At 67.8% G+C, this 55,896-nt stretch carries 56 protein-coding genes (2 of these 56 cut by a window edge); 40 read left to right on the top strand and 16 right to left on the bottom strand.

Features of this window, described 5'->3' with window-relative positions; all coding sequences use genetic code 11:
- Together DFS13_RS19480 and DFS13_RS19475 are read left to right on the top strand one after the other, a co-directional pair.
- Positions 1-804, top strand: the 3' portion of a protein-coding gene (locus tag DFS13_RS19480) for an MFS transporter (protein ID WP_006489636.1). The gene continues 582 nt to the left of window position 1, outside the view; 804 of the gene's 1,386 nt are visible here — the last part of the coding sequence; its start codon lies off the left edge, out of view; its stop codon occupies positions 802-804.
- 16 nt (positions 805-820) lie between these two features.
- Positions 821-1,003 (top strand): amidohydrolase family protein, encoded by a 183-nt coding sequence (locus DFS13_RS19475; protein WP_241308505.1) that lies wholly within the window; start codon positions 821-823, stop codon positions 1,001-1,003.
- 191 nt (positions 1,004-1,194) lie between these two features.
- Here DFS13_RS19475 and dhaL read toward each other — a convergent pair whose 3' ends face one another.
- On the bottom strand, positions 1,195-2,895 hold the full coding sequence (gene dhaL / locus DFS13_RS19470; RefSeq protein ID WP_111442009.1) for a dihydroxyacetone kinase subunit DhaL: 1,701 nt from the start codon (positions 2,893-2,895) through the stop codon (positions 1,195-1,197).
- A gap of 258 nt (positions 2,896-3,153) precedes the next feature.
- A complete protein-coding gene (locus tag DFS13_RS19465) occupies positions 3,154-4,281 on the bottom strand; it encodes a sigma-54-dependent Fis family transcriptional regulator (protein WP_111442008.1) in 1,128 nt (375 codons plus the stop codon).
- Between DFS13_RS19465 and DFS13_RS19460 the strand changes: the two genes are divergently transcribed.
- The 3 genes from DFS13_RS19460 (at position 4,280) to sfnG (ending at position 6,460) form a co-directional block, all read left to right on the top strand.
- Positions 4,280-4,573 (top strand): hypothetical protein, encoded by a 294-nt coding sequence (locus tag DFS13_RS19460; RefSeq protein ID WP_111442007.1) that lies wholly within the window; start codon positions 4,280-4,282, stop codon positions 4,571-4,573. The two genes, DFS13_RS19465 and DFS13_RS19460, sit on opposite strands and share 2 nt — an antisense overlap.
- Positions 4,574-4,758: 185 nt before the next feature.
- Positions 4,759-5,319 (top strand): FMN reductase, encoded by a 561-nt coding sequence (msuE, locus tag DFS13_RS19455; RefSeq protein ID WP_006490935.1) that lies wholly within the window; start codon positions 4,759-4,761, stop codon positions 5,317-5,319.
- Positions 5,320-5,356: 37 nt separating this feature from the next.
- Positions 5,357-6,460, top strand: coding sequence for a dimethylsulfone monooxygenase SfnG (gene sfnG, locus DFS13_RS19450; protein ID WP_006490941.1), 1,104 nt, complete (start codon positions 5,357-5,359; stop codon positions 6,458-6,460).
- 66 nt (positions 6,461-6,526) lie between these two features.
- On the opposite strand, the gene DFS13_RS19445 is transcribed toward sfnG, so the two are convergent.
- Positions 6,527-7,174, bottom strand: coding sequence for a LysE family translocator (locus tag DFS13_RS19445; protein WP_060265148.1), 648 nt, complete (start codon positions 7,172-7,174; stop codon positions 6,527-6,529).
- Positions 7,175-7,285: 111 nt separating this feature from the next.
- On the opposite strand from DFS13_RS19445, the gene DFS13_RS19440 reads away from it, so the two are divergent.
- Positions 7,286-8,134: a LysR substrate-binding domain-containing protein gene (locus DFS13_RS19440; protein ID WP_006490930.1), complete on the top strand. Its 849-nt coding sequence runs from the start codon at positions 7,286-7,288 to the stop codon at positions 8,132-8,134.
- Between the two features lie 20 nt (positions 8,135-8,154).
- On the opposite strand, the gene DFS13_RS19435 is transcribed toward DFS13_RS19440, so the two are convergent.
- The gene (locus DFS13_RS19435) at positions 8,155-9,045 is read right to left on the bottom strand and encodes a LysR substrate-binding domain-containing protein (RefSeq protein WP_006492443.1); all 891 of its coding nucleotides are present in this window, start codon (positions 9,043-9,045) and stop codon (positions 8,155-8,157) included.
- A gap of 153 nt (positions 9,046-9,198) precedes the next feature.
- On the opposite strand from DFS13_RS19435, the gene DFS13_RS19430 reads away from it, so the two are divergent.
- Complete coding sequence (locus tag DFS13_RS19430; RefSeq protein WP_111442006.1) at positions 9,199-12,246, top strand: FAD-binding and (Fe-S)-binding domain-containing protein; 3,048 nt, start codon at positions 9,199-9,201, stop codon at positions 12,244-12,246.
- 86 nt (positions 12,247-12,332) lie between these two features.
- On the opposite strand, the gene DFS13_RS19425 is transcribed toward DFS13_RS19430, so the two are convergent.
- From DFS13_RS19425 to DFS13_RS19415, 3 genes are all read right to left on the bottom strand, one after another.
- Complete coding sequence (locus DFS13_RS19425; RefSeq protein WP_006490931.1) at positions 12,333-12,635, bottom strand: hypothetical protein; 303 nt, start codon at positions 12,633-12,635, stop codon at positions 12,333-12,335.
- 87 nt (positions 12,636-12,722) lie between these two features.
- Complete coding sequence (locus DFS13_RS19420; protein WP_006490927.1) at positions 12,723-13,877, bottom strand: branched-chain amino acid ABC transporter substrate-binding protein; 1,155 nt, start codon at positions 13,875-13,877, stop codon at positions 12,723-12,725.
- Positions 13,878-14,529: 652 nt separating this feature from the next.
- Complete coding sequence (locus tag DFS13_RS19415; protein WP_006490937.1) at positions 14,530-15,429, bottom strand: DMT family transporter; 900 nt, start codon at positions 15,427-15,429, stop codon at positions 14,530-14,532.
- A gap of 57 nt (positions 15,430-15,486) precedes the next feature.
- On the opposite strand from DFS13_RS19415, the gene DFS13_RS19410 reads away from it, so the two are divergent.
- From DFS13_RS19410 to DFS13_RS19400, 3 genes are all read left to right on the top strand, one after another.
- On the top strand, positions 15,487-16,464 hold the full coding sequence (locus DFS13_RS19410; RefSeq protein ID WP_111442005.1) for a LysR substrate-binding domain-containing protein: 978 nt from the start codon (positions 15,487-15,489) through the stop codon (positions 16,462-16,464).
- A gap of 197 nt (positions 16,465-16,661) precedes the next feature.
- Positions 16,662-17,327: a hypothetical protein gene (locus DFS13_RS19405; RefSeq protein ID WP_006490963.1), complete on the top strand. Its 666-nt coding sequence runs from the start codon at positions 16,662-16,664 to the stop codon at positions 17,325-17,327.
- 57 nt (positions 17,328-17,384) lie between these two features.
- Positions 17,385-17,852 (top strand): sodium:proline symporter, encoded by a 468-nt coding sequence (locus DFS13_RS19400; RefSeq protein WP_111442004.1) that lies wholly within the window; start codon positions 17,385-17,387, stop codon positions 17,850-17,852.
- 117 nt (positions 17,853-17,969) lie between these two features.
- On the opposite strand, the gene DFS13_RS19395 is transcribed toward DFS13_RS19400, so the two are convergent.
- A complete protein-coding gene (locus DFS13_RS19395; RefSeq protein WP_111442003.1) occupies positions 17,970-18,614 on the bottom strand; it encodes a glutathione S-transferase family protein in 645 nt (214 codons plus the stop codon).
- Positions 18,615-18,716: 102 nt separating this feature from the next.
- Complete coding sequence (locus DFS13_RS19390; RefSeq protein WP_111442002.1) at positions 18,717-19,889, bottom strand: porin; 1,173 nt, start codon at positions 19,887-19,889, stop codon at positions 18,717-18,719.
- A 485-nt stretch (positions 19,890-20,374) separates the two neighbouring features.
- Here DFS13_RS19390 and DFS13_RS19380 point away from each other — a divergent pair, with 485 nt between their 5' ends.
- Complete coding sequence (locus DFS13_RS19380; protein WP_006490968.1) at positions 20,375-21,328, top strand: GlxA family transcriptional regulator; 954 nt, start codon at positions 20,375-20,377, stop codon at positions 21,326-21,328.
- A 482-nt stretch (positions 21,329-21,810) separates the two neighbouring features.
- On the top strand, positions 21,811-22,446 hold the full coding sequence (locus DFS13_RS19375; protein WP_048988612.1) for a response regulator transcription factor: 636 nt from the start codon (positions 21,811-21,813) through the stop codon (positions 22,444-22,446).
- An 18-nt stretch (positions 22,447-22,464) separates the two neighbouring features.
- Here DFS13_RS19375 and DFS13_RS19370 read toward each other — a convergent pair whose 3' ends face one another.
- Positions 22,465-23,814 (bottom strand): sensor histidine kinase, encoded by a 1,350-nt coding sequence (locus tag DFS13_RS19370; protein WP_181365776.1) that lies wholly within the window; start codon positions 23,812-23,814, stop codon positions 22,465-22,467.
- A 257-nt stretch (positions 23,815-24,071) separates the two neighbouring features.
- Here DFS13_RS19370 and DFS13_RS19365 point away from each other — a divergent pair, with 257 nt between their 5' ends.
- The 10 genes from DFS13_RS19365 (at position 24,072) to DFS13_RS19320 (ending at position 32,745) form a co-directional block, all read left to right on the top strand.
- The gene (locus DFS13_RS19365) at positions 24,072-24,497 is read left to right on the top strand and encodes a DUF3331 domain-containing protein (RefSeq protein ID WP_048988489.1); all 426 of its coding nucleotides are present in this window, start codon (positions 24,072-24,074) and stop codon (positions 24,495-24,497) included.
- Positions 24,498-24,677: 180 nt separating this feature from the next.
- Positions 24,678-25,004 carry a response regulator transcription factor gene (locus DFS13_RS19360; RefSeq protein WP_229699545.1) on the top strand — a complete coding sequence of 109 codons (327 nt, stop codon included), beginning with the start codon at positions 24,678-24,680 and terminating at the stop codon, positions 25,002-25,004.
- A 105-nt stretch (positions 25,005-25,109) separates the two neighbouring features.
- On the top strand, positions 25,110-25,964 hold the full coding sequence (locus tag DFS13_RS19355) for an alpha/beta fold hydrolase (protein ID WP_034203887.1): 855 nt from the start codon (positions 25,110-25,112) through the stop codon (positions 25,962-25,964).
- Positions 25,965-26,035: 71 nt separating this feature from the next.
- The gene (locus DFS13_RS19350) at positions 26,036-26,755 is read left to right on the top strand and encodes a hypothetical protein (protein ID WP_111442001.1); all 720 of its coding nucleotides are present in this window, start codon (positions 26,036-26,038) and stop codon (positions 26,753-26,755) included.
- Positions 26,756-26,765: 10 nt separating this feature from the next.
- Positions 26,766-27,812: an alcohol dehydrogenase catalytic domain-containing protein gene (locus DFS13_RS19345; RefSeq protein WP_034203889.1), complete on the top strand. Its 1,047-nt coding sequence runs from the start codon at positions 26,766-26,768 to the stop codon at positions 27,810-27,812.
- Complete coding sequence (locus tag DFS13_RS19340; protein ID WP_034203890.1) at positions 27,809-28,528, top strand: hypothetical protein; 720 nt, start codon at positions 27,809-27,811, stop codon at positions 28,526-28,528. Before DFS13_RS19345 ends, DFS13_RS19340 begins: the two co-directional genes overlap by 4 nt.
- Positions 28,529-28,573: 45 nt before the next feature.
- Positions 28,574-29,428 carry an alpha/beta fold hydrolase gene (locus DFS13_RS19335; RefSeq protein ID WP_034203891.1) on the top strand — a complete coding sequence of 285 codons (855 nt, stop codon included), beginning with the start codon at positions 28,574-28,576 and terminating at the stop codon, positions 29,426-29,428.
- A 31-nt stretch (positions 29,429-29,459) separates the two neighbouring features.
- Positions 29,460-30,467, top strand: coding sequence for a zinc-binding alcohol dehydrogenase family protein (locus DFS13_RS19330; protein WP_034204090.1), 1,008 nt, complete (start codon positions 29,460-29,462; stop codon positions 30,465-30,467).
- Positions 30,468-30,499: 32 nt separating this feature from the next.
- Positions 30,500-31,321 (top strand): alpha/beta fold hydrolase, encoded by an 822-nt coding sequence (locus tag DFS13_RS19325; RefSeq protein WP_006497894.1) that lies wholly within the window; start codon positions 30,500-30,502, stop codon positions 31,319-31,321.
- Between the two features lie 59 nt (positions 31,322-31,380).
- Positions 31,381-32,745 (top strand): FAD-dependent oxidoreductase, encoded by a 1,365-nt coding sequence (locus DFS13_RS19320; RefSeq protein ID WP_006497895.1) that lies wholly within the window; start codon positions 31,381-31,383, stop codon positions 32,743-32,745.
- An 88-nt stretch (positions 32,746-32,833) separates the two neighbouring features.
- On the opposite strand, the gene DFS13_RS19315 is transcribed toward DFS13_RS19320, so the two are convergent.
- Together DFS13_RS19315 and DFS13_RS19310 are read right to left on the bottom strand one after the other, a co-directional pair.
- Complete coding sequence (locus DFS13_RS19315; protein ID WP_006490970.1) at positions 32,834-34,687, bottom strand: ABC transporter ATP-binding protein; 1,854 nt, start codon at positions 34,685-34,687, stop codon at positions 32,834-32,836.
- 93 nt (positions 34,688-34,780) lie between these two features.
- Positions 34,781-35,800 carry a S9 family peptidase gene (locus DFS13_RS19310; protein ID WP_109343034.1) on the bottom strand — a complete coding sequence of 340 codons (1,020 nt, stop codon included), beginning with the start codon at positions 35,798-35,800 and terminating at the stop codon, positions 34,781-34,783.
- 147 nt (positions 35,801-35,947) lie between these two features.
- Here DFS13_RS19310 and DFS13_RS19305 point away from each other — a divergent pair, with 147 nt between their 5' ends.
- From DFS13_RS19305 to DFS13_RS19275, 7 genes are all read left to right on the top strand, one after another.
- Positions 35,948-36,544: a TetR/AcrR family transcriptional regulator gene (locus DFS13_RS19305; protein ID WP_006490952.1), complete on the top strand. Its 597-nt coding sequence runs from the start codon at positions 35,948-35,950 to the stop codon at positions 36,542-36,544.
- A 126-nt stretch (positions 36,545-36,670) separates the two neighbouring features.
- Positions 36,671-37,237: a TetR/AcrR family transcriptional regulator gene (locus DFS13_RS19300; RefSeq protein ID WP_006490955.1), complete on the top strand. Its 567-nt coding sequence runs from the start codon at positions 36,671-36,673 to the stop codon at positions 37,235-37,237.
- A 223-nt stretch (positions 37,238-37,460) separates the two neighbouring features.
- Positions 37,461-37,886, top strand: coding sequence for an organic hydroperoxide resistance protein (locus DFS13_RS19295; protein ID WP_006481042.1), 426 nt, complete (start codon positions 37,461-37,463; stop codon positions 37,884-37,886).
- A 57-nt stretch (positions 37,887-37,943) separates the two neighbouring features.
- Entirely contained in the window at positions 37,944-38,978 is a 1,035-nt protein-coding gene (locus DFS13_RS19290; RefSeq protein WP_111442000.1) for an alpha/beta hydrolase, read from the top strand.
- Positions 38,979-39,233: 255 nt separating this feature from the next.
- Positions 39,234-39,605, top strand: coding sequence for a CidA/LrgA family protein (locus DFS13_RS19285; RefSeq protein ID WP_111441999.1), 372 nt, complete (start codon positions 39,234-39,236; stop codon positions 39,603-39,605).
- Positions 39,602-40,336 carry an LrgB family protein gene (locus DFS13_RS19280; RefSeq protein WP_069352145.1) on the top strand — a complete coding sequence of 245 codons (735 nt, stop codon included), beginning with the start codon at positions 39,602-39,604 and terminating at the stop codon, positions 40,334-40,336. Before DFS13_RS19285 ends, DFS13_RS19280 begins: the two co-directional genes overlap by 4 nt.
- A gap of 229 nt (positions 40,337-40,565) precedes the next feature.
- The gene (locus DFS13_RS19275; RefSeq protein ID WP_048988500.1) at positions 40,566-40,871 is read left to right on the top strand and encodes a hypothetical protein; all 306 of its coding nucleotides are present in this window, start codon (positions 40,566-40,568) and stop codon (positions 40,869-40,871) included.
- 105 nt (positions 40,872-40,976) lie between these two features.
- On the opposite strand, the gene wrbA is transcribed toward DFS13_RS19275, so the two are convergent.
- Positions 40,977-41,579, bottom strand: coding sequence for an NAD(P)H:quinone oxidoreductase (gene wrbA, locus DFS13_RS19270; RefSeq protein WP_006490964.1), 603 nt, complete (start codon positions 41,577-41,579; stop codon positions 40,977-40,979).
- A 61-nt stretch (positions 41,580-41,640) separates the two neighbouring features.
- Positions 41,641-42,366, bottom strand: a complete 726-nt coding sequence (locus tag DFS13_RS19265) for a pirin family protein (RefSeq protein WP_006490939.1) — start codon at positions 42,364-42,366, stop codon at positions 41,641-41,643.
- 126 nt (positions 42,367-42,492) lie between these two features.
- Here DFS13_RS19265 and DFS13_RS19260 point away from each other — a divergent pair, with 126 nt between their 5' ends.
- From DFS13_RS19260 to DFS13_RS19230, 7 genes are all read left to right on the top strand, one after another.
- Positions 42,493-43,410: a LysR family transcriptional regulator gene (locus DFS13_RS19260; RefSeq protein WP_080331718.1), complete on the top strand. Its 918-nt coding sequence runs from the start codon at positions 42,493-42,495 to the stop codon at positions 43,408-43,410.
- Between the two features lie 90 nt (positions 43,411-43,500).
- Positions 43,501-44,625, top strand: coding sequence for a Fic family protein (locus DFS13_RS19255; protein WP_043205861.1), 1,125 nt, complete (start codon positions 43,501-43,503; stop codon positions 44,623-44,625).
- Positions 44,626-44,857: 232 nt separating this feature from the next.
- The gene (locus tag DFS13_RS19250) at positions 44,858-45,055 is read left to right on the top strand and encodes a DUF3311 domain-containing protein (protein WP_006490947.1); all 198 of its coding nucleotides are present in this window, start codon (positions 44,858-44,860) and stop codon (positions 45,053-45,055) included.
- An 82-nt stretch (positions 45,056-45,137) separates the two neighbouring features.
- Positions 45,138-46,532, top strand: a complete 1,395-nt coding sequence (locus DFS13_RS19245) for a sodium:solute symporter (RefSeq protein ID WP_006490932.1) — start codon at positions 45,138-45,140, stop codon at positions 46,530-46,532.
- Between the two features lie 21 nt (positions 46,533-46,553).
- Positions 46,554-48,221: an amidohydrolase gene (locus tag DFS13_RS19240; RefSeq protein WP_111441998.1), complete on the top strand. Its 1,668-nt coding sequence runs from the start codon at positions 46,554-46,556 to the stop codon at positions 48,219-48,221.
- Positions 48,218-49,246, top strand: a complete 1,029-nt coding sequence (locus tag DFS13_RS19235) for a GTP-binding protein (protein WP_111442034.1) — start codon at positions 48,218-48,220, stop codon at positions 49,244-49,246. The genes DFS13_RS19240 and DFS13_RS19235 overlap by 4 nt, the downstream gene beginning before the upstream one ends.
- A gap of 131 nt (positions 49,247-49,377) precedes the next feature.
- Positions 49,378-50,448 (top strand): lysozyme inhibitor LprI family protein, encoded by a 1,071-nt coding sequence (locus tag DFS13_RS19230; RefSeq protein WP_181461623.1) that lies wholly within the window; start codon positions 49,378-49,380, stop codon positions 50,446-50,448.
- Between the two features lie 15 nt (positions 50,449-50,463).
- On the opposite strand, the gene DFS13_RS19225 is transcribed toward DFS13_RS19230, so the two are convergent.
- Positions 50,464-51,555: a LacI family DNA-binding transcriptional regulator gene (locus tag DFS13_RS19225; RefSeq protein ID WP_060265121.1), complete on the bottom strand. Its 1,092-nt coding sequence runs from the start codon at positions 51,553-51,555 to the stop codon at positions 50,464-50,466.
- Between the two features lie 241 nt (positions 51,556-51,796).
- Here DFS13_RS19225 and rbsK point away from each other — a divergent pair, with 241 nt between their 5' ends.
- The 3 genes from rbsK to DFS13_RS19210 are packed head-to-tail and all read left to right on the top strand — an operon-like array spanning position 51,797 to position 55,094.
- Positions 51,797-52,723, top strand: a complete 927-nt coding sequence (rbsK, locus tag DFS13_RS19220; protein ID WP_060265118.1) for a ribokinase — start codon at positions 51,797-51,799, stop codon at positions 52,721-52,723.
- A gap of 60 nt (positions 52,724-52,783) precedes the next feature.
- Positions 52,784-54,103, top strand: a complete 1,320-nt coding sequence (locus DFS13_RS19215) for an MFS transporter (RefSeq protein ID WP_006485868.1) — start codon at positions 52,784-52,786, stop codon at positions 54,101-54,103.
- 43 nt (positions 54,104-54,146) lie between these two features.
- Positions 54,147-55,094 (top strand): dihydrodipicolinate synthase family protein, encoded by a 948-nt coding sequence (locus tag DFS13_RS19210; protein ID WP_006497910.1) that lies wholly within the window; start codon positions 54,147-54,149, stop codon positions 55,092-55,094.
- Positions 55,095-55,279: 185 nt separating this feature from the next.
- Here the strand turns inward: DFS13_RS19210 and DFS13_RS40860 are convergent, their stop codons facing one another.
- On the bottom strand, positions 55,280-55,570 hold the full coding sequence (locus tag DFS13_RS40860) for a hypothetical protein (RefSeq protein ID WP_226245005.1): 291 nt from the start codon (positions 55,568-55,570) through the stop codon (positions 55,280-55,282).
- Here DFS13_RS40860 and DFS13_RS19200 point away from each other — a divergent pair.
- Positions 55,512-55,896, top strand: partial view of a hypothetical protein gene (locus DFS13_RS19200; RefSeq protein ID WP_077190619.1) — the 5' portion only. The gene runs 263 nt beyond the window's last position; only the first 385 of its 648 coding nucleotides appear in the window; its start codon is at positions 55,512-55,514; the stop codon falls past the right edge of the window. The genes DFS13_RS40860 and DFS13_RS19200 overlap by 59 nt on opposite strands.

Genomic DNA, 55,896 nt, shown 5'->3' with positions numbered 1-55,896 from the left:
GCGATGCAGCGGATCTTCGCCGGCACGCACGACATCGAGCGCTGGGCGTGGCGGATTCCGTTCTTCGTCGGCGGCGTGCTGGCGCTGTTCGCGCTGTACATGCGCCGCAACGTCGTCGAGAGCGATGCATTCGTCGCAAGCCGGGCGCGCGCGGCGAAGACGCGCGTGACGGCCGATCTCGCGGCGCACTGGCGCGAACTGCTGCTCGCGATCGGCATCACGATCGGCGGCACCGTCGCGTTCTATACGTACACCGTCTATATGCAGAAGTACCTGGTCAACTCGGTCGGCCTGCACAAGGAAACGGCGACCTGGATCTGCACGCTCGCGCTGTTGCTGTACATGCCGCTGCAGCCGCTGTTCGGCCTCGTATCGGATCGCGTCGGGCGCCGGCCGGTGCTGCTGTGGTTCGGGCTCGGCGGCACGCTGCTGTCGGTGCCGATCTTCACGACGCTCGGGCATGTGCACGAGCCGCTAGCCGCGTTCGCACTGGTGTTCGCGGGGCTCGTCGTGCTGAGCGGCTTCACGTCGGTGCACATGCTGGTCAAGGCCGAGCTGTTCCCGCCGCAGATCCGCGCACTGGCGGTCGGGCTGCCTTATGCGCTGACGACGGCGATCCTCGGCGGCACGACGGAGTTCGTCGCGCTGCGGCTGAAGGCGGGCGGCAACGAGACGATGTTCTTCTGGTACGTGGCGGCGTGCGCGGCGATTTCGCTGATCGTGTACTGGCGGATGCCGGAAACCCGTCCGGCACCGCGCGCGCCGGCGGCGCGGCCGGCGGTGGGCGCCGCCGCACCGCGTTGAATTGGTGCGAAGCCGCATGCGAAACGCTTATGTGCGGCTCGTGTGGGGTAGCGACTGGCCGCATGTCGGATACGAGAAGGCCGTCGACGATGCGCTCGCATACCGGTATCTGGCGACGCTGCTGCCGGACGAGGCCGGACGCAGACAGGTACTGGTCGATACACCGGCGGCGCTGTACCGGTTCGACGGGAACGGGTGAGCGGGTAGGCGGCACGCATGTGCATGGCGAAAGCGCGGCCATCCGCCGTGCGCGACGCGACCATGAACCTGACGACGGCTTCCGCCATGCCGGTCCGGCCGCCGATGGGCCGCGCGGCCCGCGTGCCGTTCTCTCTCGTGTCCGGGCCGAAAAACGCGCGCACGCCGGGCTGACGCGCGCGCCGCCACCGTTCAGCGCACGTGCGGCAGCAACGCCCGCAACCAGTACGACACGGCCACCGCCCCGCCATCCGGCGTGCCGATCGCGCGCTCGCCGAGATAGCTGGCCCGTCCCGCGCGCGGCGTCATGCGCGCCGTGTCCTCCGCGCCTCGCTCGGCCGCTTCCACGGCCGCCGTCCAGGCACTCGCGGGATCGCGATCGCCGTCGAGCGCACGGCTGAATGCATCGACGGCCGGCACCAGCGCATCGAGCATCGTCCGGTCGCCTGCCTGCGCGCCGCCGAGTTCGCCGATCGCATCGACCGCCGCGCGGAATGCCGCGGCCCAGTCGCGCGGCGACGGCTCGGCGAGATCGGCCAGCCGGCGCGACGCGCGCAGCAGCGCGGTCGCATAGAACGGCCCGGAGCTGCCGGCGATCGCGCGGCGCAACGCGGCGCCGAGCGCCGCGAGCGCACCGGACGGCGTGCCGTACGCGGTGTCGGGTAGTTGGAGAATCGCGTGCGCGGCGCGCCGCATGCTCGCGCCGAGATCGCCGTCGCCGGCCGCCGCATCGAGATCCGTCAGCATCTGCTCGTGATCGATCAGCGTCTGCGCCACGGCGTGCAGCGCCGGTTGCAGGCGCGCGGCCCATGCGCGGCCGGCCGCATCGAGCGGCGGCGGCGGCGCGTCCTGCGACGCGGCCGCGGCCACGCGAATCCGCGTGTTCACGAGGCCGCCGCCCGGCCACGCGCGCGCCTGCGTCGGCGCGTCGAGCAGCGCCGCGCGTTCGTCGTTCAGCCGCAGCACCGAGATCGAGCAGCCCGGCATGTTCAGCGCGGACAGGAACGTGCCGGCCCACGCGCGCGCGACGACGATGCCGCGCCGGCTCAGGTTGTCGAACGCGGCGCGCAGCACGATCGCGAGTTCCATGTCCGGCGTCGCGCCGAGACCGTTGACGAACAGCGCGACGCGTTCGTCGCGGTCGAGCACGAGATCGGCGACGATGCTCGACAGCAGCGTATCGGCCAGCGCATCGGCCGGCAGCGGCGCGCGGCGCTCGACGCCTTTCTCGCCGTGGATGCCGAGGCCCAGCTCGATCTCGTGATCGGCGAGGCTGAAGCCCGATTTGTCGGCGCCCGGGATCGTGCAGCCGTCGAGCGCGACGCCCATCGTGCCGAGCTCGGCCGCCGCGTCGCGCGCGATGCTCGCGACGCGGGCCAGCGGCAGCCCGCGCGCGGCGGCGGCGCCCGCGAGCTTGTGGATCAGCACGGTGCCGGCGATCCCGCGTCGCTGGCCGCGCTCGACGCGGCCGCGCAGCGACACGTCGTCGGCGACGATGACGGTTTCGACCGGAATGCCTTCCGCACGCGCAAGCTCGGCGGCGAGCCCGAAATTGAGCCGGTCGCCGGTGTAGTTCTTCACGATCAGCAGCGCGCCGTTCGGGCCGGCGCTCGCGCGGATCGCGGCGAGCACGGCGTCGGTCGACGGCGACGTGAACACTTCGCCGCACACGGCCGCGCTCAGCATCCCTTCGCCGACATAGCCGCCGTGCGCGGGTTCGTGGCCGCTGCCGCCGCCGGACAGGACCGCGACCGGCCGCTGCGACGGCTCGGGCAGCGGCTGGCGGACGAGCACGTGCTCGTCGCCGAGGATCGCGAGATGCGGCGATTGTCGCGCGATGCCTTCCAGCATTTCTCGCACGACGTCGGACGGGCGGTTCACAAGCTTTTTCATGGCGAAGGATTCCGGACGGGTGAACGGGGCTCGGCCGGGCGCGCACGGGCGCCGGACGGCTTTCGTGTTGCGGAGCATCGTGCGCGAGCCGTTGCCTGTCGCAGCCGATCGCATGACCGACGACCGGTGCGGGGCGGGCAACGAAGCGTACGCTTCGCGCCACGATACATCAGGTTCGGACGTTGCGGCGCGGATCGCGGCGCGATGGCGTCATGGCGCCGGGGCGGAACGGCGGCGTGCGCCGGGAGCCGGGCGCCGCTACTTCAGCGCGGTGATCGCCTTCGCGCGAATCAGCCGCGCGCGCAGCACGTTGCGGCTGATGCCGAGCAACTGCGCGGCCCGGATCTGGTTGCGATGGCTGAATTCGAACGCGACGCGCATGACCGTGTCCTCGATGTGCTCGAAGAGATTGCCGTGCCCGTCGTCGAACAGGTCGCGCAGCGCGTGTTCGAGCGCCGCCTGTGCGTCGGCGGACGAATCGGCCGCAGGCGCGGCGATGGCCGGCGGACACGGCGGCGCGATGTGCAGGTCGGTGTCCTGCAGCGTGTCGTGGCGGCTCACGAGCAGCGCGTGATGGATCACGTTCTCCAGTTCGCGGATATTGCCGGGCCAGTCGTGTGCGTGGAGCCGGCGCTCGGCGCGCGGATCGAGGCGGTGCGGCCCGCCGCCGAGCCGGTCGCGGTAAACGTCGAAGAAGTGCCGCGCGAGCGGCAGGATGTCGCCCGGCCGCTCGCGCAGCGGCGGGACCGCGAGCTGGACGACGTTGAGCCGGTAGAACAGGTCGCCGCGAAACTGTCCGGCCGCGACCGCCTGCTGCAAGTCGACGTTGGTCGCCGCGACCACACGCACGTCGACCGGAATGCCCGTGCGCGAACCGAGCCGCACGACCTCGCGTTCCTGCAGCACGCGCAGCAGCTTGACCTGCATCGCGAGCGGCAAGTCGCCGATTTCGTCGAGAAACAGCGTGCCGCCGTTCGCGGCTTCGAACCAGCCGGGCTTCGCGCTCAACGCGCCCGTAAACGCGCCTTTTTCGTGGCCGAACAGTTCGCTGTCGACGAGCGTTTCGGAGAATGCGCCGCAGTTCACCGCGACGAACGGTCCGTCGCGACGGGCACCGAGCGCGTGCACGCGGCGGGCGATCAGTTCCTTGCCAGTGCCCGTCTCGCCGACGATCAGCACGTTCGCGTCGCTCGGCGCGACGCGGCGAACCTGTTCGAGCAGCGCGAGCGAACGCGGGTCGGCGAACACCTGCGCCTGCGCGCGGGACGGTGCGTGACGTTCGGGCAGCGCGAGCACCGGCGCCGCGGCCTGCCATGCAGCCGGGTCGCGCGATGCGGCGACGATACGAAGATTGAGCGGGCGTGGCGATGCGGAAATCGAAGTCATGGCGATGAACCGTTGGATGGCCGGGCCGAGCGCGCCCGTGCCGGCGGGCGCCGCGGTCCGGCTGCTGCGTGGTCAGCAGAGTGTTGAACGTTTCGCCGCGCGCGAAAAGCATCGATTTCTGATAACCAAAGTGCGATTGCTGCGGAACCCGCAATGGTGCGGCAGAGCGGCGGTGCCGCGACGTCGAGACGTCGAATTCGACGCTATCGCGCGTGATGCGTTGCTGCCTGATCAGCAGCACATCAGCAGACCCGCTGCATCCCGTTCATCGCGTCGCGGAATATCGATGTGACAGGCGCGTCGCAACGCTTGCCAGCATCGCGCATTTGGCGGCGCGCCAGTGCCGGCGGGCGATGACAAGAAATTTCGTTGTCCGGACGAGATTTCTTTCGCGCATCCATGCCGATGGCACGCTCCTTGCTGACCCGAACCGGTATCGCCGCATCGACACGCGGCTTCACCACGGGAACGCATTGCATGAGCCACACTCTCAACGTCGTCGCGATATCGGGCAGCCTGCAGCGGCCGTCGCGCACGCTGGCGCTGACCGACGCGATCGTTACCGCGCTGGGCGCCGCGCTGCCGATCGAGACGCGGCTGATCGAACTCGGTGAGATCGGCAGCCGGCTGGCCGGCGCGCTGACGCGTGCGCAGGTACCGGCCGATCTCGACGCGCTGATCCGCACGATCGAGACGGCCGATGCGCTGGTCGTCGCGAGCCCGGTGTATCGCGCGTCGTACACGGGTCTCTTCAAGCACCTGTTCGACCTCGTGCGCCACGACGCGCTCGTCGACGTGCCGGTGCTGCTCGCGGCTACCGGCGGCAGCGAGCGGCATGCGCTCGTGATCGACCATCAACTGCGCCCGCTGTTCAGCTTCTTCCAGGCGCGCACGCTGCCGATCGGCGTGTACGCGTCCGAAAGCGATTTCGACCAGTACCAGATCGCCAGTGCGGCGTTGCGCGAGCGCATCGCGCTCGCCGTGGACCGCGCGGTGCCGCAACTGCGCGCGCCCGCGCCTTCCGTCGCGGCCGCGTAAGCCGCTTTTTCGTTTCCCCTTCGACCAGGACACCTTCATGAGCCTTCCCGACCCTTCCGCCGATGGCGTCAAATTCGCGTACTGGGTGCCGAACGTCAGCGGCGGCCTCGTCGTCAGCACGATCGAGCAGCGCACCGACTGGAGCCTCGAGTACAACCAGACACTCGCGCGCACGGCCGAGGCGGCCGGCTTCGACTACGCGCTGAGCCAGATCCGCTTCACGGCCGGCTACGGCGCCGAATACCAGCACGAGTCGGTGTCGTTCAGCCAGGCGCTGCTGCATGCGACGACGAAGCTCAAGGTGCTCGCCGCGATCCTGCCGGGGCCGTGGCATCCGGCCGTGGTCGCGAAACAGCTCGCGACGATCGACCACATTTCGAACGGGCGTATCGCGATCAACGTCGTGAGCGGCTGGTTCAAGGGCGAATTCACCGCGATCGGCGAGCCGTGGCTCGAGCACGACGAACGCTATCGGCGCTCGAAGGAATTCATCCAGGCGCTCAAGGGTATCTGGACCCAGGACAACTTCACGTTCAAGGGCGACTTCTATCGCTTCAACGATTACACGCTGAGCCCGAAGCCGGTGCAGAAGCCGCATCCGGAAATCTTCCAGGGCGGCAGCTCGCGCGCGGCGCGCGACAACGCGGCGAGCGTGTCCGACTGGTATTTCACGAACGGCAATACGCCGGAGAACCTGAAGGCGCAGATCGACGACATCCGCGCGAAGGCGGCCGCGAACAACCATCGCGTGCGGATCGGCGTCAACGCGTTCGTGATCGCGCGCGACACCGAGGAAGAAGCGCAGGCCGTGCTCGACGACATCATCCGGCATGCGCACGTCGAGGCCGTGCACGCGTTCGGCGATGCGGTGAAGCAGGCCGGCAAGGCGTCGCCCGAAGGCGAGGGCAACTGGGCGAAGTCGACGTTCGAGGATCTGGTGCAGTACAACGACGGCTTCCGCACGAACCTGATCGGCACGCCGCAGCAGATCGCCGAGCGGATCGTCGCCCTGAAGGCGATCGGCGTCGATCTCGTGCTGGCCGGGTTCCTGCACTTCATCGAGGAAGTCGAATACTTCGGCAAGCGCGTGCTGCCGCTCGTGCGCGAACTGGAGGCGCAGCGGCAGGCCATCGCCGCGTGACGCTTATGCCTGCCCGCCGCGCGCGCGCGGCCCGCGACCGTGCGGGAGCGTGCGGCGGCGTGACGCTCACGCGACGCCCGCGAGCTTCGATGCTTCGATCACCATCTGCACGCCGAGGCTGCCGAGGATGAGGCCCATCACCCAGCGCTGCGCGAGCAGCAGCGCCGGGCGGCCGTGCAGGAACGTCGCCAGGCTGCCCGAGCAGATCGCCACCAGCCCGTTGGCCGACGCGAACGCGGCGATCAGCAGCGAGCCGAGAAACAGCGACTGGCCGAACACGCTGCCTTGGCCGTAGTCGATGAACTGCGGCAGCAGCGACACGAACAGCATCGCGAGCTTCGGGTTCAGCACGCTGGTCGTCGCGCCCATCGCGAGCAGCCGCAGCGGCTGCTCGTTCGGCAGCGTCTTCACCTCGAACGGCGAGCGGCCGCCGGGCCGCACCGCCTGCCATGCGAGGTACAGCAGATAGGTCGCGCCGACCGCGCCCAGCACGCTGCCCGCATAGGGCACGCTCATGAATAGCGTCGTGATGCCGAACGCCGCGGCGAACATGTAGAACAGGTAGCCGATCATCACGCCGGCGAGCGAAATGAGTCCGGCCGCCCGCCCTTGCGCGATCGAGCGCGACATCACGTAGACCATGTTCGGCCCCGGCGTCACCGCGAGCATGCCGCCGATGACGAGAAACCCGTAGAGCGATCCGGACGTATGCATGTTTTCTGCTTCCTGCATCGAGTGAGTGCCGACGGAATGCATTGTCCGGCGATGGAGGTGAACAGTAAAACGGGATAAACTGAATCGATTGATCAGTTTTTCTGAATCGACATGAAGAAGCTCGACCTCGATGTGCTCGCGATGGTGGTCGCCGTCGCGGATTCCGGATCGTTCGCGCAGGGCGCGCAGGCCGTGCATCGGTCGCCGTCGGCGGTGAGCATGCAGATCAGGACGCTGGAAGACGCGCTCGGCAAGCCGCTGTTCATCCGCGACACGCGCAACGTGACGGCGACCGACGACGGCAGGATGCTCGCCGACTACGGCCGCCGGATGCTCGCGATGCGCGACGAGGCGTGGGCGTCGGTCGTGCGCCCGGAGATCCGCGGCCGCGTGACGATCGGCGTGCCCGACGACTACATCTCGTCGCTGCTGCCGCAGGTGCTCGGCAAGTTCGCCGCGATGCATCCGCGCGTGGAAGTGCGCGTGATCGGCCAGCCGAGCAGCGCGCTCGTGCCGATGCTGAAGGACAACACGGTCGACCTCGCGTGCCTGACCCGCGTCAAGGGCGTGTCCGGCGAGCTGATCCGGCTCGAGCCGATCGTCTGGACCGGATCGGCGAAGCGCAACGTGTGGGAAGAGCGGCCGCTGCCGGTTGCACTGTTCTCGCACGGCAGCATGGCGCGCGATCATGCGATCAAGGCGCTGAACCGGCGGAAGATTCCGTACCGGATGTCATACGAAAGCCCGAGCTTTCTCGGGCTGCTCAGCATGGTCGAGGCCGGCCTCGCCATCGCGCCGCTCGCGCGCTGCTGCGTGCCCGATCACCTGTTGCAGCTGTCGGAGAGCCACGGGCTGCCGTCGCTCGGCGAACTCGAGGTCGTGCTCGCGCGCAGCGCGCAGTCCGCGCGCCCGCCGTGCGACTACCTGGCCGAGCAGATCCTCGGCGAGTGGCGTGCGTGAAGCCCGCTACGGGCGGCACGTCAGCACGACGTCAGCAGCCATTCGCGGAACGCGACGAGCGACGGCAGCGTCTCGTTGCCCGGCGGATAGACGAGGTAATAGCTGCGCTGGCTGGTGATCGCGTCGCCGATCGAGTCGAGTTCGCCGCGGCTCAATTCATCCTCCACCAGCACCTTCGGCACCAGCCCGATCCCCATTCCGGCGCGCACGGCCTGGATCAGGTGCGACGTCAGCTCGAAACTCGGACCGATCCGCATCTGGCGATGATCGAGCCGATAGTGCGAGAACCACTCGGCCCAGGCCTGCTGATTGCTCGTCACGCCCAGCAGCGTCTGCTTCGCCGCCCATGCCGGCGTGCGCGCGTCGGCCTTGCGGCGGCCGCCGGCGTCGGGCGGCGCGATCGCGATCAGGAACTCGTTGTACAGCCGGTGCGCGTGCAGGCCCGGCCAGTCGCCCGCGCCGACGGTGATCGCCGCGTCGAGGTCGTCGTTGAGGAAATCGAGCGCGCCGATCCGCGAATGAAGGTGCACGGTCACGCCCGGATGCGCGGCGTAGAAGCCGTGCAGGTGCGGCAGCAGCCATTTCGACCCGAACGTCGGCAGGGTGGCCAGCCGCAGCGTGCCGGCGCCGGCCTGATGCGACATCGCCTGCAGCGTCGCGCCGCGAATGCGCCCGAGCGCGCCGCTCAGCTCGGCGAAGTAGCGGCGGCCGACTTCGGTCAGCTTGACCGAACGGCCTTCACGCCGGAACAGCGGCACGCCGAGCTGATCCTCGAGCGTCTGGACCTGCCGGCTGATCGCGCTCTGGCTCAGCGACAGCTCGTCGGCCGCGCGCGTATAGCTTTCATGCCGGGCGGCGGCCTCGAACACGAGCAGCAGCGACATCGACGGGGTGAGGCGACGGTAATTCATGAGTTTTATGCAAGCTTCGCCGGGTAAGAATTCGTTTGTTTCTGACGGAATATCCAAAGATACTGGAATTCCCGGTTGAGCGGAAACTTGCCAAAAAATCATGTTTGGGCGTGCGCGAACCGGCCGGCTCCACCCCCATTGCGCCTTTGCCCCATGTCGATCGTCCCGTTGCCCCGTCCCGCCAGCCCGTCCACGACCGTTTACCGCGATTTTCTCGTCGCGCTGCAGGCCGCCGGCTTCGCCGGGGAAATCCGCACGGACCATGCGAACCGGACCGTGCAGGCCACCGACAACTCGATCTACCAGCGCCTGCCGCAGGCTGTGATCTGCCCCGCGCACGCGGATGACGTCCAGCTGCTGGCCCGGCTGCTGGCCGAGCCCGCGCACCGCGACGTCGCGGTGGCCGCGCGCGGCGGCGGCACCGGCACCAACGGGCAGTCGCTGACCGACGGCATCGTCGTCGACCTGTCGCGCAACATGAACCGGATCCTCGAAATCAATGCGCAAGCGCGCTGGGTGCGCGTGGAGGCGGGCGTCGTCAAGGATCAGCTCAATGCGGCGCTGAAGCCGCACGGGCTGTTCTTCGCGCCGGAGCTGTCCACGTCGAACCGCGCGACCGTCGGCGGGATGATCAACACCGACGCGAGCGGGCAGGGCAGTTGCACGTACGGCAAGACGCGCGATCACGTGCTCGAACTCGATTTCGTGCTGATGGGCGGCGAGCGGCTGCACAGCGACGCGCTCGACGAAGCAGAACTGGAGCGCCGCTGCGCGCGGCAGGACCGCGTCGGCAAGGTATATCGCACCGCGCGGCGCATCCGCGACGACAAGGCCGCGTTGATCGACGCGAAGTTTCCGAAACTCAACCGCTGCCTGACCGGCTACGACCTCGCGCACCTGCGCGAAGCGGACGGCCGCTTCAACCTGAACAGCGTACTGTGCGGCGCGGAAGGGTCGCTCGGCTTCGTCGTCGAGGCGAAGCTCAACGTGCTGCCGATCCCGAAGTTTTCGGTGCTGGTCAACGTGCGTTACGCGGGCTTCATGGACGCGCTGCGCGACGCGCGCGCGCTGCTCGAACACCGGCCGCTGTCGATCGAGACGGTCGACTCGAAGGTGCTGATGCTCGCGATGAAGGACTTCGTGTGGAGCAGCGTGGCCGAGTATTTCCCGCAGGACGACGCGCGTCCGACGCTCGGCATCAACCTGATCGAATTCAGCGGCGACGACGAACACGACGTCGATGCGCAGGTGCGCGCGTTCGTCGAGCATCTGCGCACCGATACGAGCGTGGAGCGTCTCGGCCATACGCTGGCGGCCGGCGACGATGCGGTGAAGCGCGTGTATGCGATGCGCAAGCGCGCGGTCGGCCTGCTCGGCAACGTGCAGGGCGAAGCGCGTCCGCAACCGTTCGTCGAGGACACCGCGGTGCCGCCGGAGAACCTCGCCGCGTACATCGCCGAATTTCGCGCGCTGCTCGACGGCCACGGGCTGCAGTACGGGATGTTCGGCCACGTCGACGCGGGCGTGCTGCACGTGCGTCCGGCGCTCGACATGAAGGACCCGAAGCAGGCGGCGCTGGTGCGGCCGGTGTCGGATGCGGTGGCCGAACTCACGCAGCGTCACGGCGGCCTGCTGTGGGGCGAGCACGGCAAGGGCGTGCGCTCCGAATATGCGCCGGCGTTTTTCGGCGAGCTGTATCCGTCGCTGCAGCAGTTGAAGGCCGCGTTCGATCCGCACAACCAGTTCAACCCGGGCAAGATCGCGACGCCGCCGGCCCCCACGCTGCGGCTGCTGAAGATCGACGAGGTGCCGACGCGCGGCGACCACGACCGGCAGATCGACGAGCGCGTGTGGCAGAGCTACGGCACCGCGATGCATTGCAACGGCAACGGTGCGTGCTACAACTTCGATCCCGACGACGCGATGTGCCCGTCGTGGAAGGCGACGCGCGAACGCGTGCAGTCGCCGAAGGGGCGCGCGTCGCTGATGCGCGAATGGTTGCGCCTGCAAGGGCAGGCCGGCGTCGACGTCGTCGCGACGGCGCGCACGCGGCAGCCGTTGCTGCGCGGTCTGGCCGAGCGCTGGCGCAACAGCCGCAACGCGCGTCATCGCGACGCGGATTTCTCGCACGAGGTGTACGACGCGATGGCCGGATGTCTCGCATGCAAATCGTGCGCGGGGCAGTGCCCGGTCAAGGTGAACGTGCCCGAGTTTCGCTCGCGCTTTCTCGAGCTGTATCACCAGCGCTACCTGCGACCGCTGCGCGATTACCTGATCGGCTCGCTCGAATTCACGATGCCGTGGATGGCGCGCGTGCCCGCGCTGTACAACGGGTTGATGGGCGCCAACTGGGTAAGGACGCTGCTCGAGCGCCAGGTCGGCATGGTCGACAGTCCGCTGCTGAGCCGCTTCGATCTCGCGGCCGTGATCCGCGCATGGAACGTGAAGCCGGCCGATCCGCATGCGCTCGCCGCGCTGAGCGAGGCGCAGCGCGCGCGCAGCGTCGTCATCGTGCAGGACACGTTCACGCGCTATTTCGATACCGAGCAACTGGCGACGCTGATCGAGCTGGTGGCGCGCGTCGGTTTCCAGGTGTGGCTCGCGCCGCTCGCGCCGAACGGCAAGGCGCTGCACGTGCAGGGCTTTCTTCACGCATTCGCGAAGGCGGCGATCCGCAACGCGACGCAACTGGCCGCACTGGCGCGCTCGGGCGTCGCGCTGGTCGGTCTCGATCCGGCGATGACGCTGACGTATCGGCAGGAATACCTGAAGGTGACGGGGCTCGCCGATGTGCCGACCGTCGCGCTGCCGCAGGAGTGGCTGCTGGGCGCGTTGCCGGAAGCCGGTGCGGGCAGGGCGACGGTTTCATATCGGTTGCTGCCGCACTGCACCGAGAAGACCAATGCGCCGGACAGCGGCAAGCAATGGGCGCAGGTGTTCGCGCGTCGCGGGTTGCGCTTGCAGGTTCAGGCGACCGGGTGTTGCGGGATGTCGGGCACGTACGGGCACGAGGCGCGCAATCTCGCGACGTCGAAGACGATCTATGCGCAGTCGTGGGCCGCGCACGTCGATGGGTCGGAGCAGGAGGGCGAGGCGCTGGCGACCGGGTATTCGTGTCGCAGCCAGGTGAAACGCCTGTCGTCGAAGCAGGTGCGCCATCCGTTGCAGGCGCTGCTCGATCATGTGCGCGCGGTAGGGTGATGCGGTAGCGGTGCGGCGCGTAAGGGCGCGTCGATCGCGCGTCGAGCGGCCATCCCCGTGCCGCTTTCGACCTGGGCCGGCGCGGGTCAGGCGTCGGCTTTCGCCGCTTTCCGCGGACGCGGTTTTTCCGCGGCGGGAAACACGCCGACGCCGCGCGGCCGTTTCGGCTCGATCCGCATTTGCCGGATCACGCGCCGGAAGTCGATCTCGTGCGCGGCCAGCGTGCCGATCAGTTTCGCGATGACCGCGAGGTGGGAAGGGACGGTGCCCTTGCTCGAATAGTTGGTGATCGAACTTTCGTTCATCCGGATCAGGCGGGCGAACTCGCGCGCCGTCAACTGCGCCTTCTTCAACTCCTGTTGGAATTCCGCATACGCCATTGCACACATGATGCTTCGTCTCCGTGAATCAGAATCCGGCCCGCGCGGCGCCGGCGCCGACGGGTGGCGTTCCCGTCGTGCCGACGCCGCGTCGGGTTACATCTTCACCTGGTCGAGGAAGGTCTTCTTGCCGCTCTTGTAGCCGTAGATCGAGATGATCCCGTGCGTCAGGTCGCCCTTCGCGTCGAACGTCGTCGTGCCGATCACGCCGTCGTACTTGGTCGCCGGCATCGCCGCGAGGATCTTCGCCGGGTCCGTCGAATTCGCGCGCTTCATCGCGTCGACCGCGATGTAGACCGCGTCATACGCGAACGGCGCATCGAACTTGATGCCCTGGTTGAAGCGCTTCTGGTACTTCGCGAGGAAGTCCGCGCCGCCCGGCATCTTCTCGAGCGCAGCGCCTGCCTGCGAGCACAGCACGTTGTCGGCCGCCGGGCCGGCCAACTCGGCCAGCGAGTCGGTGCACACGCCGTCGCCGGACAGGATCTTCGCGCGCAGGCCGAGCTGCTTCGCCTGCTTCGCGAGCGGGCCGCCGGTGGCGTCCATGCCGCCGTACATGATCGCGTCGGGGTTCTCGCCCTTGATCTTCGTCAGGATCGCGCGGAAGTCGACCGCCTTGTCGTTGGTCGCGTCGTGCGACAGCACCTTCAGGCCGAGCGCCTTCGCCTTCTTCTCGAATTCGTTCGCGAGGCCCTGGCCGTACGCGGTCGAATCGTCGATCACCGCGACGCTCTTCACGCCCTTCGACTGCGCATAGCTCGCGAGCGCCGGGCCCTGCTGCGCGTCGGTCGCGACGACGCGGTAGGTCGTCTTGAAGCCTTGCTGCGTGTAGGTCGGGTTCGTGGCCGACGGCGAGATCTGCACGATGCCCGCGTCGCTGTAGATCTTCGACGCCGGGATCGACGTGCCCGAGTTCAGGTGGCCGATCACGGCGACGACCTTGTCGTCGACCAGCTTCTGCGCCACCTGCGTGGCCTGGCGCGGGTCGGCCGCGTCATCCTGCGCGTCGAGTTGCAGCGTGATCTTCTTGCCGCCGATCGTCAGGCCCTTCGCATTGATTTCCTCGACCGCGAGGCGCGCGCCGTTCTCGTTGTCCTTGCCGAGGTGCGAGATGCCACCCGTCGTCGGTTCGACGCTGCCGATCTTCACGACCTGGTCGGCCAGCGCGGTCGACGCGGCCGCGAACGCGGCGGCGGCCAGTGCAACGGTGATCAGGGGTTTGCAGCGCATGCCGACAGTGCTTCGTTCCATCTGCCATCTCCGAATTGAATGTCTTTCTATTGACGTCTCGACCGGCCGGCTGCGGGGCCGGGGCGATCGGACGAGTCTCCATACCCTCGCGGGCTTCACTTGCATCGCGCCGGGCCGCATGACGTGCCGCCCGGGGCGAGCGGGCAGGCCGGTACCCGACGCGGTGCAATTCATATGAATATATCTGAAGCCGGTTTTGCGCGCTGCGGCGAATCCCGTAGCGGGCCGGCGCGACACGGGTCGGCGCCCGGAGACCGAAGGTGCCGGATGCCGGAAATCGTGCGCTGCGGCGGCCCGAAGGCTGCGATTCGCTGTCGTCGGCCTTACGGCCGCATCCATTATTCGGCCGGTCGCCGGGGCGAAGCCATGGACACTGACGCGCGGTCAATCGGGAACTGTTCGGTCGATTTGTCTGCACAGTTTGGTCACGCGAGAATCGTGTATCCCGTTTCATCCGTCGTGCCGCATCGAGCGCGATGTCCGTCTTTATGCAACTAACGGTCAAGTTCGGCACGCGCCCACGAGTGGGTGCCGATTCCACGGGCCGAACCGTTCATCCGGATCGGCAGAAGCGGAGGCGTTTTGGGACCGGCTCGCTTCTGCCGTCGGATCGTCGCGTCAGCCGCGCAATTCGCTGCCGGCTCGACTTCAGCTAGGCACGTCCGCGCAACGCGACGACGATCACTCCCGCAATCGCGAGCAGGCCGCCGCACGCCGTCGCGATGCCCGGCCGCTCGCCCGTCAGCACCACCGACAGGAGCGTCGCGACCGCCGGCGTCAGGTAGAGAAAGCTGGCCGCGCGCGCCGCGCCGAAGTAGCCGAGCGCGAAGGTCCAGGTGGCGTAACCGAGCGCGGCGGGAAAGACGCCGAGTACGACGACGGCCAGCGCCGTATCGCGCGATCCGCCGCCGAGCGACACGAGCGCGCCGGGTAGCCAGGGCGCGAGCAGGACCGCGCCGGCCAGCAGCGTGTACGCGGTGCACGGCAGCGCGCCGTACACGGGGATCAGCCGCCGCTGCAGCACGAAATAGCTGGCCGAACACAGCGCCGCGCCGAGGATCAGCGTGCTTCCCGAGCCGAGGACGAGGCCGCCGGGCTGCCCTTGCGCGATCACCGCGATGCCGGCCAGGCTGACCAGCGAACCGAGCCAGCCCCAGCGATTGAAGCGCTCGCGCAGGAACACGGCGGCCAGCAGCGCGGTGAAGATCGGCAGCGTATTCACGATGAAACTCGCGGCGCCGGCCGACACGGTCTGTTCGCCGGTATTGAGCAGCGCGTTGTAGAGTGCGATGCCGAGCAGGCCGCACGCGAGAAAGCGCCACGCATCGGCTTTCGTCGGCCGCGGTGGCCGTCGCCACGCGAGCCATGCGATCACGAGCAACGCGGCGGTCGCGAAGCGCGCCGCCGCGAGCTGCAGCGGTGCGAGGCCGTGCAGGCCGATGCGGATGAACGGGAACGCGGACGCCCACGAGACGATCGTGAACGCAACCGCGGCTGCCGCGACGAGCGGTTGTCGCGCGCTGCGCGACGTCGGTGACGAAACGGTATTCATGCGGCAATGGTGCGGTGTGCCGAGATGCTAAGCTAGCGCACAGATCAACACCCGGATATGAATATGGCTCACAGCTCGGGCGCGCGGCGCGCCGGCGGTCCGGCGCGGGTGCGCCAGATGGCCGGCGGGTTGGCGGCCGCCGCGTCGATGCCGGTCCCGCGGCCGCCGCTCGCGAGCCTGGAGACGGTCTGCACGGTGGCGCGCGAAGGGTCGTTTCTCGCGGCTGCCGACGTCTCCGGCGTCACGCACGGTGCGATCAGCCGACGGGTGGCCGCCGTCGAAAACTGGCTCGGGATGGCGCTGTTCGAGCGGCATGCGCGCGGCGTGCGCCTGACGCCGGACGGGCAGCGCTTCGTCGGCCGGATCGAGCAGGCGTTCGCGATCATCGACAGCGCGGCCGATCAGTGGCGTTCGCCGCGCACGCCGCGACTGGTGCGGATGAGTGTGGTGCCCGCATTCGCGCAGCTGTGGCTGTTCGAGCGGCAACCCGCGCTCGAAAGCGAAGCGCCCGCGCTGCGCATCGAACTCGGCATCGAGCTGCGCAATGTGGATATCGCCGGCGGCGAAGCGGATCTGTCGATCCGTTACGGTCGCGGCAACTGGCGTCAGCTCGAAACCCGCCCGTTCATGCCGGAACGGCTGTATCCGGTCGCGCATCCGCGGCTCGCCGCGCAACTGGCAAGGATGCGCCGAGGAACAGGCGACGCGGCGTTGCTCGACATGCCGTTGCTGCACGATTCCGACGTGACCGGCTGGCGTACGTGGTTCGATGCGCTCGGCATTCCGTTCAAGCCGCGTGCGCAGGATCGCCGGTTCGAGGATTACAACCTCGTGCTGGCGGCGGCCGAAGCCGGGCTCGGCGTGGCGCTCGCGCGCACGCCGCTTGCTGATGCGTATCTGCAGCGCAGCGCACTCGTGCGCGTGAGCCGTCACGAGGTCGATTCGTTGCTCAGCTATCACTTCGTGCATGCGAAGGGCGAGAGTCGGCCGGAGGTCCTCGCGTTGATGGAGCGCATGGTGAAGGCGCTGCGCTAGCGCGTCCGTTGCGGTTCGCGCAGGCGGGCGCCGCGGCCCGCGTGTCCCGTTCGTTCGGCCGCGGCCGCCAAATCGTTACAATGCAGCCGCGGAAAACGGCGAGATGACCGCAGCGAAGCGGAATCGAGCCTTTGCCCGACGGCAGGGCAATCACCAACCATTGCAGTACGGGTTCAAATTTGCACAAAAGGGAACCGATGAATAGACCAGACAAATCGTCGAAGGCGCGTGCGGCGCTGGATCAGCTTTTTTCCGGCCTGGCGCCTGCGGACGCGAAGCGCGAATCGCCGCGTCCGGGCAATCCGTTCGAAGCGGACGACGAGGTGTCGAGCGCATCCGGCGGTCGCGGCGGGGTGGAAGTCACGCTGTCGACCCGCATCCAGCTGCGCGGTTATCCGAGCGCCGACGCGTTCATGAAGCGCATGGCCGAAGCGTGGGGCCTCGAGTGGGGCACCTACGACAGCGTCCGTGCGGTGGCGACGCTACCCGCCGGATGGCGCTCGCGCCGGCTTCCGGAAGTCACGCAGATCGTCGACGAGCGCGACGTGCTGCGCGCGGAGAGCAGCCTGCAGGGCGGCGAGATGTCGTATCTGAAGGTGCATCCGCGCTACTACATCGATGCGCGCAAGCGTTTCGGCTGGAGCAAGTCGTCGAAGGCATCCGACGATCCGGATCTCGACGGCCCGGACTGGAACTGCTTCGTGATGGACCGGGAAAAGTCCATCGAACTGCACGAACTGACGACGTCGTCGTTGAAGGCCGACATCGACAATGCGCGGGCGACGCTGCTGAAATGGCTGGACGAGCACTATCCGAAACATCGCGATCCGTTCGCGTACTGGTCGGACTGTGAAGGGGCGTAAGCCATATTGCATGGCGGCCGCCTCGATCCGTCGACTCGTTCGCCACGAGGGCGACCATTGAAACGAGCGAGTGCGGTCCCGATTCTCTGCGCGGCGGTTGGCGCGGCGATCGCATCGACCGTCATCGAGTTGCTGCTCTGGGCGATGAGCGGCGATGACGCCGTCCGGAACCTGTTGCGCGACGCGCGCCTCACGGCCGCGATCGTGATGGGGCCGCGCGTGCTCGGTGCGCCCGGCGGGTTCGATCCGCTGGTCATGGGCGTGGCGACGCTCGTGCATGCGGTGCTTTCGCTGGCCTATGCGGCCGTGCTGGTACGTGTCATCCGGCACCTGTCGCTCGGGCCCGCGTTATTCGCCGGCGGCGTGTTCGGGCTCCTTCTGTACGGCGTGAACCTGTACGGGTTCACGACGATCTTTCCGTGGTTCACCGCAGTTCGCGACACGATCACGCTGATCGCTCATCTGATGTTCGGGATCACGGCGGCGGCCGTTTATTGGGTTGCCCAGCGCCACGCTACGCGCTGATCCCGGCATCGACCGCCGCGGGCGTCAGCCATCTTCATCGGTGTCCCGACCTGCCGAAGCGAGAGGCGGGAAATCAGGCAGTACGCGACATGCCGATGCGACCGGCCTCGCACCCGCTCAGTCGAGCTTGCCGCGCAGCTCGTCGAACGGGATCATCACGTGCGCGCGATACGCAGGCCGCGCCTTCAATCGTTCATACCACGCCGTGACGTGCGGCACGTCGGGCCGCGCGATATCGAGCTCGAAATACCGGTAGAGGTGCGTGCCGACCGCGATGTCGGCGAGCGTGATCGCGTCGCCCGCGAGAAACGGCTGCCCGGCCAGCACGGTGTCGAGCAGCCGGAAATACTGCGCGCATTGCGCGATGCTCTGTTCGACGCGCACGGTGTCGCGTTGCTCGGGCGGCGTGCGGTAGTAGTCGCGGAACACGCCGTTGAGGAATGCCGGCTGCAGCGTGGTTTGCGCCCAGTCCATCCAGCGGTCCGCCCGCGACTGCTCGGCGGGATCGTCGCGCCAGAAGCCCGGGCGCCCGTGACGCGCGGCGAGGTAGCGCAGGATGCTGTGCGATTCCCAGACGACGGTTCCGTCGTCGTCGATCACCGGGATGCGCCCGTGCGGGTTCATCGCGAGGAAGTCGGGCGCATCGAGCACGCCGAACCCGCCGCCGGCCGGTACGTGCCGATGCGGGAGCGCGAGCTCGTCGACGAGCCACATCACCTTCTGGACATTGAACGCGTTGCGTCGTCCCCATACCGTCAGCATCGCGGGCTCCCTGTGTCGTGACGAACGTGAAGATGGACAGTGTAAACGCCGCAGGCGCGCCTCGTGGTGCGCGCCTGCGGCGATCGTCGTGCGCCGGGACGATCAGAACTTGTGGCGAATGCCGACGATCGCGAGTTCCTGCGTATCGGTGCCGGAGTTCACGCCGTACGCGCCGACCGATGCGGCGGCCTTCACGGTCGCGCCGCTCGCGTCGAGCGTGTTGCCACTCGCCTTCTGGTAGCCGAACAGCGCATACAGGTCGGTGCGCTTCGACAGCGCATAGTCCGCGCCGAGGTTGACCTGGTTGTAGTGCGCGGAAGCCGGGCCCGTCAGCGACGTGTAGTTGTAGCCGACGCCCGCGCGCAGCGCCGGCGTGAACTGCCAGTTGAAGAACGCCGAGCCGTTGTTGAACTTCGCGTTCCGGTTGAACGCCGACAGCGTGTCCGCGCCGTACTGCGTGTTCGAATACGCGAGGCCGAAGGTCGCCGGCCCGGCCACGTACTGGCCAGCCACGCGCACGATCTGGATCGACTTCGCGCTCGAGAAGCCCTGGTTGATCACGGTGTTGAACAGCGTGTCGGAGCTGCTCGACCACGTCCGCACGCCATTGGCGAGCGTCGTGCCGCCGTTCGCGTAGAAGTAGCCGGCGCCGAGCGACAGCGGGCCGTTCGCGTAGCTCGCGCCGAAGCTGTAGGTGCGGCCGCTGCCGGTCGCGCCCGCGACGCCGCCGAAGCCGTACAGCGCGGCGAACTGGAAGCCGGAGATCAGCGGGCTCGTGTATTTCACCGAGTTGCTGACGCGCAGGCTGTTGTCGTAGTTGTCGAGGTCGCCCGGCGTCGCGAACACGCCGCCGAAGTAGTTGTCTTCGGTGAGGCCCTGTACGAGATCGATGATCGGATCGTACTGGCGGCCGAGCGTCACGGTGCCGTAGGTGCTGCTCGCGAGGCCGACGACGGCCTTGCGGCCGAATTCGCGCTGGCCCTGGCCGAGCGCGCCGGTGCCGATGTTGAAGCCGTTCTCGAGCTGGAACAGCGCGGACAGGCCGCTGCCGAGATCCTCGATGCCGCGCAGTCCCCAGCGGCTGCCCGACAGGTTGCCGCTGCCGAACTTGACGAGGTTCGACGCGTTGCTGCCGTTCGCGTTCTGCGCGTTGTGGACGTACGCGATGCCCGCGTCGGCGATGCCGTACAACGTGACGCTGCTTTGTGCGTGGGCGCCCGCGACGAAGAGCGCGGCCGGCAGCGCGAGCAACGCGAATGACCGGATCTGTTTCATTGCTGGATTCCCCCGTTGGTCGATTGGTCCGACGAATCGGTGAACGATACGGACGGCGCATCGTCAAGGGAACCAATAAATTGTCGGATCGTTATGAGGCGGCGCGGCGATGGGTGTGCGCGCAACGAGCCGGCGCCTCGCGCGGGCGCCTGCGCGTCGTGGCGTTTCGTACCCGGGCATCCGCTCGATCCGTCGGAGACGATCGATGCGATCGTCGATCGCGCGCAACTCGATCGCGCGGTGGGGTATATCGGGCTCGGGCGAGATGAAGGCCGCCGGCGCGCGCCCGCCGACAGTCGTCGCGCGACGGGCCGGCCCGAACGCGCGGCCATGTGCGCAGCATGGCCATTCTTTCCCGTCTCGAAAATCTTGTAGCATCGCCGGAGTGCCGGTTGGCATGCCGCGATCACAGCTGCATGCCCGCTTTTCCGTTTGTTGTGACCCCGCCGCCATGCGTCGGCGGGGTCGATTCGCATGAGGTCAATATGCGTCGCATTGGGCTTGTCCTCGTTCCTCAGTTTCAGGTAATGAGCCTGCTCGCGTTGTCCGTGTTCGACATCGCCAATCTCCGCGCGGGCCGCTCGCTCTATGAAGTGAGCGTGATCTCGGAGGATGGCGGCCCCGTGGAGGCGTCGTTCGGCATGTACGCATCAACGCAACCGGCGCGGCTGTCGGAATTGCACACGGTATTCGTCGGCGCTTCACTGTCGACGCCGCCGCTCACGGACCGCATGCGCGAACTGCTGGTCGATCTGTCCGGCAAGGTCGAACGCATGGCGTCGATCTGCCTCGGTGCGTTTCTGCTAGCCGAGGCGGGCCTGCTGGACGGGCGCCGCGCAACGACGCATTGGGCGTTTCTCGATCGGTTCAGGGATCGCTATCCCGCGGTATCGGTGGAGAAGGATTGCATCTTCGTGCGCGACGGCATGCTGTGGAGTTCGGCAGGAATGAGCACGGCCATGGACATGGCGCTCGCGATGCTCGAAGAGGATCTCGGCCCGGACGCCGCATTGCAGGTCGCGAAAGACCTGGTGCTCGAGCGCTGGAGGCGCTCGGGGTCGCAGCCGCAGTCGTCCGTGCTGATCGACCACCCCGCACGCAGCAATCGGATCCACGACGTCATCACGCACATCCGGGCGAATCTCGGCACCGATCTGACCGTCGACAAGCTCGCTGACGTGGCGAGGATGAGCAAGCGGCAGTTTACGCGCCGCTTCAAGGATGAAACCGGCCTGACGCCTGCAAAGGCAGTCGAGCGCATCCGGCTCGAAACGGCCCGGGATTTCGTGACGAGTTCGTCGTGGACCATCGACACCATCGCACGGGAAACCGGTTATGCGGATACCGAGCGGATGAGGCGGTCGTTCGTGCGTGCGTTTGGCCATCCGCCACAGGTCTTGCGGCGGCAGCGCAAGCCGGAACACGCGGACGCCGACTGAGCGCGGCCGGCCGATACCGGGTCCCGCGCTGCAACATCATGGCACGAAAGGAGGGAACTGCGTCCCTCCACGCGCGCCCATCGTCAATAGAATGTTCTTTGGGCGGTACCTGCTCGGGTAAGCCGAACCGAAGACTCGTCGACAGCGGACCGCACGCTCGTCCGCCCGCGGTTTTGCGAACCGTCCCTTGCAGCCCGCGTCATGTCGCCAGGCTGGAATCGTCCGTGTGTGCCGCAAGGACGCGCCCGGTCGCCGATTGCGTTGCCGCACGTGCGAAGCGTGTCCGGCATGTGCAGGCACGCCGTGCCGGCGCGCCGCGCGACGCGAATGTCGCAACCGCCGAAGTGGCGCGGATCGGCGAAGCGCTGCGCGGGTGGCGGTCGGCCTCGCGGGTGGCCGGGACGGAGCGCGTCGTCGGCGCCGTGTCGGGCGACACGCGGTTCGCGATGATGAAAACTGAACGGACGGTTGGGGCGCAGGATATGTCAGATGCAGCGATGAAAGACGACTCGTCGGCTGTTGTATATGTCGTCGACGACGATCCGGCCATACGCGCATCGCTCGATACGTTGTTGCGATCGCTGGGCCTGCGCGTCGTGACCTTCGCGAGTACCGCGGAGCTGCGCGCGACGCACCGGGAGAATGTCACGAGCTGCCTGTTGCTCGATGTGCGGCTGCGCGGGGAGAGCGGGCTGGTGTTTCAGCAGGCGTCGGACCGGCCGTCGATCCCGATCGTCGTCATCACGGGGTTCGCGGACGTCGAAGTGTGTCGCAAGGCGCTGAAGGGCGGCGCGGTCGATTTTCTCGTGAAGCCGTTCACCGACCACGAGTTGATCGACGCCGTGAACCTGGCGCTGTCGCTGGATGCGGCACGGCGAGTCCGCAACGACACGCACGACGAGTTGCGGCAGTCGTTCGAGCTGCTCACGCGCCGCGAGCGCGAAGTGCTTGCGTACGTCGTCAGCGGCGCGCTGAACAAGCAGATCGCGTCGCATCTCGGATTGAGCCTGATCACCATCAAGCAGCATCGCGCAGCGGTGATGCGCAAGATGAATGCGTCGTCGCTTGCGGATCTCGTGCGCAAGTCCGAGGCGATCGGCGTGCAGCTGGCGACATGACGCCGCGCGCCGCGAGCGTCATGCGGCCGGGTCGGTCGTGCGCGGGTGGGCCGGCAGTGCAAACGAGAAGCAGCAGCCGGCGCCCGGTTCGCCGCGTGCCCAGATGCGCCCGTGATGGGCGTCGACGATCGAGCGTGCGACCGTGAGACCCATTCCCATGCCGTCGGATTTGCTCGTGAAAAACGGATCGAAAAGCCGATCGATCGATTGCTGTTCGATACCCGGCCCCGTGTCGCATACGTCGAACACGACTTCGGCGTCGCTCAGCCTGGCCGAGACCGTCAGCGTGCGCGCGTGCGACGGGCCGCTTTCGATCGCCTGGATGCCGTTCATCATCAGGTTCGCGAGCACCTGCTGGACCTGCACGGGATCGGCGAACAGGCGCGCGTCGGCATCGATGTTGCTGTCGACGCGAACGTTGCGTGCAGCGGCTTCCGGCGCGATCAGGAACAGCGCAGCGTGCACGGCGTCGGCGGCCGCGAAGTCGACGCACTTCGCCGGCGCCTTGCCGATGAAGCCGCGAATCTTGCGGCAGATTTCCGTCGCATCGCGCGCCCACCGGGCGGCCTGCGTGATCGCGGCAGCGGCCTCGGCGACGTCGGGCTCGTCGCGCTCGAGCCAGCGCAGCGCCGCTTCGGCCGACGAGCCGACGGCCGACAGCGGCTGGCTGACCTCATGCAGGATCGAGGCCGACATCTCCGCAAACAGCGACACGCGGGCCGCGCGTGCGGCTTCCGCGCGCAATACCGCGAGCCGGTCGCTGTTCTCCTTCTGCTCGGTCACGTCGAACGCATAGAAATGCAGGCGCCGGTAGCCATCCTCGTGCTTCGGCAGCGAGCAGCGCCATACGATCGGTACGCGGCGCCCCTTGAACGTCACGAGCGTGCGCTCGCCCTGGCAGGCGGTCCGGTTTTCGTAGATCGCGCGCAGCACCGCGCTGTTGCTGAGCCGGTCGGCCGGCAACAGGATCTCCGCGTGCTGTAGGAAATGCTCTTTCGATTCGGCGTCGAAGAGTTGCACCACCGCGTCGTTGGCCGCCACGAACGCATGCAGCGCGCGCAGCCGGGCGACGGCCTGCGGATGCTCATCGAAATAGCGGTCGATATCCGAGACCCCGGCCATCTTCAGTTCCTTCACCGCGCGATAAACGCGCGACCAGTCTTCGATCAGGATCGGTATCGGCGCCGACAGGAAGAGCTCGCTTTCCGCTGGATGAGGGGCGTCAGGCGGTGCGATCGTCGGGGCTGCGGACGTGGACATGGGGACGTGGTGCTCGCTGAGGTTCGCGCGCGGCGCGAAACCGGATGACCGGAAGTGACGCATCGGGACGACGAACGACGTGCGCGTCCGACTTCGATGTAGCTGCAACTATAAAGCAGATCGCCGCGTGCTGCTGACCGCGACCGCGGGCGGATGCAGGCCGGCGCGACGGTCAGACTTTGGTATGGGCAGGCATCGACCACGGTCTGATGGATCGAAAAAAAACGTTCCTCTAGACTCGATTCCAACGTGAGTGAAGCGCGCGGCGCGGCCGATGGCGAAGCGGCGATGTTCGCGATGCGTCGGTGCGACGGATTGATCGCGCGAGCCGCGCATGCGCATCCAATGCGAGGGGAACGGTAGAGATGACGCAGCCAACGTGTGCATACGACGATGTATTCGAACGCGCGCTGCTGGGCCTGCTGGATCCGTCGAGAACGGCGGGCGTGCCCGGCTCGCACCGGCGGCGCGTGCGCGGCAAGCGCAATGACGGCGCGCGCGAGACCGGCGCGCCGGTGGCCTCGCGGATCAGGATCGTCGAGATTCTGTCGGATACCGCTGTCAGCGTGCGCTGGAGCGACCCGAGGTACGGGCATTTCGGCGAACAGCTGTGGCATTGCGTGACCGCGAGAACGGCGTCGCGCTGCGTGCTGACCGGTGCGCCGATCAAGCCGGGCGATCGCGTGTATCGGCCGCGGGGGCGCGGCCGCACCGTTCCGTGCAACTGGGACAGGATGATCCATGCCGCGGCAGTCGCCCCGGCGCCGTGCGCCGGCGCGGATGGCCGGTGACGCGCGAGCGGGTGCGGTCGGTATCGGCCGCACCATACCTCGGCATGATTGTCGGCACCGGGGGCGGTCGGTACGCTGTCCGAAATCCGGTTGCGTTCCCGGCGCTGCCAGCGAGCGTGGCGTCACGCGAGACACTCTGTGCACGACAAGACGGTTTGCATCATCGACGATGAATTGGCGATGAGACAGTCGCTGGAATCGCTCGTGCGCTCGATGGGCGTGCGCGCGAGGCTGTACGCATCGGCCGAGGCGTTTCTCGAACACGGCGCGAGCGGGACGTCGCACTGCATCGTGTGCGATATCCAGATGGCCGGGATGTCGGGCATCGAGCTGCTCGCCGTGCTGCGGGGGGGGTGTTGCGACGTGCCGATCATCTTCGTGACCGCGCACCCGAGCGCGCGCCGGGTGCTCGAGGCGAGACGGCTCGGCGCATTGTGCGTGCTGGAGAAGCCCTTTGATCCGCGCGAACTCGTGCAGTGGGTGATGCGCGCGCTCACGGGATGCTGAAGGGGCGGCACGATGGCCCAGGGCGTAGCGACGCTGCGTTCGTGCCGCGTCATCGCGCCCGGGCATGTCCTTTACGCGGTTTTGTATAGAACGATAGGAGAACTTATGGAAAGCGATAGTCCGAGCCTCGGCGCCAGCACGCAGTTCGTCGACGTCGACGGTCGACGCCTCGCGTATCGCACATTCGGCAGCGGTACGCCGCTCGTGTTGTGCGTGCGTTTTCGCGGCACCATGGACACGTGGGATCCGCTGTTCCTCGACACGCTCGTCGGACAGGGCTTCCAGGTCACGATCTTCGATTACAGCGGACTCGGGCAGTCGAGCGGCGAGCGAACCTATCATCCTGCGTCGCTCGCCAAGGACGCGATCGACCTGATCGTCGCGCTCGAGCTCGGCAAGGCGGTGATCGGCGGCTGGTCGGTCGGCGGAATGGCCGCGCAGATCGTGCTCGCAAAGGCGCCGCAGCTCGTCACGCACGCGGTGCTGATCGCGACCACGCCGCCGGGCCAGTTGGTCAGGGCCGGCGAACCGCTGTTCTACACGATGGCGAAGCGCGAAAACGACTTCGAGGATTTCGTCACGCTGTTCTTCGAGCCGGCCTCCGCGGCGAGCCGCGCGGCGGCCGAGCTTGCGGCCGCGCGCGTCGCGCAGCGCAAGGTCGACCTGAGCCCGGCGGTACCGGTCGCGTGGGCCGGTGAGCAGGTCGGAGACGGCCCGCGGAACCCGGCCTTCCCGGTCGATGCCGTGCTCGATGCGCTGCGCTCGACGTCGATTCCGGTTCTTCATGTCGGCGGCGATCACGACATCGTGTTCCCGGTGGAGAACTGGTATGCGCTCAACGGCCAGCTGCCGACGCTGCATCTCGTGACGCTGCCGCGTACCGGGCACGGGCCGCAACTTGAGTATCCGGTGGCTTGCGCGAGGCACATCGCGGCGTTCGTCGGCGTGCACGCCGGCTGATCGCGCGCGGCGCCGCCCGGGCCGCGCGGCAGAAGAATGAGGAAGACGTTTCATATCGTTTAGGATGGCAAATGGAAGATCTGGTTGATTTGGCGATTCGCGCCGCAGGGGGAATGGAACGCTTCAAGCGCTTTCGCAGCGTATCGGCGCAGTTGCATCACACGGGCGCGATCTGGGCGCTGAAGCAGCGCGACGGCGTGCTCACCGATTCGCGTGTGACGGTGCAGCTGCACGAGCAGCATGTCTCGCATGCTCCGTTCGTCCCAACGACGGATCACTCCGTCTACACGCCCGCGCGCGTCGAGATCCGCCGTGACGACGGTACCGTGGTCGATACGCTCGACGCCCCTCGCGCGTCGTTCGACGGCTACGAAATGGAGACGCCGTGGTCCAACGCACAGCTGGCGTACTTCGCCGGCTACACGATGTGGACGTATCTGACGTCGCCGTTCCTGCTGCGCCACGGCGGCGTTCGCAGCCGCGAAATCAAGCCGTGGATCGTCGACGGGCTGCCGTGGCGGCGCCTGCATGTCGAGTTTGCGCCGGAGATCGCGACGCATAGCGCCGTGCAGACGTTCTACTTCGACGCGGACGGGCTGCTGCGTCGGCACGACTACGAGGTCGACATCCAGGGGCGCAACGCGGCTGCGCGGTACATCAGCGACTACGTCGACGTGCAAGGCATCTGGATGCCGACGCGCTTCCGGATTTATCCGCGCACCGATGCGAACGTGGCGCTGCCCGCCCCGTTGATCGTCGGTGTCGATCTGTCGAATTTCCGTTTCGAGTAACGAGGCAATCATGACGAATCAAGCGACTTACCGCGCGGCGGTAGTCAAGGCGCCTGGGCAACTGGAACTGGTCGAGCGGCCGATTCCCGCGCCTGCGCAGGGGCAGGTGCGCATTCGCGTCGAAGCCTGCGGCGTATGCCATTCCGACAGCGCAACCGTGGAGCGCGAAGCGCCTGACGGCGCGCCGCCGCGCGTACCGGGGCATGAAGTCGTCGGCCGAATCGACGCGCTCGGCGAAGGGGTGTCCGGCTGGCGGCTCGGCGAACGTGTCGGCGTCGGCTTTCTCGCCGGCGAAGATCGCACGTGCCCGTCGTGCCGGCACGGCGATGTCGTGAACTGCGAGAACCCGGTCATCACCGGGATGACGACGGACGGCGGCTACGCGGAAATCATGCTGGCCGAAGCTCGCGGGCTCGTGCGCGTGCCGGACGATCTCGACGCGGCCGAGGCTGCGCCGCTGTTGTGCGCGGGGCTCACCACGTTCAACGCGCTGCGCAATGCCGGCGCGCGGGCCGGCGACGTGGTCGCCATCCATGGCCTCGGCGGGCTCGGCCATCTCGCCGTGCAGTTCGCGAACAAGATGGGTTTTCACACCGTCGTGATCGCCCGCGGAGCCGACAAGGCCGCGCTTGCCGCGCAGCTCGGCGCGCATCGCTACATCGACGCGCGGACCGAGGACGTGGCCGCTGCGCTGCGCGCGCTCGGCGGCGCGAAGGTCGTGCTCGGCACGGCGCCGACGGGCTCGGGCATGGCCGACACCGTCGCGGGCCTGTCCGTGCGCGGCAAGCTGATCGTCGTTGCCGTGCCGGGCGAGCCGATCGCCGTGAATGCGGTCGATCTCGTGTTCGGCGGCCGCTCCGTGGTCGGCGCATTGACGGGAACGGTGACGGACAACGAAGAGACGCTCGCGTTCGCGCGGCTGCAGAACGTGCGGCCGATGATCGAAACGTTTCCGCTCGAGCAGGCGCAGGCGGCATACGACCGCATGATGCGCGCGGATGTCCGGTTCCGCGCGGTACTGACCATGAATTACGCATCCAACGGAGCTTCCGCATGAACGCAATCGCCCAATCCATCCTCGACGCCCACGGCGGGCTCGCGCAGTGGCGCAAGTTTCGGCAGGTGCGCGCGCGCCTCGTACAAGGCGGTGCGCTGTGGGGCCTCAAAGGTCACGCCGGCGTGCTCGACGACACCACGGTCACCGTCGCGACGGATCGCCAATGGGCGTCGCATGCGCCGTTCGGTGCGCTGGCCGCGCGCAGCGAATTCACCGGCGAGCGCATTGCGCTGCTCGATTCGGCCGGGCACGTGCTCGCGGCGCGCGAGCAGCCGCGCGGGTCGTTCGACGGGCATACGCTCGAGACGCCATGGGACGAACTTCAACTGGCGTTTTTCGCCGGATGCGCGATGTGGACGTACCTGAACGCGCCGTTCGTGCTTGCATGGGACGGTGTGCATTGCGAAGAAGACGGTGGCTGGAACGAACAGGGCGAAGCATGGCGCCGGATTCGCGTTCACTACCCCGACACGCTCGAAGTGTTCAGCAAAGCGCAGACCATCTACGTCGGGCCGGACGGCCTCGTGCGCCGGCTCGACTACGACGTCGAAATCGCAGGCAACACGCCGGGCGCGCATTACGTCAGCGACTATGTGACCGTGTCGGGGATCCGCTTCCCGACGAAGCGGCGCATCTATCCGCGTGCAGCCGACGGGCAGGCCGTGCCGGAACCGCTCGTCGTCTCGATCGACCTGCACGACATCGCGCTGAGCTGAGCGCGAACCACGGCGCGCGCCGCGCGCCCATCGAGGGAACTCATCATGACGCAATCTGCATCATCCGCCGCTCCGACCCGCTACGTCGATGCAGCCGGCGTGCGCTACGCGTATCGCCGCTTCGGCAACGAAAAGGGTGGGCGGCCGCTTCTGTGCCTTCAGCACTTCACCGGCACGCTCGACAACTGGGATCCGGCGATCGTCGACGTGCTGGCCCGCGATCGCGAAATCATCCTGTTCGACAACGCCGGCGTCGGCCGCTCCGGCGGACAGGTTCCGACGTCGATCACGCACATGGCGCAGCACGTGCTGCACTTCGTCGACGCGCTGTCGATCGACCGGCTGCATATCCTCGGGTTTTCGCTCGGCGGCTTTCTCGCGCAGGACATTGCGATCGCGCGACCGGAGCTGGTCGAGCGGATGATCCTGTCCGGCACCGCGCCTGAAGGCGGCGAAGGCGCGGGGATGGACCGGCCGGAACTGCTCGCGATCTACACGGACGGCGAGATGCCGATGAGCGAAAAGCTCAAGCGGCTGTTTTTCCCGGCAACGCCCGCCGGCCAGGCGGCCGCCACCGCATTCGTCGACCGCCTCGCCGCGCGTACCGCCGAACCCGATTTGCCGGCGGGCCCCGAAGTCGCGTCCGCCCAGTTGCAGGCGATGATCGCGTGGGCGAACTGGAGCGGTGACGTGGCGGGCAAACTGGGCAGGATCAGGCAGCCGGCCCTCGTCACCAACGGCAGCGATGACCGCATGATCCCCACCGCGAACAGCTTCGTGCTCGCGCAGGGGCTGCCCGACGCGACGCTGATCGTCTATCCGAATTCAGGCCACGGCGCGCTGTTCCAGCATGCGAGCGCGTATGTCGCGCACGTCGCGGAATTCCTGCGCGGCGCGTGAACGCGTCACTTACCCTTTCAAGGAGCGCATGATGAAAGCCATCGTCTATGCAAAGGCCGGCGTACCGATCGACGATCCGACGTCGCTGTATGACGCGGAGCTGCCGGTGCCGACACCTGGCCCGCGCGATCTGCTCGTGCGGATCGACGCGATTGCCGTCAACCCGGTCGATTCGAAGCTGCGGCTCGGCATGCAGCCGAGCGGCCCACGCGTTCTCGGCTGGGACGCGGCGGGAACGGTCGAGGCGGTCGGCGCCGACGTCGAGCTGTTCGCGCCGGGCGACAAGGTCTGGTATGCGGGCGACATCACGCGGCCCGGCAGCTACGCGGAATATGGTCTCGTCGACGAGCGGATTGCGAGCCGCCGCCCGACGACACTGGGCGCTGCCGACGCCGCGGCCCTGCCGTTGACTGCGATTACCGCGTGGGAACTGCTGTTCGACCGGCTGAAGATCGCCGAGCGCGGCGGCGCCGGGCAGAGCGTGCTGGTGATCGGCGCGGGCGGCGGCGTCGGGTCCATTCTCGTGCAACTCGCGCGCCGGCTGACCGAGCTGACGGTGATCGGCACGGCGTCGCGGCCGGCCACGCACGCGTGGGTCGCCGAGCTCGGCGCACACCACGTGATCGATCACGGCCAGCCGTTGCAACCGCAACTGAAGTCACTGGGCATCGACCACGTGGACCACGTGATCAGCCTCACGCATACCGACGCGTACTACGCGCAGATCGTCGACGTACTGACGCCGCAGGGCCAGCTCGCGCTGATCGACGATCCGGACACGCTCGATGCGATGCCGCTCAAACGCAAGGCCATCTCGCTGCATTGGGAATTCATGTTCACGCGCTCGATGTTCCGCACGCCCGACATGGACCGTCAGCACGCGCTGCTCGCGCGCGTGGCGACGCTGATCGACGACGGCGTGCTCAAGAGCACCGTCGGCGAGCACCTCGGCAAGATCGACGCGGCGAACCTGCGACGCGCGCATGCGCTGCTGGAAGGCGGCCGCGCGAAGGGCAAGATCGTGCTCGAAGGCTTCTGAGCGCACACCGCTACCATTCCAACGGAATCACCATGACCACCATCACCACGCGAGACGGCACCCGGATTTTCTACAAGGACTGGGGCGTCGGTCGCCCGGTCGTGTTCTCGCACGGCTGGCCGCTGAACGCCGATGCATGGGACGCACAGATGCTGTTCCTCGTGCAGCACGGCTACCGCGTGATCGCGCACGACAGGCGCGGTCACGGCCGTTCGGGGCAACCGTTCGCCGGCAACGACATGAACACTTATGCAGACGATCTCGCGGCACTCCTCGACACGCTCGACGTGCGCGAGGCCACGCTGGTCGGCCATTCGACGGGCGGCGGCGAGGTCGCGCGTTACATCGGCCGTCACGGGACGAAACGAGTCGCGAAGGCCGTGCTGATCGGCGCCGTGCCGCCGATCATGCTGAAGACCGATGCGTATCCGGGCGGCTTGCCGCTGGACGTGTTCGACGGCATTCGACGCGGCGTGGCCGCCAACCGGTCGCAGTTCTATCGCGATCTCGCGGTGCCGTTCTTCGGCTTCAACCGGCCGGGCGCGACCGTGTCGGCGGGCACCGTCGACGCATTCTGGGCACAGGGGATGACGGGCGGCATCCACGGCCAGTACCAGTGCATCCGCGAATTCTCCGAAGTCGACTACACGGAGGATCTGAAGAAGATCGACGTGCCCACGCTGATCCTGCACGGCGACGACGACCAGATCGTGCCGATCGACAATGCAGGCCGGCTGTCCGCGCAGATCGTCAAGCTCGCGACGCTGAAGGTGTATGCAGGCGCATCGCATGGCATGTGCGTCGTCGATGCCGATCGCGTCAATGCGGATCTGCTCGCCTTTTTGCAGTCGTGACGCGGGAACGCGCGCGACTCGCACACTTCGAGCGGGATGAACGGAACCTGGAGAGCAGCATGGCAGAGGTCAAGCGGATCGAATACCTGTTTCTGGGCGGCGGCAAGGGCGGAAAGTCGCTTGCGATGGAGATGGCCCGGCAAGGCAAGCGTGTCGCGGTGATCGAGCGCGGGATGATCGGCGGCTCGTGCATCAACGTCGCGTGCATCCCGAGCAAGGCACTGATACACCGTGCACGCGCGATGCATGCGTGGCGGGATGCAGCGCAACGGGAAGACGTGACGGCCGATATGGCGGGCGTTTCCGCGTATGTCGCGTCGGTCGTGAACGGGATGGTCGACGTCAATCGCCGCGCATTCGAGCAGTCGGGGCTCGAACTCGTGATCGGGACGGGGCGGTTCGTCGCGCCGCGCACCGTCGCGGTGCGCGGCGCCGACGGGGCCGAAACGATCTACGAGGGCGAGAACGTCTACATCAACACGGGTACGGTCGCGTCGATCCCGGACGTGCCGGGGCTGCGCGATGCGCAGCCGCTCACGCACGTGGAGGCGTTGCGGCTGACGACGCTTCCCGGGCATCTGGTTGTCATCGGCGGCGGTTATATCGGGCTCGAGATGGCGCAGGCGTTTCGGCGGCTCGGCAGCGCGGTTACGCTCGTCAGCGATACGCCGCGCGTCGCGATGCGCGAAGACGAGGACGTCAGCACGGTCATCCAGCAGGCGCTGACCGACGACGGCATTCGCCTCGAACTCGCCGCGCGGCTCGTCGGCGTCGAAGGCAGAAGCGGCGAGCGCGTCACGGTGCGGCTGGCCGACGGCCGTGCGATCGAAGGTTCGCACGTGCTCGTGGCAACCGGGCGCACGCCGCAGACGGCCGGCATCGGGCTCGAGCTCGCCGGCGTCGAGACGAACGAGCGCGGGTTCATCAAGGTCGACCACCGGCTCGCGACGACGGCGGAGCGCACGTGGGCGATCGGCGAAGTCGCGGGCACGCCGATGTTCACGCATGCGTCGTTCGACGACTACCGTGTGCTGAAAGCCGGTATCGAAGGCCGTCCGGCGAACACCGCGGAGCGCGTCATTCCTTATGCACTGTTCATCGACCCGGAACTCGGTCGAATCGGCTTGAACGAAACGGACGCGAATGCCCGACAGATCGACGTCGGGGTCGCGAAGCTGCCGATGGCTTCCGTGCCGCGGGCGCGCACCGACGGCAACACGCGCGGGTTCATGAAGGCGCTCGTGCATCCGGGCACCGGCGCGATTCTCGGGTTCACGATGGTCGGCACGGGCGCCGGCGATGTGACGACCGTGGTCCAGATGGCGATGCTCGGGGGCCTGCCGTACACGGCGGTGCGCGATGCGATCATCGGTCATCCGATTGTTTCGGAAGGACTGAACCTGCTGTTCGCGACGTTGCATTGACCGGGCGGCGGAGGGGGCACGCATTGTGCCCCCGGTTCGTCCGACCGGCGATGATCGAAGTGCCGCCATGTTGCCATGGCGGCCCCGCTCACTGCTCGACGCTTTCCGCTTCCGCCGTCTCCCCGAGGAACCCACCGCTCTGGTGCGCCCACAGCGCGGCGTAAATGCCACCCGCCTGCAGCAACTGCTGGTGCGTGCCTTCCTCGACGATGCGCCCTTCGTCGAGCACGATCAGCCGGTCCATCGCGGCGATCGTCGACAGCCGGTGCGCGATCGCGATCACCGTCTTGCCGCTCATCAGGCTGTCGAGGCTGCGCTGGATCGCGACTTCGACCTCGGAATCGAGCGCGCTGGTCGCTTCGTCGAGCACGAGGATCGGCGCGTCCTTGAGCATCACGCGCGCGATCGCGACGCGTTGCCGCTGGCCGCCCGACAGCTTCACGCCGCGCTCGCCGACCTCGACGTCGTAGCCGCTGCGGCCGTGGCGGTCGCGCAGCCGGTCGATGAACTCGGACGCTTCCGCGCGCACGGCCGCGTCCTGCATCTCGCGCTCGGTCGCGTCGGGGCGGCCGTACAGCAGGTTCTCGCGCATCGTCCGGTGCAGCAGCGACGTATCCTGCGTGACCATCCCGATCGCGCCGCGCAGGCTGTCCTGCGTCACGTGCGCGATGTCCTGCCCGTCGATCCGGATCGCGCCGCCGCCGACGTCGTAGAAACGCAGCAGCAGGTTCACGAGCGTCGACTTGCCGGCGCCCGAGCGGCCGATCAGGCCGATGCGCTCGCCCGGCCGGATCGTCAGGTTCAGCCCGTCGAATACCGCGCGATCGTTGTCCTCGTGCGCGAACTGCACGTTGTCGAACACGATTTCGCCGCGCTGCACCACGAGCGGCTTCGCATCGGGCGCGTCGACCACGCTGCGCACCTTCGTCAGCGTGTTGATGCCGTCCTGGATCGTGCCGACGTTCTCGAACAGCTCGGTCATTTCCCACATGATCCAGTGCGAATAGCTCGACAGGCGCAGCGCCATCGCGATCACGGCCGCGACCACGCCCGCGCTCGCCTCGCCGTGCATCCACAGCACGAGGGCGAGGCCGGCCGAGCCGATCAGCAGCAGCGTCGACAGCAGGTGGTTGACGATCTCGAACGCGCTGACGAGCCGCATCTGCGCGTCGCCGGTCGCCTTGAACGCTTCCATCGCGCGCCGCGCGTGGTCGGCTTCGCGCCGCGTATGCGAGAACAGCTTCACGGTCGTGATGTTCGAATACGCGTCGGTGATGCGGCCCGTCATCAGCGCGCGCGCGTCGGCCTGCCGGCTGCCGACCGCACCGAGACGCGGCACGAAATACGCGCACGCCGCGCCGTAGCCGAGCGCCCACAGCGCGAGCGGAATCATCAGCCGCCAGTCGAAGCTGGCGGCGAGCACGAGGATGCCGATCAGGTAGGCGGTGACGCCGATCACGACGTCGACCGACATGAACAGCGCGTCGCGCACCGCGAGCGCGGTCTGCATGATCTTGGTCGTCACGCGGCCCGCGAACTCGTTCGCATAGAACGACAGGCTCTGGTCGAGCATCAGCCGGTGAAACAGCCAGCGCAACCGCATCGGGAAGTTGATCGCGAGCACCTGGTGCTTGACCATCGTGTGCAGTGCGATCAACAGCGCGCTGCCGGCGAGGATCGCCGCGAAGCCCGCGAGCGCGCCGAAGTGGCGACCGCCGAATTCGGCCGGCGTCGACGATGACAACCAGTCGACCACGTGCCCCATCATCGCGAACAGCGCGGCTTCGTACGCGGCCAGCGCGGCCGACGTCAGCGCGATCAGCAGGAGCCAGCCGCGCGCGCCTTTCGTGCACGCCCAGACGAACGAGAAGAATCCCTTCGGCGGCGTGACGGGATCTTCGAGCGGGAAAGTCGGCAGGCGCCGTTCAAACCACGAATACATTGAAAACCTCTCCTTGATGCGATCGCGCGAGCGGGCGCGACCGATATTGCCTGATGCCTGTTCCATGTGCGGCGGCGCGCGCGGCGCACGCGTTCACTGCGACCGGATCCACGCTTCGATCGGACCGAGCGTGTCCGGCGCGTACGCGTGGCGCCCGAGCGCCATGTACAGCCACGTCTTCCATTTCGGCCAGTCGGACTCGAGCTGATAGTCGAACCAGCGGCCGCGCAGCAACGCATGCGTCGCGCCCGGCACCACGACGACGCGCCGGTCGGGCCGGTTCCCGAAGGCGTGCGCATAGGCATTCGCTTCGTCGGCCGGATCGACGTTGCGGTCCAGTGCGCCCCACACGGCCAGCACCGGCCCTTGCATCGTCGCCAGCGCCTGCGATGCGTCTTCCAGGTAGTTGAGCGCGATGAAACCGAAGCGGCGCGGCTCGATGTCCGGGCGCCGGGCCGGATCGGCCGGCGCGTCCGCCCGGCCGAAGATGGCGTCGTTCTCGCGTCGCTCGGCGGCCAGTGTCGCATCGATTCGATCCGGCTGCAGGCCCGTTGCCGCGAGTTGCTGGCGCGTCAGGTAGGTGCCTTGGCGGCGCCAGTTGACGGCGCCGCCGACGATCACCGAGAACGCGGGCCGCACCGCATTCGCCACGCGCGGAATCACCCAGCTGCCCTGCGAGAAGCCGAGCAGGCCGATCTTGTGCGCGGGGCCGGCCGCGGCGCGCACGCGCGCCATCGCGGCGACCGTTTCGTTCGCGCGGTCCTGCATCGATTGCGCGAGCCAGTCGCCGCTGCTGCGGCCGGTGCCCTGCTTGTCCCACGCGAATACGCCGATGCCGGCGTCGAGCAGGCTGTTGACGAGCGGCAGCATCGCGTCGTCCGCGAAGCGCGTGCGCGGCCCGTCGCCGTGCACGAGCAGCGCGATGGGCGCGTCGGGGGCGTGCGCCGGCAGCGCAAGCGTGCCGACGAGGTGGGCGTCGCCCGCATGGAACGTCAGCGTCGACACGGTCGCGCCCTTCAGCTCGAAGTCGGACAGGCCGCGTAGCGCAAGCGCGCCCGCCGCGACGCAAGCGAACGCGACGAGCGCGATACCGACGATGACGATGCGTTTCATGGGCCCTCTGATTGTTCGTGTGAGCGGATGTCGTGAGCGATGCATGCAAGCGCACGCTGCCTTGACGGTTCCGAGATCTCGCAGAGATAATAGATCGACTAATCAGTCTAATAAATATTTGAGCCATCGTCGAGCACGGAGTTCCCGTTGAGAAAGATCGATCCTGAAAGAGTGGAAGCGAAGCGGCGCCAGATCCTGGATGCCGCGATCGACTGTTTTGCGCGCGACGGCTTCCATGCGACGTCCACGGCCGCGATCTGCAAGGCGGCCGGGATGAGCCCGGGCAACCTGTTTCACTATTTCCCGACCAAGGCGGCGATCATCGAGGCGATCGCGCAGGACGACCAGCGCGAGATGGCCGAGCTGTTCGCGAAGCATGCGGACGCCGACGATGCGCTGGCCGCGATCGAGGAGATCGCACTGACGTTGATGGAACTGTCGAGCGATCCCGTCTATGCGCGCATCTGCGTCGAGACCGCGGCGGAGGCGACGCGCAATCCGGACGTCGCCGCGTTGTTCGCGGCGAACGAGGCGCAGGTGAAGGGGCGCATGGTCGCGCTGATCAAGCGGGGTGTCGCGCAAGGGCGGATCGACGGGAGCCTGAAGCCGGATCTCGTCGCGACCTGGCTACTCGCGCTGGCGGAAGGGGCGGTCGGGCGAGTCGTGTTCGAGCCGGGATTCAAGCCGCGCGCGCATCGCGCGATGCTGCGGACGATCATTCGGCGGATGTTGAAGCCGCAGTGAGCGGAAGGGCGCGGCCCGGACCCGATTTGCGCGGGACACGGCCCACCGGCAGCCATCGACACGCATTCCGCCGGGGCCGTAAAAAAGTGCTTGACTATCTATCTATGAGTAGATAAAGTTCGACCCATGGAAACGAAACCGACCGTCCGCGAACAGATTCTCGACCACGCGATCACGCTGATGATGCAGCGCGGTTACAACGGCTTCAGCTATCGAGACCTGTCCGACCTGGTGGGCGTGAAGACGTCGAGCATCCACTACTACTTCCCGTCGAAGGACGATCTCGTGCTGGAAGCGGTGGCGGCTTATAGCGACGAAGTCCTCGCGGCCATGCGGGCGATCGATCCGGCGTTGCCGGCCGACGTGAAGCTGAGCCTGTACACGAAGATGTTCGGCCGCACGCTCGGCGACGGCCACCTGATCTGCCTGTGCGGGATGCTCGCGGCCGACATCGAGACGTTGCCGGACAACGTGCGGCAGGCCGTGCAGGCGTTCTTCAGCGCCAACGAGCGCTGGCTCGCGGAATTGCTGGCGCAAGGCGCGAAGGAAGGCACGCTGCAGTTCAGCGGCGAGCCCGACACGGCGGCGCGCACGTTGTACGCGGCGTTCCAGGGCAGCGTGCTGGCCAGCCGGCTGTTTCACACGCGGGCGCGTCTCGAGGATGTCGAGGCCGTCTGGAAAACGCGGTCCTGACGGACGGCGCCAGCAGTCAGGCGGCTCGCCGCCTTTTATTGGATCTCGTTATCTATCATGTAGTAGATAGATGGCTGGCGCAGGTGGATCGACCATCTGCATTTTTTTGGGGATATTTGTCTATCTATGAGTAGATAAATAACGCGATGTCGGCGAGAACGCGCCGGCACGCGGTCCCCGGTTCGAAGGCTGTTTCATTCATTTGCTGAAAAAGGAGTCTGTCATGTCGATCGAAAAAGTGCTGTACCGCGCCCATGCAAAAGCCACCGGCGGCCGTGACGGCCGTGCGACGGTGCCCGAAAGCGGTCTGGACCTGAAGCTGACCACGCCGCGCGAACTCGGCGGCGCGGGCGGGGCGGGCGCGAACCCCGAGCAACTGTTCGCCGCCGGCTATAGCGCGTGCTTCATCGGCGCGATGAAGTTCGTCGCGGCGCGCGACAAGATCGCGATCCCCGCGGACGCGGCGATCGAGGGCAGCGTCGGCATCGGCGCGATCCCGAACGGGTTCGGTATCGAAGTCGAACTGAAGATCTCGCTGCCCGGCCTCGATCGCGATATCGCGCAAACGCTGATCGACCGCGCGCACGTCGTCTGCCCGTACTCGAACGCGACGCGCGGCAACATCGACGTCACGCTCACGCTCGTCTGATCGATCGCAGTACCAAACATTCATCGCCATTCGAAGCATCAACCAAGGAGTTGCACCATGAAGATCGTCAAGCCGCTGCTGATCGCCGCCGCCGTTGCAGCCGCGTTGTCCACCGCACCTGCCGCGTTCGCCGCGGGCGCCGACGCCGTCCGTCCCGATACGAAGACGAGCGCGTTCCTCGCCGCGCTGAACGGCCAGAAGGGCCCGGGTCTCGAAACGCTGAGCCCCGCGAAGGCGCGCCAGGTGCTGGTCGACGCGCAAAACGGCGTGAAGGTCGATCTGTCCGGCATCGACGTGTCGAACCGCACGATCGAACAGGACGGCCTGTCGGTGCCGGTCACGATCGTGCGCCCGCAAGGCGTGACGGGTACGCCACCGGTATTCGTGTTCATCCACGGCGGCGGCTGGGTGCTCGGCGATTTCCCGACGCACGAGCGGCTCGTGCGCGATCTCGTCGTGCAGTCGGGCGCCGTCGCGGTGTTCGTGAACTACACGCCGTCGCCGGAAGCGCGTTACCCGGTCGCGATCAACCAGGCGTATGCGGCGACCAAGTGGGTGGCCGCGCACGGCGCGGAGATCGGCGTCGATGGCAGCCGCCTCGCGGTGGTCGGCAACAGCGTCGGCGGGAACATGTCGGCTGTCGTCGCGCTGATGGCGAAGGACAAGGGCGGTCCCGCGATCCGCTTCCAGGGGCTGATGTGGCCGGTCACGGACCACGACTTCAACACCGGTTCGTACAACGCGTATCAGCAGGGCCACTTCCTGACGCGGCCGATGATGAAGTGGTTCTGGGACGCCTATACGAAGAACGAAGCGCAACGCAACGAGATCTATGCGTCGCCGCTGCGCGCGAGCATCGCGCAGTTGAAGGGCCTGCCGCCCGCGCTGATCCAGGTCGCGCAGTTCGACGTGCTGCGTGACGAAGGCGAAGCGTACGGCCGCAAGCTCGACGCGGCCGGCGTGGAGGCGACGACCACGCGCTACGACGGCACGATCCACGATTTCGGCTTGCTGAACGCGCTGGCCGACGATGCGCCGACGAAGGCCGCGACGAAGGCGATGGCCAACGAAATCGCGACGCGGTTGAGGTAACGCGACCGGTGGTCGTTCGAACCTGAACGGCGGGACGGCGGGCATGTGCCCGCCGTTTTTCCGTATGTGGACGTTTCATCGCTGCCCGCAGCGTGTCGCGCGCAACGGTGGAATGGCGATCGCGAAATCGGGCGACCGCGAAGGCCCGCGCCGCCGTCATTATTGGTACGATCGCGCGTATCGTTCACGCCGGCGTCGCACGCCGCCGGCTCACCGGCCGCACGGTCGCGCGGCCACGTTCGGGAGAAGCGGTTCATGTTGCAGGCGTTCGCGGTCTTGCTGATCTTCCAGTGTCTCGGGGAAGGCGCGTCCTATCTGTTCGGCCTGCCGGTGCCGGGCCCGGTGATCGGCATGCTGTTGCTGTTCGGCTTCGTGATGCTGCGCCCGCAGGTGGCCGATGCGATCGAGCCGACCGCGCTCGAGCTGCTGCGTCACCTGTCGCTGCTGTTCGTGCCGGCCGGCGTCGGCATCATGGTGTCGGCCGACCGCGTGCGCGGCGACGCGGTCGCGGTCGTCGTCGCGCTGGCCGGCAGCACCACGCTCGCGATCGCGGTGACGGCGCTCGTCACGCGCGCGCTGCTGCGGCGCCAGCGCCGCGCGGGCGACACCGCGGAGGGCGCGCAATGACGGCCTTCCCGAAGCTCGGCGCGATCTGGGTCTATCTCGCCGCGAGCCCGCTGCTCGGCCTGACGATCACGCTGGTCGCGTATCTGGTCGCGCAGGCCGTCTATGCGCGGGCACGTTTCAATCCGCTGGCGAATCCGGTGCTGATCGCGGTCGCGGTGATCGTCGTGCTGCTGACGCTCACGCATACGCCGTATCCGACGTATTTCGAAGGCGCGCAGTTCGTCCACTTCCTGCTCGGCCCGGCGACCGTCGCGCTCGCGCTGCCGCTGTACCGCCAGTGGTCGAAGCTGCGGCGTACCGCGCTGCCGCTGCTCGTCGGCCTGCTCGCGGGCTCGCTGACCGCGATCGTGTCGGCGGTCGGCATCGCCGCGCTGTTCGGGGCGTCGCACCAGACGATCGCGTCGCTCGCGCCGAAATCGGCGACGACACCGATCGCGATGGCCGTCGCCGCCGAGATCGGCGGCATTCCGTCGCTCACGGCCGTGCTGGTGATCTCCACCGGGATCTTCGGCGCGGTGTGCGCACGCGGGATTCTCAATCTGCTGCGGATCGACGAGCCGGCCGTGCGCGGTTTCGCACTCGGCGTCGCGTCGCACGGCATCGGCACCGCGCGCGCGTTCCAGGTCAGCGAGGAAGCCGGCGCGTTCGCGGGGCTCGGGATGGGGTTGAACGGCGTGCTGACGGCATTCGTCGTGCCGATCCTGCTGCCGGTGCTGTCGCGCTGGATCTGAGGGCGCCGGCCGGCCGCGGGGTATCGGTTTCCCTGATGGCGCGCACGACAGGCCAAAAGGACGGCGCATACGGCGCGCATGTATCGTAGGCGTTATCAGGAGAATTCAGGAATCCGCGGGGACATTTGCGTAGCGATCGGCTAACGTTGCATCGGCGCCGTTTGTCGCAAGCCGTCGCGTGCGCGCCGGTGTCCGACCCACATTCAACAATCGACAAGGAGATCCGGCCATGAAGCAGTCTCGCGTGGTTTCGGTGGCAGTAGCAGTAGCGGCGTCGTTCGGTCTGTCGTTGACCGCCGCGCCGGCGGCCTATGCGCAGGACCCGGCGTCCGCGCCGGCGCAGAAGCAGCTCGACAAGGCGCAGAAGAAAGCGGCGCGCAAGGCGGCCCGCGCGCGGCACGCGTCGGACCTGAAGGCGATCGGCACCGGCAGCGGTTACCGGCTGACCAACGACCAGAGCAACTATCCGCAGAACGCCGTGCAGCAGGCGCCCGCGACGAAGGCGGCGCCGGCCGTGCCGGCTTCGGGCCAGTAACGGCTGAACGCGTTGCACAGGACGAACGGCGCCGGTCGAACCGGCGCCGTTCGTTCATCTGCGAACTGCAGCGCGACGGAAAGGGGGGGCCGCGAGGCCGCCGCGTTACGACGCGAGCTTGTTCGCGAGTTCCGCCACGTGCTTGCCCTGGTAGCGCGCGATGTCGAGCTCGTTCGCGCTCGGCTGGCGGCTGCCGTCCGCGCCGGCGAGCGTGGTCGCGCCGTACGGCGTGCCGCCGGTGATTTCGTTCATGTTGACGAGGCCGCTGCACGCATACGGCACGCCCACGATCACCATCCCGTGATGCAGCAGCGTCGTATGGAACGACGTGATCGTCGTTTCCTGGCCGCCGTGCTGCGTGCCGGTCGACGCGAACACGCTGCCGATCTTGCCGACGAGCGCGCCTTTCATCCACAGGCCGCCGGTCTGGTCGAGGAACGTGCGCATCTGGCCGGCCATGTTGCCGAAGCGGGTCGGCGTGCCGAAGATGATCGCATCGTAGTCGGCGAGTTCGTCCACCGTGGCGACCGGCGCGGCCTGGTCGACCTTCACGCCGATCGCGCGGGCCTGGTCGACGGGGATCGTTTCCGGCACGCGCTTGAGCGTGACCTCGACGCCGGGCACCGATTTCGCGCCCTCCACGATGTGCTGCGCCATCGTTTCGACGTGCCCGTAGGACGAGTAGTAAAGAACGAGAACCTTGGCCATGTTGCGAATCTCCGATTAAAAGGGCCCCGCACTCAGCGGGGCCCGGTTTCCCGAACGGGCGTCACGCCCATTCGGCCGTCACTTCGACCGGACGCAGGTCGAACACCAGCACTTCGGCATCCTTGCCGTCGGCGATCGTCAGCGCCTGTTCGCCGCGGATGCGCGCGCCGTCGCCTTCGCCGAGCGTCACGCCGTTGACCGTCACGCTGCCGCGTGCCACGTGCACGTAAGCAAAACGGCTCGGATCCAGTTCCAGCGTAGTGCTTTCGTCGCCATCGAACAGGCCCGCGTAAATCCGGGTGTCCTGCCGGATCTTCAGCGAACCGGCGTCACCGTTCGGCGATACCACGAGCGCGAGCTTGCCGCGCTTGTCGTCGGCCGCGACATTCGTCTGCTGATAACGCGGCTCGGCACCCTTTTCGGCCGGCCCGACCCAGATCTGCAGGAAGTGGACCGGCGCGTCCGGCGAGTGGTTGAACTCGCTGTGGCGCACGCCCGTGCCCGCGCTCATCAGTTGCACGTCGCCCGGCACGATCACCGAACCGGTGCCCATCGAGTCCTTGTGTTCGAGCGCGCCGTCGAGCACGTACGACAGGATTTCCATGTCGCGGTGCGGGTGCGTGCCGAAGCCGCGGCCCGGAGCGACCCGGTCGTCGTTGATCACGAGCAGGTCGGAGAAGCCGACTTGCTTCGGATCGTAGTAATTCGCGAACGAAAACGTATGACGGGAACTGAGCCAGCCATGCTCCGCACGGCCACGTTGGTTTGCTGCACGGATTTCGATCATGATTTTTTCCTTAAGTCGCCGGACCTCGGAAGTGGGCCCGGCCGTTCGTTGAGATGAATCTTAGGTCAATCGATTTGACAAATAAATCGCCGTGAAGATAATGACTGTCGCTATGGAGTGGACAATATGGAACTCAACGACCTGCGGATCTTCGTCGCGACCGTCGATGCGGGCAGCTTCACGGCGGCGGCCGACCAGCTGATGCTGTCCAAGCAGTTCGTCAGCCGGCGCACGATGGCGCTGGAGGCGTCGCTCGGCGTGCGGCTGCTGCACCGGAATACGCGCAATCTCGCGGTGACCGAATCGGGGCAGGAGTTTTACGTGCGCGCGCAGCGCATCCTCGCGGAGATCGCCGACGCCGAGCAGGCGATGTCGGTACGCAGCACCGAGCTGCATGGTTCGCTGAAGATCAGCGCGCCGCTGTCGTTCGGGATCACGCACGTGTCGCCGCTGATCGCCGAATTCCTGTCCGCGCACCCGGCCGTGCGGCTGAACCTCGATCTGACCGACCGGCGCGTCGACCTGATCGGCGAGGGCTTCGACCTCGTGCTGCGGATCGGCTCGCTCGAGGATTCGACGCTGATCGCGCGTCCGCTGGGTGCATGGCGGATGATCGCGTGCGCGAGCCCCGCGTACCTGAAGCGGCACGGCACGCCGCAGACGCCGGCCGATCTCGCTGGCCACACGTGCGTGCTGTACGGGCGCGAGCGGCGGGTCGGCTGGGAATTCCGCGTCGACGGCGCGGTGCGGACGTTCGACGTGCAGGGGCCGCTCGTCGCGAACAACGGCGAAGTGGTGCGCGATGCGGCGATCGCGGGGCTCGGCATCGCGCTGCTGCCGCACTTCATCGTCGGCGCGGCGCTCGACAGCGGCGCGCTCGTGCCGGTGCTCGACGCCTACGTGCCGCCGCCCATCACGCTCAATGCGGTGTTTCCGCAGCATCGGGAAGGGTTCGTCACGCTGCGCACGTTCATCGGCTTTCTCGCGGAGCGGCTCGCGGAGCCGGCGCCGACGGGGGCGGGCGGGGCAGGCCGGGCACGGTAGCGGGCCGCGTTGCGGTGAATAGGGTGGTTAATCGCCGCAAAATATGCGGAGATTGTTGAGTCGTGCGGTGAATGCGCGGATAATCTCCGCATGATGAGCGGAGATTACACCTTTATCTGGGAATCGGCCGACTGGCCGGCATGGCGCTTCGACCTCGCGGCCCTCGCCACGCCGCTCGCCGACGTCAGCCGTGCGCAAGGCATGCTGGCCGGGCGACTGGCGGATATCGGCCTGGCGCTGCGCGACGAAGCGAGCCTCGCCGCGCTGACGGATGACGTCGTCAAGACCAGCGCGATCGAGGGCGAGAACCTGAATGTCGCCTCGGTCCGGTCGTCGATCGCGCGCCGGCTCGGCGTCGACATCGGCGCGCTGGCGCCGGTCGATCGGCACGTCGAAGGCGTCGTCGACATGGTGCTGGATGCGACGACCCATTCGGCCGCGCCGGTCACCGAGGCGCGGCTGTTCGGATGGCATGCCGCGCTGTTCCCGACCGGCTATTCGGGGCTGTCGCGGATCACGGTCGGCGGCTGGCGCTCGGACGCGAGCGGGCCGATGCAGGTGGTTTCCGGGCCGATCGGCCGGCAGCGCGTGCATTTCGAGGCGCCGCCGGCCGCGCGGTTGACGTACGAGATCGGGCGCTTTCTCGCGTGGCTCAATGCGCCGCCGGCCGAGCCGTTGCTGATCCGGGCCGGGCTCGCCCATCTGTGGTTCGTCACGCTTCACCCGTTCGACGACGGCAACGGTCGTATCGCGCGTGCGCTCGGCGATCTGGTCCTGGCGCGCGCCGATCGGAGTCCGCAGCGTTTCTACAGCCTGTCCGCGCAGATCCAGCGCGAGCGCAATGCGTATTACGACGTGCTGGAGCGTACCCAGCGCGGCTCGCTCGACGTCACCGAGTGGCTCGCGTGGTTTCTGAATACGCTGGGCCGGGCCATCGATCACGCGCACACGACGCTCGACGCGGTGCTGATCAAGGCGCGTTTCTGGCAGCGATACGCCGGCGTCGCGATGAACGAACGCCAGATCAAGGTCATGAATCGCCTGCTCGACGGCTTCGAAGGGAAGCTGACGACCACCAAGTGGGCCGCCCTCGCGAAATGTTCGCAAGACACGGCGCTGCGCGACATCACGGAGCTCGTCGAGCGCGGCATGCTGCGTCGATCGTCGTCCGGCGGCCGGAGCACGAGCTACGAACGGGTGCCGTTCGACGGCTGACGTCGTCGCGGCGGCTCGCAACGGCCGAGGTGGCCTGCCGTGGCGGTGTGCCGCCGATCGCTCCCGCGCCGCGCCGGCGGCCTGTCACTGGCCCAAGCGATTGCCCGCGTCTGGCACTATCGCCCGCCTTTTTGTCTTCGAATACTGGGTTCGCCGCCGGATGTCGCGCAGGCGCCGCCTGCCGCGTCCGCGCACCGGCTTTCCGTACGAACCCGCATTCGAGGAGACACGCATGCTCAGGTATCTGATCGGCATCGGTATTCCGTATCTCGGCGTGATGGGCGTGCTGCCGTGGGTGGCCGCGCAGGATCGCTACGTGCTGGGCGTGCCGTTCATCTTCATGTGGATCTTCGCGTGGTTCGTGCTGACGTCCGGCTGCCTGTTCGCATGCTGGATGCTGTTCGACCGCCGCGCGGGCGGCGCAGCGTAGCGCTCGTCGTGTCGCGGTCCGCCGGCCGCTCCCCGCGCTTTCCGGCGAACCCCGTGCTTTCCGTCCTTTCGCAGAGGTGCGCATGTCAACGGTCGTCTTCGCCGCGCTGATCGCGCTGTCGCTCTATCTCGCCGTTCGATCCGGCCGCGGCCGCGGCCAGCAGAGCGTGCATGACTTCTTCGTCGCGTCGCGCCAGTTCGGCACGGCGCTCGTGTTCTTCCTGACCGCCGGCGAGATCTACAGCATCGGCACGATGGTCGGCTTCCCCGGCGGCATCTACGCGAAAGGCCCGACCTACGGCGTGTGGTTCCTCGGCTACATCCTGCTGGCCTACCCGATCGGGTATTTCGTCGGCCCGAAGATCTGGGAGGCCGGCAAGCGCCACAACGCGATCACGCTGCCCGATCTGTTCAAGGGCCACTATCGCAGCCGCGGGCTCGAACTCGTGGTTGCGTGCGCATCGATCCTGTTCCTGATTCCGTGGGGGCAACTGCAGTTCACGGGGCTCGTCGCGGCGCTCAAGGGGCTCGGCTGGCACGTCGAGCCGCTGTACCTGATCCTCGTGTGCGCGGCGCTGGCTTTCACGTACATCGCGATTTCCGGCGTGCGCGCGTCGGCCTATATCGCGATCCTGAAGGACATCCTGATGCTGCTCGCGATCGTCGTGACGGGCATCGCCGTCGCGTGGCAGGTCGGCGGCGTGCATCCGGTGTTCGACGCCGCGAGCCGGCAGGTCAGCAACACGATGAGCGGCTCGCAGTTGCGCTTCTCGATGAGCACGATGCTGTTCCAGTCGCTCGGTTTCTACCTGATGCCGTTCGCCGCGCAGAATTTCTTCACCGCGCGCGGGCCGAACGCGATCCGGCGCACGCAGGTCGTGATGCCGCTGTACATGCTGATGTATCCGTTCCTCGTGATCGCGTCGTACTACGCGATCACCGCGAACCTGACGCTCGCGTCGCCGAACGACGCGTTCTTCGCGGCCGTCACGCACCTGTTGCCCGGCTGGCTGATCGGCCTCGTCGCGGCCGGCGCCGCGCTGTCGGGATTGCTGGTGCTGGCCGGCATCTGCCTCGCGATCGGGCCGATCGTCACGCGAAACCTGATGCCGAACCTGCCCGAGTCGCGCCAGAAGCGCGCGGCGAAATACGTGATCGTCGGCTACCTGCTGCTGTCGATCGCGACCACGCTGCTCACGCCGAACCTGATGCTCACGCTGATCAACACCACGTACTACGGCGTCACGCAGTTCCTGCCGGGCGTGCTGATCCTGCTCGCGCGGCGCCAGGTGCGGCCGGTCGCGGTGGGCGCCGGGATGATCTGCGGCCAGGTGCTCGCGATGGTGTTCTACGTGTTCCATGTCGATTTCGGCGGCATCAACCTCGGGCTCGTGTGTCTCGTCGTCAACGTGCTCGTCGTCGTGGCCGTGCATGCGATGCTGCATGGCCGCCCCGTCAAGCAATACGCCGTATCCTGACGCAAAGGAGAAACGCGCCCCATGCACGCATCCGCAACTTCGGCCGCGCCCGTGACGATCTTCACGGCGCGCCGCATCCTGACGATGAACCCGGCGCAACCGTCGGCCACGCACGTCGCCGTGCGCGACGGTCGCATTCTCGCGGTCGGCGACGCCGCCGACGCGGCTGCATGGCCCACGCGCTTCGGCGCCTGCGCGGCGGACGACACGCTGCGCGACAAGGTGCTGATGCCGGGGCTCGTCGAAGGGCACTGTCATTTGATGGAAGGCGCGATGTGGGACGCCGTGTACGTCGGCTACTACGACCGGCGCGGCCCCGACGGCACGCTGTGGCCGGGCCTGCGCTCGCTCGACGCGGTGCTCGACCGGCTCATGGAAGCCGAACGCGCGATCACCGACGACGGTCCGCTGCTCGCATGGGGTTTCGATCCGATCTTCTTCGGTACCGCGCGGCTGACGGTGCGCGAACTCGATCGCGTGTCGGCGGCACGGCCGATCGCGATCCTGCATGCGAGCGTGCACCTGATGAACGTGAACGGCGCGATGCTCGCGCGTGCGGGCATCGACGAGGATACCGACATCGATGGCGTGTCGCGCGACGCCGACGGTCGCCCGACCGGCGAGCTGCAGGAGTTTGCGGCGATGCTACCGGTGTATCAGACGATCGGCGGCAAGCTCGCGATTTCCGCGAGCGAGAAGCCGCACGCGGTCTGGAATTTCGGGCGCGTCGCGCAGCTCGCGGGCGTGACGACGGCCACGGATCTCGTCAACGACCTGTCGCCCGACGGCAATCGCACGCTGCACGAGGTGACCGCCGATCCCGACTACCCGGTGCGGATCGTGCCGGCGTTCGCGCCGCAGCGCAATCCGGCGCGCTCCGTCGACAGCGTGCTCGCGGAGATCGAACGCAACACCGACAAGCTGCATGTCGGGCCGGTGAAGTTCATCGTCGACGGCTCGATCCAGGGCTTCACCGCGCGCGTGCGCTGGCCCGGCTACGCGGGCGGGCAACCGAACGGGCTGTGGCTGATCCCGCCCGCGCAGCTCGTCGACGTGTTCGAGCCGTTTCATCGCGCCGGGCTGCAACTGCACGTGCACACCAACGGCGACGAGGCGACCGACGTCGTGCTCGATGCGATGACGACGCTGCTCGCCCGCCATCCGCGCCCCGACCATCGCCATACGCTGCAGCATTGCCAGATGGCGGACGCCGCGCAGCTCAAGCGCGTGCGCGCACTCGGGATGTGCGTGAACTTCTTCGCGAATCACCTGTACTACTGGGGCGACGCGCACTACAGCCAGACCATCGGCCCGGATCGCGCGAACCGGATGGACGCGGCCGGCTCCGCGCGGCGGCTCGGCATTCCGTTCGCGCTGCACTCGGATGCGCCGATCACGCCGCTGAACCCGCTGTTCACCGCGTGGTGCGCGGTGCAGCGCGAGACGGCGTCCGGGCGCGTGCTCGGCGAAGGCGAACGGCTGTCGGTGGGCGACGCGCTGCATGCGATCACGCTCGGCGCGGCCTATACGTTGCGGATGGATCATCTCGTCGGCAGCATCGAGGTCGGCAAGTTCGCGGATTTCGCGGTGCTCGACGACGATCCGTCGGTGTGCGCGCCCGCCCGCCTCAAGGAACTCGCGGTGTGGGGCACCGTGCTCGGCGGACGCGTGTTCCGGTCGCCGCGATGAGTGCGCACGCCGATGCAGCCGGGGTGACTGCACGTACGCCGATCGACCTCGCGGTGATCGGCGGTTATCTCGGCGCGGGCAAGACGACGGTCGTCAACGCGATCCTGCAGGCGCCGCACGGCCGGCGCATCGCGGTGCTCGTCAACGATTTCGGTGCGGTGAACATCGACGCGCGTCTCGTGCGAGCCCGCGGCGACGACGTGATCGAACTCGACAACGGCTGCATCTGCTGCACGATCGGCGGCGCGCTCGTCGATGCGCTGACGCGCGTCGCGACGCGCGACGTGCAGCCCGACCTGCTGCTCGTCGAAGCGAGCGGCGTGGCGGATCCCGCGAAGATCGCACAGATCGGACTGCTGAACGGTGCGTTCCGGCTGACGTCGGTGCTCGTCGTCGCCGACGCGCTCGCGTGGCGCGACACGCTGGCCGACCCGCTGGTCGGCGCGATGGCGCAGCGCCAGCTCGACGGCGCGGGCGCGATCATCGTGACCAAGCTCGATCTCGTGGCGCCCGAGCGGCGCGATGCGGTGCTCGACGACGTGCGCGCCCATGCGTCGACCGACATCGTCGTTGCGGCACGACATGGCGAGATTCCGCTCGCGTTGCTGTTCGATGGGGCCGTGCCGGATCGTCGCGCGACGACCGACCTCGCGCGTTCGCACCGGGCGATCGGGCATCACGCGATGCCGGCGTTCGCGAGTCTCACCGTCACCGTGCGGGCCGTGCTCGACAAGGCGCGGCTGCGCGCATGGCTGAAGGCGTTGCCACGCACGATCCTGCGCGCGAAGGGCATCGTGCGCGTGGCCGATGCAGACGGGGCGATCGCCACGCGCGCGTGTCAGGTCGCCGCGCGGCGCATCCGGTTTTCGTCGCTGGAAGACGAAGGCTTGACCGCACGCGACGGCGACGGCGTGATGGTGTTCATCGGGTTCATCGACCCCGCGACGGAAGCGGCGTTGCGCGACGGCATCGCGCACTGCGGCGTGGCTGACGAAGCGGTTGCGACGGCATCGAACGTCGATTGATCGGCGTCGCGCATTCGGGTTACGCTTCGGCGGGGCGGCCGCATGCGCTGCATGCCGGGCCGGGTGTTTTTACCTCGAATGTCGCGCACCGGTAGCTTCTACGGGCGCGCGACCCAGCGACGATCAAGCCGATGACCATCCACAACCGATCGAATGTGCGCGGGCAAGTCGCGATTCCCGCATGTGAAACGCAGCGTCCGCACTGGCCATCCGTCGCGGCGGCCGCACTGCTGATGCTGCTGCCGGTCGCCGCGCATGCGGCCGGCTTCGACTGCGCGAAGGCCGCGTCGCCCACCGAGAAGACGATCTGCGCGAACCCCGCGCTGTCGAAGCTCGACGGCGAGCTGTCGACGGCGTGGAAGCGGGCGCTCGCGCAGGGCGGCGATACGGCCGCGCTGAAGCAGGCGCAATTGAAGTGGCTCAAGCAGCGCGACCAGTGCGGCGGTGATGCGTCGTGCCTGCGCGACCGTTATCGCGAACGGCTTGCGAGCCTGAACGGCACGCCGCTCGCGGCCGATCGCTGGCAGCAGACGTGGTATCTCGACAGCGACAACCCATCGTTCGGCGGTGTGCTGACGTTCACCGGCACGGCGCCGCGCCTGCATTTCGCGTTGAGCGCCAACAACGGCGCGCACGATGGCGGGCTCGACGGCGACATCGTGCTGCACGGCGACAGCGGCACCTATCGCCGGGACAAGTGCCGGCTCGATTTCGACCGGAAGGGCGGACGCATCCGCGTCGCGCAGCAGGGTGCCGATATCGATTGCGGCGCAGGCATGGGCGTCATGTACGCAGGCGACTACGTGACCGCTGCGCAGTCGCAGTCAAAGCCGCCCGCCGACCTGCTGAGCCTCAAGGTCGTCGCCGACGCACAGCAGAACGCGACCGCGCACAAGCTGCTCGGCGCCGACTATCAGACGCTCGTCGACGTGGTCAATCTCAGCGCGGACGAAAAGGATCTCGACGGCCTCAACGCACAGGTGACGTCGTACTGGGTGCGCGGCATCGCGACGACGAACGCGGCGATCGTGATGCGCCGCGGCACCGATCTGTGGATCGGGCTGCTGGTGTTCGATGCGAAGAATAACGTCCGGATGCGTTATTACTCGAACGTGCCGGCGTGGAAAAAAACCGTGCCGAAGACGATCAACGCGTGGCACGACCGTCTCGACAAGACACTGCCGATCGACGTGATGCGGTAAGCACGCGCTGCTTCGCTATTTCTTGCGTGCCGCACGCGTGCGGGTCTGCGCCGGCGCCGCCGCGGATGCCCGGATGCGCAACTCGGGCTGGACCGCGTGGCCAGGCCCCGTAGCGCCGTTCTCGAGCGCATCGAGCAGCGCATGCGCGGCCTGGCGCCCGATCGCGTCGGTGTCGACCCACATCGTCGTCAGCGGCGGCTGGATCTCGCGCGCGAGCGCGATGTCGTCGAATCCAGTGATCGACAACTGCGCGGGCACGTCGATGCCGAGCGCCTGTGCTTCGAGCAACGCGCCGAGCGCGAGCGCGTCGTTGCCGCAGATCACCGCGGTCGGCCGCGTCGCCGCGTCGCTGCCGACGATCGCGCGCAGGCTCGCCCGCCCGAACGCGATCGTGGCCGCGCCTTCGTGCTGATGCACGGGGCGCACCGCGAGCCCATGCGCGGCAAGCGTGTCGCGAATGCCGCGCAGGCGAGCCTGGACGCGGTCGTTGTCCGTCGACGGCTGCATGATGATCGCGAAATCGCGGTGGCCGAGGTCGAGCAGATGGGCGGTGAGCCGCGCGAATGCCGCGCGGTTGTCGAAGCCGATGCAGCAGTGCGGGCTGTCGTCGCGATACGCATACGTGACGACGTACGGTACGCGATGCATCGCCAGGAGTTCGAACAGTTCCGGCGGATACGCTTCGCCGACCAGCGACACGGCCTCCACGCCGCGCGACAGCATCGCGCGCACCTGCGAGAGCGCCTGCGCGGGGTCGTAGTTCGAGCAACCGAGGAACAGCGTGATGCCGTGCTCGGCCATGACCGTCTGCATGCCGGCGACCTGCGATGCGAACACCTGGTCGTCCAGCGTCGGGATGATCGCGCCGGTGATGTGGGTGCGCGTGGACGCCAGCGCGCGGCCGGCCGCATTCGGAATCCAGTTCAGCGCGAGCGCCGCGTCGCGCACGCGCTGTTGCACGTCGGCCGAGACCTTGCCGGGATCGTTGTACACGCGCGAGACGGTCGCGGTCGACACGCCGGCCAGTTTCGCGACGTCGCCGAGTACCGAGCGGCCGCTGCCGCGGCGTGCCCGCGACGCGCCACCGCGGGACGGGGGCGAGCTCATCGGCGGTCTCCCGGCGGCGTGGGCCTGCCGGCGCGGTGCGTTGCCAGTCGCGTCATTGTTTACCCTCGATTCATGGTGGTCCCGCTTGCATCTCCATTCGATCCTGTGAGAATGTAAGCGCTATCTTGTTGCTGCTCCATATTATGTCAGACATGGATTTCACCCGCATCGCGGAATTTTCGGAGGCGATGGCCTGTCCGGCCATTTTGTCGGCTTTAAATGTAAGCGGTTACATTCGAGCATGAGCGACACCACGTCAGCGCGTATCGCCGTCGTCGGCAGCGTCAACATCGACCTCGTCACGCGCGCGCCGCGCCTGCCGGTGCCGGGCGAAACGCTGCTCGGCACGACGTTCGAGACCGTCAACGGCGGCAAGGGTGCGAACCAGGCGGTCGCGGCCGCGCGCCTCGGTGCATCGGTCACGATGATCGGGTGCGTCGGCGACGACGCGTTCGGTGCGCGCCTGCACGGCGCGCTGGCGGCAGAGCGCATCGACGTGACGCACCTGCACCGGATCGGCGGCACGGCGACCGGAGTCGCGACGATCACGGTCGACGACGACGGCGCGAACAGCATCGTCGTCGTGCCCGGCGCGAATGCATGCGTCGATGCCGACCGGATCGATGCGGCGCGCGACGCGATCGCCGGGGCCGCGCTGCTCGTGTGTCAGCTCGAGGTGCCGGTCGCCACCGTGACGCGCGCGATTGCCTGTGCAAGCGCGCACCACACGCAGGTGCTGCTGAATCCCGCCCCCGCACGGCCGCTCTTCGATGCGTTGCTGGCGCGGGTCGACTATCTGGTCGTCAACGAAACCGAGGCCGAGTCGCTGACCGGCATCGCGGTCGGCGACGACGCGTCGGCCGCGCGCGCCGCCGAGGCGCTGTGCGCGAAGGGCGTCGGCAACGTGCTCGTCACGCTCGGCGCGCGCGGCGTCTGCTGGCGCGGCAGCGCAGGCAGCGGCCGCCATCCGGCGATCGCGGTGGCGGCCGTCGATACGACCGCGGCCGGCGACACGTTCGTCGGCGGGTTCGCGGCCGCGCGAGCCGGCGGCGCGTCGATGGACGACGCGATCGGCTTCGGCCAGCGTGCGGCCGCGATCAGCGTCACGCGCCACGGCGCGCAGACGTCGATTCCGACGCGCGACGAAGTCGACCGTATGGAGAGCTGAATTCCGCATGCGACGGAACGGCCGAACCCGGCCGAAACCAGTGACATGGAGACAATCGACATGAACGACAACCCACCTGTTCCGCACGCGCCGCCACGGATTCGGCGCGGTCAACGCATCGCGCTCGCGCTGTTGATGGCGAGCGGGATCGTCAACTATCTCGATCGCGGCACGCTGGCCGTCGCGAGTTCGGCGATCCGCGGCGATCTCGGCCTGTCGCTCGCGCAGATGGGGCTGCTGCTGTCGGCCTTCTCGTGGAGCTATGCGCTGTGCCAGTTTCCGGTCGGCGGGCTGGTCGACCGCATCGGCCCGCGCCGGCTGCTCGGCATCGGGCTGATCGTCTGGTCGTTCGCGCAGGCGGCGGGCGGCATCGTGTCCACCTTCGGCTGGTTCATCGTCGCGCGCATCGTGCTCGGCATCGGCGAGGCGCCGCAATTCCCGTCGGCCGCGCGCGTGGTGAGCAACTGGTTTCCGCTGCGCGCGCGCGGCACGCCGACCGGCATTTTCAATGCCGCGTCGCCGCTCGGTACCGCGCTTGCGCCGCTGCTGCTGTCAGTTCTCGTCGCCTCGTTCGACTGGCGCTGGGCATTCATCGTGACCGGTGCGCTCGGTCTCGTCGTCGCCGTCGTGTGGTTCGCGCTGTATCGCGACCCGGTGCGCGCGGAACTGTCCGTCGCCGAACGCGGTTATCTCGATGCCGATGCGCAAAGCGTCGTCGCCGCGCCGAAACTGACCTTCGTCGAATGGCGCAGCCTGTTCTCGCACGGCACGACCTGGGGCATGCTGATCGGCTTCTTCGGCTCCGTGTACCTGAACTGGGTCTACCTGACCTGGCTGCCGGGCTACCTGACGATGGAGCGGCACATGAGCCTGGTTCGCACGGGGTTTGCCGCATCGGTGCCGTTCCTGTGCGGATTCGTCGGTTCGCTGGTCGCGGGCTGGCTGTCGGATTTCGTCACGCGCCGCAGCCGGTCGCCGGTCGCGAGCCGGCGCAATGCGGTCGTGGCTGCGATGCTCGGGATGGTCGCGTTCACGATTCCGGCCGCGCTCGTGCAGAGCAATACGGTTGCGCTCGCATGCATTTCGGTCGTGATCTTTCTCGCCAACGCGGCGTCGGCGTGCTCGTGGGCGCTCGCGACGGCGGCCGCGCCGCCGAGCCGCATCGCGTCGCTCGGCGCGATCCAGAATTTCGGCGGCTTCATCGGCGGCGCGCTGGCACCGATCCTGACCGGCATCATCGCGCAGAGGTGGTCGTTCGTGCCCGCGTTGCTCACCGCGGCCGCGATCGCGTTCACCGGTGCGATGGCGTACCTGCTGCTCGTGCGCAAGCCGATTCCCGAACAGGCCGCGAACGCCGCGCCCGGGCCGTTGCCGGCTTGAGCATGCCGCCTGCATCCGCATTCATTGAAGCAAGGAGAAACAGATGCAACACCCGCAGCAATCGAACGTGACCATCGAAGGGATCGTGCCGGTGATGCTGACGCCGTTCGACGACGCCGGTGCGATCGACTACGCCGGACTCGAGCGGCTCATCGAATGGTATCTGGCGCACGGATCCGACGCATTGTTCGCGGTCGCGCAGTCGAGCGAGATGCAGTTCCTGAGCCTGGCCGAACGCGCGGCACTCGCGCGCTTCGTGGTCGAACGGGTGGGCGGGCGTGTGCCGGTCGTCGCGTCCGGGCACATCAGCGACGATCTCGATGCGCAGGTCGCCGAACTGTGCGCGGCGGCCGAATCGGGCGCGCAGGGCGTCGTGCTCGTGACCAACCGGCTCGATCCGCAACGCAAGGGCAGCGCCGCATTGCTCGACCATCTGCACCGGCTGCTTGCGCGGTTACCGTCGGATCTCCCGCTCGGTCTGTACGAATGTCCGGCGCCGTACCGGCGGCTTCTGTCGGATGACGAACTGCGCGCGTGCATCGACACGGGCCGGTTCGTGATGCTCAAGGACGTGAGTTGCGATCTCGCGACGGTGAAGCGCCGCGTCGCGCTCGCCGCAGGATCGCCGCTGAAGATCCTGAACGCGAACGCCGCGATCGCCTGGGACGCGATGAAGGCCGGGTCGGCCGGTTTCAACGGCGTGTTCACCAACTTCCATCCCGATCTCTACCAGTGGCTGCGCACGCGGGGCGAGTCGAATCCGGCGCTGGCCGACGAACTGTCGACGTTCCTGGTCGTCTCGGCGGTATCGGAGGCGCTGGGTTACCCGGCGCTCGCGAAGCTCTATCACCAGCGGATCGGTACGTTCGGGTCGATCAAATGCCGTGCGATCGACTACGACGTGCGCGAACGCTTCTGGGCGCTCGACGCGGTGCTCGACAAGATCGTGGCCGGCACCGAACATTTCCGCCGGCGGATTGCCGCGTCATAACGGAGGGCGCGTGCCGCGCCAGCCGCGCGGCGCGTGATCGCATCGCGTGCCGTGCATGCGGCGGCACGCTCGGTGCCTGCAAGCACGAGCCGCTTTGCGCGATGCGCCGCAATCGCGGCGCACTCGTTGCGATCCCCTTCCGTCGATGGCGGCAACGCCTGCCGCCGCGCCCCTCCCGCCGTCAGTCACGACATCACGAACTCGAACCGTCCGCGGTCCGCGAGCGCGCTGTCGACGTTCGTCTCGTCCATCCGCCACGCCGCGCATTTGCCGTGTCCGACGAACTGTCGACATGTCTTGCGCGAGGCGACGAAAGCACACAAATCTGCGCAATTCCGCGGCCGTGCGTTGTAACGGTTCGTCATACCATGCTCCGGAGTGATTTTTGCCGATGAACCGCTGAAGCCGCATTCGCCCATGCAACACGTGACGACGACAAGCCAGCCGCCGATCCTGGCGGCGCCGGTTGATCCCATGCTGCACGCCGTGATCGATGAAGTCGTCCACCGGAGCGTGTCGGAAGCGACGACGCGTAGCGGCTACATGCGCTGCGCCGACTATGCGATCGTCGGCGCGCGGGTGCTGACGCTGTTGACCGGCCAGTCTTATCGGCCGTTCGCCGGCGGTGAAGTGATGGATTTCGGCGGCGGCAACCTGTACGCGCTGTGCACGACGCGCGAGCGGCGCCGCACCGCGCGGCATCTGTCGCAACTCGCGCGGTATCACTGCTGGATCGAGGCGCGCCACGACGACGTGAGCGGCCGCACGCGCAAGGAGATCGTCGACTTCACGCTGCGCCATG

Origin of the sequence: Burkholderia sp. 28_3, from assembly GCF_003253915.1 — a bacterium.
GTDB lineage: Bacteria > Pseudomonadota > Gammaproteobacteria > Burkholderiales > Burkholderiaceae > Burkholderia > Burkholderia cenocepacia.
Note: the sequence above shows the minus strand (reverse complement) of the source record. Positions and strands in the feature narration are given on the sequence as shown.

Coding starts and splice junctions, on each gene's coding strand:
- DFS13_RS19475 (WP_241308505.1), top strand. CDS start 821: ATGCGAAACGCTTATGTGCGGCTCGTGTGGGGTAGCGACTGGCCGCAT.
- dhaL (WP_111442009.1), bottom strand. CDS start 2,895: ATGAAAAAGCTTGTGAACCGCCCGTCCGACGTCGTGCGAGAAATGCTG.
- DFS13_RS19460 (WP_111442007.1), top strand. CDS start 4,280: ATGGCGATGAACCGTTGGATGGCCGGGCCGAGCGCGCCCGTGCCGGCG.
- DFS13_RS19465 (WP_111442008.1), bottom strand. CDS start 4,281: ATGACTTCGATTTCCGCATCGCCACGCCCGCTCAATCTTCGTATCGTC.
- msuE (WP_006490935.1), top strand. CDS start 4,759: ATGAGCCACACTCTCAACGTCGTCGCGATATCGGGCAGCCTGCAGCGG.
- sfnG (WP_006490941.1), top strand. CDS start 5,357: ATGAGCCTTCCCGACCCTTCCGCCGATGGCGTCAAATTCGCGTACTGG.
- DFS13_RS19445 (WP_060265148.1), bottom strand. CDS start 7,174: ATGCATACGTCCGGATCGCTCTACGGGTTTCTCGTCATCGGCGGCATG.
- DFS13_RS19440 (WP_006490930.1), top strand. CDS start 7,286: ATGAAGAAGCTCGACCTCGATGTGCTCGCGATGGTGGTCGCCGTCGCG.
- DFS13_RS19435 (WP_006492443.1), bottom strand. CDS start 9,045: ATGAATTACCGTCGCCTCACCCCGTCGATGTCGCTGCTGCTCGTGTTC.
- DFS13_RS19430 (WP_111442006.1), top strand. CDS start 9,199: ATGTCGATCGTCCCGTTGCCCCGTCCCGCCAGCCCGTCCACGACCGTT.
- DFS13_RS19425 (WP_006490931.1), bottom strand. CDS start 12,635: ATGTGTGCAATGGCGTATGCGGAATTCCAACAGGAGTTGAAGAAGGCG.
- DFS13_RS19420 (WP_006490927.1), bottom strand. CDS start 13,877: ATGGAACGAAGCACTGTCGGCATGCGCTGCAAACCCCTGATCACCGTT.
- DFS13_RS19415 (WP_006490937.1), bottom strand. CDS start 15,429: ATGAATACCGTTTCGTCACCGACGTCGCGCAGCGCGCGACAACCGCTC.
- DFS13_RS19410 (WP_111442005.1), top strand. CDS start 15,487: ATGAATATGGCTCACAGCTCGGGCGCGCGGCGCGCCGGCGGTCCGGCG.
- DFS13_RS19405 (WP_006490963.1), top strand. CDS start 16,662: ATGAATAGACCAGACAAATCGTCGAAGGCGCGTGCGGCGCTGGATCAG.
- DFS13_RS19395 (WP_111442003.1), bottom strand. CDS start 18,614: ATGCTGACGGTATGGGGACGACGCAACGCGTTCAATGTCCAGAAGGTG.
- DFS13_RS19390 (WP_111442002.1), bottom strand. CDS start 19,889: ATGAAACAGATCCGGTCATTCGCGTTGCTCGCGCTGCCGGCCGCGCTC.
- DFS13_RS19380 (WP_006490968.1), top strand. CDS start 20,375: ATGCGTCGCATTGGGCTTGTCCTCGTTCCTCAGTTTCAGGTAATGAGC.
- DFS13_RS19375 (WP_048988612.1), top strand. CDS start 21,811: ATGTCAGATGCAGCGATGAAAGACGACTCGTCGGCTGTTGTATATGTC.
- DFS13_RS19365 (WP_048988489.1), top strand. CDS start 24,072: ATGACGCAGCCAACGTGTGCATACGACGATGTATTCGAACGCGCGCTG.
- DFS13_RS19360 (WP_229699545.1), top strand. CDS start 24,678: ATGAGACAGTCGCTGGAATCGCTCGTGCGCTCGATGGGCGTGCGCGCG.
- DFS13_RS19355 (WP_034203887.1), top strand. CDS start 25,110: ATGGAAAGCGATAGTCCGAGCCTCGGCGCCAGCACGCAGTTCGTCGAC.
- DFS13_RS19350 (WP_111442001.1), top strand. CDS start 26,036: ATGGAAGATCTGGTTGATTTGGCGATTCGCGCCGCAGGGGGAATGGAA.
- DFS13_RS19345 (WP_034203889.1), top strand. CDS start 26,766: ATGACGAATCAAGCGACTTACCGCGCGGCGGTAGTCAAGGCGCCTGGG.
- DFS13_RS19340 (WP_034203890.1), top strand. CDS start 27,809: ATGAACGCAATCGCCCAATCCATCCTCGACGCCCACGGCGGGCTCGCG.
- DFS13_RS19335 (WP_034203891.1), top strand. CDS start 28,574: ATGACGCAATCTGCATCATCCGCCGCTCCGACCCGCTACGTCGATGCA.
- DFS13_RS19330 (WP_034204090.1), top strand. CDS start 29,460: ATGAAAGCCATCGTCTATGCAAAGGCCGGCGTACCGATCGACGATCCG.
- DFS13_RS19325 (WP_006497894.1), top strand. CDS start 30,500: ATGACCACCATCACCACGCGAGACGGCACCCGGATTTTCTACAAGGAC.
- DFS13_RS19320 (WP_006497895.1), top strand. CDS start 31,381: ATGGCAGAGGTCAAGCGGATCGAATACCTGTTTCTGGGCGGCGGCAAG.
- DFS13_RS19315 (WP_006490970.1), bottom strand. CDS start 34,687: ATGTATTCGTGGTTTGAACGGCGCCTGCCGACTTTCCCGCTCGAAGAT.
- DFS13_RS19310 (WP_109343034.1), bottom strand. CDS start 35,800: ATGAAACGCATCGTCATCGTCGGTATCGCGCTCGTCGCGTTCGCTTGC.
- DFS13_RS19300 (WP_006490955.1), top strand. CDS start 36,671: ATGGAAACGAAACCGACCGTCCGCGAACAGATTCTCGACCACGCGATC.
- DFS13_RS19295 (WP_006481042.1), top strand. CDS start 37,461: ATGTCGATCGAAAAAGTGCTGTACCGCGCCCATGCAAAAGCCACCGGC.
- DFS13_RS19290 (WP_111442000.1), top strand. CDS start 37,944: ATGAAGATCGTCAAGCCGCTGCTGATCGCCGCCGCCGTTGCAGCCGCG.
- DFS13_RS19285 (WP_111441999.1), top strand. CDS start 39,234: ATGTTGCAGGCGTTCGCGGTCTTGCTGATCTTCCAGTGTCTCGGGGAA.
- DFS13_RS19280 (WP_069352145.1), top strand. CDS start 39,602: ATGACGGCCTTCCCGAAGCTCGGCGCGATCTGGGTCTATCTCGCCGCG.
- DFS13_RS19275 (WP_048988500.1), top strand. CDS start 40,566: ATGAAGCAGTCTCGCGTGGTTTCGGTGGCAGTAGCAGTAGCGGCGTCG.
- wrbA (WP_006490964.1), bottom strand. CDS start 41,579: ATGGCCAAGGTTCTCGTTCTTTACTACTCGTCCTACGGGCACGTCGAA.
- DFS13_RS19265 (WP_006490939.1), bottom strand. CDS start 42,366: ATGATCGAAATCCGTGCAGCAAACCAACGTGGCCGTGCGGAGCATGGC.
- DFS13_RS19260 (WP_080331718.1), top strand. CDS start 42,493: ATGGAACTCAACGACCTGCGGATCTTCGTCGCGACCGTCGATGCGGGC.
- DFS13_RS19255 (WP_043205861.1), top strand. CDS start 43,501: ATGATGAGCGGAGATTACACCTTTATCTGGGAATCGGCCGACTGGCCG.
- DFS13_RS19250 (WP_006490947.1), top strand. CDS start 44,858: ATGCTCAGGTATCTGATCGGCATCGGTATTCCGTATCTCGGCGTGATG.
- DFS13_RS19245 (WP_006490932.1), top strand. CDS start 45,138: ATGTCAACGGTCGTCTTCGCCGCGCTGATCGCGCTGTCGCTCTATCTC.
- DFS13_RS19240 (WP_111441998.1), top strand. CDS start 46,554: ATGCACGCATCCGCAACTTCGGCCGCGCCCGTGACGATCTTCACGGCG.
- DFS13_RS19235 (WP_111442034.1), top strand. CDS start 48,218: ATGAGTGCGCACGCCGATGCAGCCGGGGTGACTGCACGTACGCCGATC.
- DFS13_RS19230 (WP_181461623.1), top strand. CDS start 49,378: ATGACCATCCACAACCGATCGAATGTGCGCGGGCAAGTCGCGATTCCC.
- DFS13_RS19225 (WP_060265121.1), bottom strand. CDS start 51,555: ATGAGCTCGCCCCCGTCCCGCGGTGGCGCGTCGCGGGCACGCCGCGGC.
- rbsK (WP_060265118.1), top strand. CDS start 51,797: ATGAGCGACACCACGTCAGCGCGTATCGCCGTCGTCGGCAGCGTCAAC.
- DFS13_RS19215 (WP_006485868.1), top strand. CDS start 52,784: ATGAACGACAACCCACCTGTTCCGCACGCGCCGCCACGGATTCGGCGC.
- DFS13_RS19210 (WP_006497910.1), top strand. CDS start 54,147: ATGCAACACCCGCAGCAATCGAACGTGACCATCGAAGGGATCGTGCCG.
- DFS13_RS40860 (WP_226245005.1), bottom strand. CDS start 55,570: ATGGGATCAACCGGCGCCGCCAGGATCGGCGGCTGGCTTGTCGTCGTC.